The 57,009-nt window shown below is 51.1% G+C and carries 58 protein-coding genes and 1 pseudogene (2 of these 59 running past the window's edge); 34 read left to right on the top strand and 25 right to left on the bottom strand.

Annotated features, from left to right (window positions below):
* The 4 genes from phoQ to znuC form a co-directional block, all read right to left on the bottom strand.
* Positions 1–699: the 5' portion of a two-component system sensor histidine kinase PhoQ gene (phoQ, locus tag HV345_RS14120; protein WP_046274777.1), read on the bottom strand. 765 nt of this gene lie to the left of the window's left edge; the window shows 699 of its 1,464 coding nt (coding positions 1–699); it begins with the start codon at positions 697–699; its stop codon lies beyond the left edge, outside the window.
* Complete coding sequence (gene phoP / locus HV345_RS14115) at positions 699–1,370, bottom strand: two-component system response regulator PhoP (protein ID WP_046274776.1); 672 nt, start codon at positions 1,368–1,370, stop codon at positions 699–701. The genes phoQ and phoP overlap by 1 nt, the downstream gene beginning before the upstream one ends.
* Before the next feature lie 153 nt (positions 1,371–1,523).
* Positions 1,524–2,309, bottom strand: a complete 786-nt coding sequence (znuB, locus tag HV345_RS14110) for a zinc ABC transporter permease subunit ZnuB (RefSeq protein ID WP_016152760.1) — start codon at positions 2,307–2,309, stop codon at positions 1,524–1,526.
* On the bottom strand, positions 2,306–3,061 hold the full coding sequence (gene znuC, locus HV345_RS14105; protein WP_016152761.1) for a zinc ABC transporter ATP-binding protein ZnuC: 756 nt from the start codon (positions 3,059–3,061) through the stop codon (positions 2,306–2,308). The genes znuB and znuC overlap by 4 nt, the downstream gene beginning before the upstream one ends.
* A 78-nt stretch (positions 3,062–3,139) precedes the next feature.
* Between znuC and znuA the strand changes: the two genes are divergently transcribed.
* The 3 genes from znuA to lpxM all read left to right on the top strand — a co-directional run bounded on the left by znuA (position 3,140) and on the right by lpxM (position 6,510).
* Complete coding sequence (znuA, locus tag HV345_RS14100) at positions 3,140–4,084, top strand: zinc ABC transporter substrate-binding protein ZnuA (RefSeq protein WP_181635710.1); 945 nt, start codon at positions 3,140–3,142, stop codon at positions 4,082–4,084.
* A 15-nt stretch (positions 4,085–4,099) separates the two neighbouring features.
* Positions 4,100–5,419: a murein DD-endopeptidase MepM gene (gene mepM / locus HV345_RS14095; RefSeq protein WP_016152763.1), complete on the top strand. Its 1,320-nt coding sequence runs from the start codon at positions 4,100–4,102 to the stop codon at positions 5,417–5,419.
* A 119-nt stretch (positions 5,420–5,538) separates the two neighbouring features.
* Complete coding sequence (gene lpxM, locus HV345_RS14090; protein ID WP_016152764.1) at positions 5,539–6,510, top strand: lauroyl-Kdo(2)-lipid IV(A) myristoyltransferase; 972 nt, start codon at positions 5,539–5,541, stop codon at positions 6,508–6,510.
* 45 nt (positions 6,511–6,555) lie between these two features.
* Here lpxM and pyk read toward each other — a convergent pair whose 3' ends face one another.
* Positions 6,556–7,998 carry a pyruvate kinase gene (gene pyk, locus HV345_RS14085; protein WP_181635709.1) on the bottom strand — a complete coding sequence of 481 codons (1,443 nt, stop codon included), beginning with the start codon at positions 7,996–7,998 and terminating at the stop codon, positions 6,556–6,558.
* A 118-nt stretch (positions 7,999–8,116) separates the two neighbouring features.
* The gene (locus HV345_RS14080) at positions 8,117–8,986 is read right to left on the bottom strand and encodes a MurR/RpiR family transcriptional regulator (RefSeq protein ID WP_019076523.1); all 870 of its coding nucleotides are present in this window, start codon (positions 8,984–8,986) and stop codon (positions 8,117–8,119) included.
* Positions 8,987–9,354: 368 nt separating this feature from the next.
* Here HV345_RS14080 and zwf point away from each other — a divergent pair, with 368 nt between their 5' ends.
* The 3 genes from zwf to kdgA all read left to right on the top strand — a co-directional run bounded on the left by zwf (position 9,355) and on the right by kdgA (position 13,550).
* On the top strand, positions 9,355–10,830 hold the full coding sequence (gene zwf, locus HV345_RS14075; RefSeq protein ID WP_181635708.1) for a glucose-6-phosphate dehydrogenase: 1,476 nt from the start codon (positions 9,355–9,357) through the stop codon (positions 10,828–10,830).
* 232 nt (positions 10,831–11,062) lie between these two features.
* The gene (gene edd / locus HV345_RS14070; protein ID WP_181635707.1) at positions 11,063–12,874 is read left to right on the top strand and encodes a phosphogluconate dehydratase; all 1,812 of its coding nucleotides are present in this window, start codon (positions 11,063–11,065) and stop codon (positions 12,872–12,874) included.
* Positions 12,875–12,908: 34 nt separating this feature from the next.
* Positions 12,909–13,550, top strand: a complete 642-nt coding sequence (gene kdgA, locus HV345_RS14065) for a bifunctional 4-hydroxy-2-oxoglutarate aldolase/2-dehydro-3-deoxy-phosphogluconate aldolase (protein ID WP_016152768.1) — start codon at positions 12,909–12,911, stop codon at positions 13,548–13,550.
* A 66-nt stretch (positions 13,551–13,616) separates the two neighbouring features.
* Here the strand turns inward: kdgA and purT are convergent, their stop codons facing one another.
* Positions 13,617–14,795, bottom strand: coding sequence for a formate-dependent phosphoribosylglycinamide formyltransferase (gene purT, locus HV345_RS14060; RefSeq protein ID WP_181635706.1), 1,179 nt, complete (start codon positions 14,793–14,795; stop codon positions 13,617–13,619).
* A gap of 132 nt (positions 14,796–14,927) precedes the next feature.
* On the opposite strand from purT, the gene yebG reads away from it, so the two are divergent.
* The 4 genes from yebG to ptrB all read left to right on the top strand — a co-directional run bounded on the left by yebG (position 14,928) and on the right by ptrB (position 18,616).
* Positions 14,928–15,218: a DNA damage-inducible protein YebG gene (gene yebG / locus HV345_RS14055; protein ID WP_003833810.1), complete on the top strand. Its 291-nt coding sequence runs from the start codon at positions 14,928–14,930 to the stop codon at positions 15,216–15,218.
* A 121-nt stretch (positions 15,219–15,339) separates the two neighbouring features.
* The gene (gene yebF / locus HV345_RS14050) at positions 15,340–15,693 is read left to right on the top strand and encodes a protein YebF (RefSeq protein WP_094761903.1); all 354 of its coding nucleotides are present in this window, start codon (positions 15,340–15,342) and stop codon (positions 15,691–15,693) included.
* Between the two features lie 101 nt (positions 15,694–15,794).
* Positions 15,795–16,454 carry a tellurite resistance TerB family protein gene (locus tag HV345_RS14045; RefSeq protein WP_104652107.1) on the top strand — a complete coding sequence of 220 codons (660 nt, stop codon included), beginning with the start codon at positions 15,795–15,797 and terminating at the stop codon, positions 16,452–16,454.
* 86 nt (positions 16,455–16,540) lie between these two features.
* Positions 16,541–18,616, top strand: coding sequence for an oligopeptidase B (gene ptrB, locus HV345_RS14040; RefSeq protein ID WP_181635705.1), 2,076 nt, complete (start codon positions 16,541–16,543; stop codon positions 18,614–18,616).
* Here the strand turns inward: ptrB and exoX are convergent.
* From exoX to HV345_RS14025, 3 genes are all read right to left on the bottom strand, one after another.
* The gene (exoX, locus tag HV345_RS14035) at positions 18,598–19,260 is read right to left on the bottom strand and encodes an exodeoxyribonuclease X (RefSeq protein WP_181635704.1); all 663 of its coding nucleotides are present in this window, start codon (positions 19,258–19,260) and stop codon (positions 18,598–18,600) included. The genes ptrB and exoX overlap by 19 nt on opposite strands.
* Positions 19,261–19,283: 23 nt before the next feature.
* Complete coding sequence (locus tag HV345_RS14030; protein WP_016156222.1) at positions 19,284–19,940, bottom strand: carbon-nitrogen hydrolase family protein; 657 nt, start codon at positions 19,938–19,940, stop codon at positions 19,284–19,286.
* A 106-nt stretch (positions 19,941–20,046) separates the two neighbouring features.
* Positions 20,047–20,277, bottom strand: coding sequence for a DNA polymerase III subunit theta (locus HV345_RS14025; RefSeq protein WP_003034925.1), 231 nt, complete (start codon positions 20,275–20,277; stop codon positions 20,047–20,049).
* A 143-nt stretch (positions 20,278–20,420) separates the two neighbouring features.
* Between HV345_RS14025 and yobA the strand changes: the two genes are divergently transcribed.
* The 5 genes from yobA to pphA all read left to right on the top strand — a co-directional run bounded on the left by yobA (position 20,421) and on the right by pphA (position 24,611).
* Entirely contained in the window at positions 20,421–20,795 is a 375-nt protein-coding gene (yobA, locus tag HV345_RS14020) for a CopC domain-containing protein YobA (RefSeq protein ID WP_049271207.1), read from the top strand.
* A 3-nt stretch (positions 20,796–20,798) separates the two neighbouring features.
* On the top strand, positions 20,799–21,671 hold the full coding sequence (copD, locus tag HV345_RS14015; protein ID WP_049271209.1) for a copper homeostasis membrane protein CopD: 873 nt from the start codon (positions 20,799–20,801) through the stop codon (positions 21,669–21,671).
* A gap of 20 nt (positions 21,672–21,691) precedes the next feature.
* Positions 21,692–22,030, top strand: coding sequence for a YebY family protein (locus HV345_RS14010; protein WP_003833793.1), 339 nt, complete (start codon positions 21,692–21,694; stop codon positions 22,028–22,030).
* Between the two features lie 581 nt (positions 22,031–22,611).
* The gene (locus tag HV345_RS14005) at positions 22,612–23,892 is read left to right on the top strand and encodes a hypothetical protein (RefSeq protein ID WP_181598325.1); all 1,281 of its coding nucleotides are present in this window, start codon (positions 22,612–22,614) and stop codon (positions 23,890–23,892) included.
* 77 nt (positions 23,893–23,969) lie between these two features.
* Entirely contained in the window at positions 23,970–24,611 is a 642-nt protein-coding gene (pphA, locus tag HV345_RS14000; RefSeq protein WP_047358581.1) for a protein-serine/threonine phosphatase, read from the top strand.
* Here the strand turns inward: pphA and HV345_RS13995 are convergent, their stop codons facing one another.
* The 5 genes from HV345_RS13995 to yebS form a co-directional block, all read right to left on the bottom strand.
* On the bottom strand, positions 24,612–24,803 hold the full coding sequence (locus HV345_RS13995) for a YebW family protein (RefSeq protein WP_016152779.1): 192 nt from the start codon (positions 24,801–24,803) through the stop codon (positions 24,612–24,614).
* A gap of 102 nt (positions 24,804–24,905) precedes the next feature.
* Positions 24,906–25,142, bottom strand: coding sequence for a YebV family protein (locus HV345_RS13990; RefSeq protein ID WP_029139506.1), 237 nt, complete (start codon positions 25,140–25,142; stop codon positions 24,906–24,908).
* Positions 25,143–25,242: 100 nt separating this feature from the next.
* Positions 25,243–26,631: a 16S rRNA (cytosine(1407)-C(5))-methyltransferase RsmF gene (rsmF, locus tag HV345_RS13985; RefSeq protein WP_053389829.1), complete on the bottom strand. Its 1,389-nt coding sequence runs from the start codon at positions 26,629–26,631 to the stop codon at positions 25,243–25,245.
* 116 nt (positions 26,632–26,747) lie between these two features.
* Entirely contained in the window at positions 26,748–29,381 is a 2,634-nt protein-coding gene (locus tag HV345_RS13980; RefSeq protein WP_019076590.1) for a PqiB family protein, read from the bottom strand.
* On the bottom strand, positions 29,350–30,633 hold the full coding sequence (gene yebS, locus HV345_RS13975) for a membrane integrity lipid transport subunit YebS (RefSeq protein ID WP_016152782.1): 1,284 nt from the start codon (positions 30,631–30,633) through the stop codon (positions 29,350–29,352). The genes HV345_RS13980 and yebS overlap by 32 nt, the downstream gene beginning before the upstream one ends.
* A gap of 128 nt (positions 30,634–30,761) precedes the next feature.
* Between yebS and HV345_RS13970 the strand changes: the two genes are divergently transcribed.
* The 4 genes from HV345_RS13970 to htpX all read left to right on the top strand — a co-directional run bounded on the left by HV345_RS13970 (position 30,762) and on the right by htpX (position 35,184).
* Complete coding sequence (locus HV345_RS13970) at positions 30,762–31,259, top strand: GAF domain-containing protein (protein WP_016152783.1); 498 nt, start codon at positions 30,762–30,764, stop codon at positions 31,257–31,259.
* Positions 31,260–31,355: 96 nt separating this feature from the next.
* Complete coding sequence (gene proQ / locus HV345_RS13965) at positions 31,356–32,042, top strand: RNA chaperone ProQ (RefSeq protein WP_003833781.1); 687 nt, start codon at positions 31,356–31,358, stop codon at positions 32,040–32,042.
* A gap of 19 nt (positions 32,043–32,061) precedes the next feature.
* Positions 32,062–34,110, top strand: a complete 2,049-nt coding sequence (prc, locus tag HV345_RS13960) for a carboxy terminal-processing peptidase (protein ID WP_181635703.1) — start codon at positions 32,062–32,064, stop codon at positions 34,108–34,110.
* A 192-nt stretch (positions 34,111–34,302) separates the two neighbouring features.
* Positions 34,303–35,184 carry a protease HtpX gene (gene htpX, locus HV345_RS13955; RefSeq protein ID WP_181635702.1) on the top strand — a complete coding sequence of 294 codons (882 nt, stop codon included), beginning with the start codon at positions 34,303–34,305 and terminating at the stop codon, positions 35,182–35,184.
* 284 nt (positions 35,185–35,468) lie between these two features.
* Here the strand turns inward: htpX and HV345_RS13950 are convergent, their stop codons facing one another.
* A complete protein-coding gene (locus HV345_RS13950; RefSeq protein ID WP_181635701.1) occupies positions 35,469–37,556 on the bottom strand; it encodes a TonB-dependent receptor in 2,088 nt (695 codons plus the stop codon).
* Positions 37,557–37,988: 432 nt separating this feature from the next.
* Between HV345_RS13950 and HV345_RS13945 the strand changes: the two genes are divergently transcribed.
* The 10 genes from HV345_RS13945 to HV345_RS13900 all read left to right on the top strand — a co-directional run bounded on the left by HV345_RS13945 (position 37,989) and on the right by HV345_RS13900 (position 45,813).
* Entirely contained in the window at positions 37,989–39,575 is a 1,587-nt protein-coding gene (locus HV345_RS13945) for an ABC transporter substrate-binding protein (RefSeq protein ID WP_016152787.1), read from the top strand.
* Complete coding sequence (locus tag HV345_RS13940; RefSeq protein ID WP_016156289.1) at positions 39,575–40,549, top strand: ABC transporter permease; 975 nt, start codon at positions 39,575–39,577, stop codon at positions 40,547–40,549. Before HV345_RS13945 ends, HV345_RS13940 begins: the two co-directional genes overlap by 1 nt.
* Positions 40,539–41,351, top strand: coding sequence for an ABC transporter permease (locus HV345_RS13935; RefSeq protein WP_019076597.1), 813 nt, complete (start codon positions 40,539–40,541; stop codon positions 41,349–41,351). The genes HV345_RS13940 and HV345_RS13935 overlap by 11 nt, the downstream gene beginning before the upstream one ends.
* Complete coding sequence (locus HV345_RS13930; protein ID WP_131352107.1) at positions 41,345–42,139, top strand: ATP-binding cassette domain-containing protein; 795 nt, start codon at positions 41,345–41,347, stop codon at positions 42,137–42,139. The genes HV345_RS13935 and HV345_RS13930 overlap by 7 nt, the downstream gene beginning before the upstream one ends.
* Positions 42,123–42,713, top strand: coding sequence for an ATP-binding cassette domain-containing protein (locus HV345_RS13925; RefSeq protein ID WP_181635700.1), 591 nt, complete (start codon positions 42,123–42,125; stop codon positions 42,711–42,713). Before HV345_RS13930 ends, HV345_RS13925 begins: the two co-directional genes overlap by 17 nt.
* Before the next feature lie 124 nt (positions 42,714–42,837).
* Entirely contained in the window at positions 42,838–43,449 is a 612-nt protein-coding gene (gene zinT, locus HV345_RS13920) for a metal-binding protein ZinT (protein WP_230851707.1), read from the top strand.
* 140 nt (positions 43,450–43,589) lie between these two features.
* Entirely contained in the window at positions 43,590–44,228 is a 639-nt protein-coding gene (gene leuE, locus HV345_RS13915; RefSeq protein ID WP_016152793.1) for a leucine efflux protein LeuE, read from the top strand.
* A gap of 173 nt (positions 44,229–44,401) precedes the next feature.
* Complete coding sequence (gene yeaR, locus HV345_RS13910) at positions 44,402–44,764, top strand: DUF1971 domain-containing protein YeaR (RefSeq protein ID WP_005120376.1); 363 nt, start codon at positions 44,402–44,404, stop codon at positions 44,762–44,764.
* Between the two features lie 3 nt (positions 44,765–44,767).
* Entirely contained in the window at positions 44,768–44,950 is a 183-nt protein-coding gene (locus HV345_RS13905; protein WP_003832433.1) for a DUF1869 domain-containing protein, read from the top strand.
* A 215-nt stretch (positions 44,951–45,165) separates the two neighbouring features.
* Positions 45,166–45,813: a hypothetical protein gene (locus HV345_RS13900; protein WP_016156293.1), complete on the top strand. Its 648-nt coding sequence runs from the start codon at positions 45,166–45,168 to the stop codon at positions 45,811–45,813.
* 49 nt (positions 45,814–45,862) lie between these two features.
* Here HV345_RS13900 and fdhF read toward each other — a convergent pair whose 3' ends face one another.
* Positions 45,863–48,010 (bottom strand): formate dehydrogenase subunit alpha, encoded by a 2,148-nt coding sequence (fdhF, locus tag HV345_RS13895; RefSeq protein WP_181635699.1) that lies wholly within the window; start codon positions 48,008–48,010, stop codon positions 45,863–45,865.
* 359 nt (positions 48,011–48,369) lie between these two features.
* Here fdhF and HV345_RS13890 point away from each other — a divergent pair, with 359 nt between their 5' ends.
* Entirely contained in the window at positions 48,370–48,618 is a 249-nt protein-coding gene (locus HV345_RS13890) for a GlsB/YeaQ/YmgE family stress response membrane protein (RefSeq protein WP_016152796.1), read from the top strand.
* A 49-nt stretch (positions 48,619–48,667) separates the two neighbouring features.
* Here HV345_RS13890 and yoaJ read toward each other — a convergent pair whose 3' ends face one another.
* Genes yoaJ through HV345_RS13875 form a run of 3 tightly spaced genes read right to left on the bottom strand, consistent with a single transcriptional unit; the run spans position 48,668 to position 49,916 of the window.
* Positions 48,668–48,742 (bottom strand): protein YoaJ, encoded by a 75-nt coding sequence (gene yoaJ / locus HV345_RS13885; protein WP_101700011.1) that lies wholly within the window; start codon positions 48,740–48,742, stop codon positions 48,668–48,670.
* 2 nt (positions 48,743–48,744) lie between these two features.
* On the bottom strand, positions 48,745–48,843 hold the full coding sequence (locus HV345_RS13880) for a YoaK family small membrane protein (RefSeq protein WP_032941789.1): 99 nt from the start codon (positions 48,841–48,843) through the stop codon (positions 48,745–48,747).
* Positions 48,844–48,890: 47 nt separating this feature from the next.
* Entirely contained in the window at positions 48,891–49,916 is a 1,026-nt protein-coding gene (locus HV345_RS13875; protein WP_181635698.1) for a sensor domain-containing diguanylate cyclase, read from the bottom strand.
* A 186-nt stretch (positions 49,917–50,102) separates the two neighbouring features.
* On the opposite strand from HV345_RS13875, the gene HV345_RS13870 reads away from it, so the two are divergent.
* Complete coding sequence (locus HV345_RS13870; RefSeq protein WP_016152798.1) at positions 50,103–50,351, top strand: DUF333 domain-containing protein; 249 nt, start codon at positions 50,103–50,105, stop codon at positions 50,349–50,351.
* Positions 50,352–50,358: 7 nt separating this feature from the next.
* On the opposite strand, the gene HV345_RS13865 is transcribed toward HV345_RS13870, so the two are convergent.
* Positions 50,359–50,706 (bottom strand): DUF488 domain-containing protein, encoded by a 348-nt coding sequence (locus tag HV345_RS13865; RefSeq protein ID WP_016152799.1) that lies wholly within the window; start codon positions 50,704–50,706, stop codon positions 50,359–50,361.
* Positions 50,707–50,904: 198 nt separating this feature from the next.
* On the opposite strand from HV345_RS13865, the gene HV345_RS13860 reads away from it, so the two are divergent.
* A complete protein-coding gene (locus HV345_RS13860; protein ID WP_016156299.1) occupies positions 50,905–51,612 on the top strand; it encodes a CTP synthase in 708 nt (235 codons plus the stop codon).
* 37 nt (positions 51,613–51,649) lie between these two features.
* Here HV345_RS13860 and HV345_RS13855 read toward each other — a convergent pair whose 3' ends face one another.
* Positions 51,650–52,837, bottom strand: a complete 1,188-nt coding sequence (locus tag HV345_RS13855; RefSeq protein WP_094761887.1) for a CynX/NimT family MFS transporter — start codon at positions 52,835–52,837, stop codon at positions 51,650–51,652.
* A 99-nt stretch (positions 52,838–52,936) separates the two neighbouring features.
* On the opposite strand from HV345_RS13855, the pseudogene HV345_RS13850 reads away from it, so the two are divergent.
* Positions 52,937–53,735, top strand: a pseudogene (locus HV345_RS13850) (helix-turn-helix transcriptional regulator).
* Here the strand turns inward: HV345_RS13850 and HV345_RS13845 are convergent.
* The 3 genes from HV345_RS13845 to dgcJ all read right to left on the bottom strand — a co-directional run bounded on the left by HV345_RS13845 (position 53,712) and on the right by dgcJ (position 56,334).
* On the bottom strand, positions 53,712–54,158 hold the full coding sequence (locus HV345_RS13845; RefSeq protein ID WP_016152803.1) for a DUF441 domain-containing protein: 447 nt from the start codon (positions 54,156–54,158) through the stop codon (positions 53,712–53,714). The pseudogene HV345_RS13850 and the gene HV345_RS13845 sit on opposite strands and share 24 nt — an antisense overlap.
* A gap of 137 nt (positions 54,159–54,295) precedes the next feature.
* Positions 54,296–54,799 (bottom strand): YbaK/prolyl-tRNA synthetase associated domain-containing protein, encoded by a 504-nt coding sequence (locus HV345_RS13840; protein ID WP_181635697.1) that lies wholly within the window; start codon positions 54,797–54,799, stop codon positions 54,296–54,298.
* A gap of 44 nt (positions 54,800–54,843) precedes the next feature.
* Positions 54,844–56,334 (bottom strand): diguanylate cyclase DgcJ, encoded by a 1,491-nt coding sequence (gene dgcJ / locus HV345_RS13835; protein WP_181635696.1) that lies wholly within the window; start codon positions 56,332–56,334, stop codon positions 54,844–54,846.
* Positions 56,335–56,499: 165 nt separating this feature from the next.
* On the opposite strand from dgcJ, the gene HV345_RS13830 reads away from it, so the two are divergent.
* On the top strand, positions 56,500–57,009 hold the 5' portion of the coding sequence (locus HV345_RS13830; RefSeq protein ID WP_137380475.1) for a class I SAM-dependent methyltransferase. The gene runs 261 nt beyond the window's last position; 510 of the gene's 771 nt are visible here — the first part of the coding sequence; its start codon is at positions 56,500–56,502; the stop codon falls past the right edge of the window.

The following is a 57,009-nucleotide window of genomic DNA, read 5'->3' as shown; positions in this document are numbered from 1 at the left end:
TTCCTCAAGCTCACGGACTTCACGCGCCAGCGATTCGATAGGCCGCAGACTCCACCAGGCGGCTACCCATAACAGCGGAATGACCAGCAATAGATTGGCGACCAGCACATAAATAAACCAACTCCAGACCATATACGAGCGCTTTAGCTCAATAGGAATGGTATCGACAACCACAATGGTCAACTGTGGCATTCTGGCAGTGGCGGGGTAGACGTTCACGGCGACCGAGTGGGTCATTTCGGCATCGTCGTCATCTTCCCTGACTTCTTTTAACTGCTGCTGAGCGGAGTGATCTTCGCCCAGTAAGGTGCTGGTGGCATCTACATTGGCTTCAATCTCATGAAAACCGTTCGCTTTTAGCCATTCCGGTTGGATACTGTGCGTCAGCCAGGGAACATTGCGCTGCGCCCACAACAACTCACCGTCTTCGTTATAGATCAGCGACATTGTTGGGCTTTGCATATCGAGATTCTCAGGCAGCTCGACGTTTATCTTGCCGTTCTCCCATTTTGCCAGGGTATAGAAAAGGTTACTTTCACCCCGCAGCAGGCGGAACGTTGTTTTATCAAAGCTGACGCTGTAGCCCACCAGGGCAACCATGCCGTAGGCCAGCGAAAGCACCAATACCACGCCTGCGGTTGCCAGTAAAAAGCGCAACCGCAGTGATAACGGGAAAAAATGACGCAATAATTTATTCATTAGCGCAGTTCAAAAAGATATCCCTGGCCACGCACGGTGGTGATGACATCATTCGGGTATTGCGCCTGTATTTTTTTACGCAGACGCCCCATCAGAACATCAATGGTGTGGCTTTCACGTAGCTCGGCATCCGGGTAAAGCTGTAACATGAGCGAATCTTTACTGACCACTTTGCCGTTATTACGGATAAGTGTTTCCATAATGGTGTATTCGAACGCCGTGAGCTTGATAACTTCATCATTGACGGATAACTCGCGCCGAGAGAGGTCCACCTGGAAAGGAGGAAGAGAGATAATCTGCGATGCCAGACCGCTGTTGCGACGCATCAGTGCCTGCATGCGCGCAGCCACCTCTTCGATATGAAACGGTTTTGTGACGTAATCGTCGGCTCCGGCGCTGAGTACTTCCACCTTGTCCTGCCAGCCTTCACGCGCGGTTAACACCAGAATCGGCAACGAAACCTCATTGCTACGCCAACGGCGGATCAATGACAAACCGTCTTCATCGGGGAGTCCTAAATCAACGATCGCGATATCCGGCAGATGTTCATTCAGATAATAGTCCGCTTCCTTCGCATCTTCTGCATCATCCACCTGATGCCCTAAATCCTGTAACTGAACCTTGAGGTGGTGGCGTAATAAAGCATTATCCTCGACAACCAGTACGCGCATCATCGTTTCTCCCTAAAATAACGGTATAAATAGTTTAACGCTGATTATGTGGCTGTGGGGATAAACATTTAATAAACCGCGGGAAGGGAAGCATTTCGCTCATGAAATAAAAAGCCGGATAAGGCGATAGCCTCCATCCGGCTAAAATACGCATTAGCTCGCCTGTTTTTTCATCATGCTGAAGATAAACAGCAGCGCAGCACACAGCACCACGGAAGGACCTGCCGGGGTGTCATAGAAGGCCGAGAAGGTCAGCCCGCCTGTAACCGCTATCATTCCCACACCAACGGCAACCCCTGCCATCTGTTCTGGCGTACGGGCAAAGCGACGGGCGGTTGCCGCAGGGATAATAAGCAGTGAGGTGATAATTAATGCCCCGACAAATTTCATCGCCACGCCAATAGTTAATGCTGTGACCAGCATCAGCAGTAGCTTAACGCGTTGCAGCTTCACGCCATCCACAAATGCCAGATCCGGACTGATGGTCATCGACAGCAGGTTGCGCCACTGCCAGAACAAAATCGCCAGAACGATAACCACCCCAATGGCGATGGAGATAAGATCTTCTGGCGTCACGGCGAGCAAATCACCAAACAGGTAGGCCATCAGATCCACACGGATGTTGGACATCAGGCTGACGACAACTAAGCCTAATGACAGTGCACTGTGGGCCATAATGCCCAGTAAGGTATCAATCGCGAGGTGAGGGCGTTTTTCCAGCCATACCAGACCGCCTGCCAGCAATAAGGTGACGACGATGACCGCATAGAAAGGGTTTACATCCAGCAGCAGGCCAAAGGCGACCCCCAGTAGCGAAGCGTGGGCCAGCGTATCACCGAAATAAGACATTCGACGCCAGACCACAAACGAGCCGAGCGGGCCAGCGGCACAGGCCAGCATGATCCCGGCTAACCAACCGGGTAATAACAATTCAATCATGAGTGACCATTTCCCCGGCGTAAGACGATACGACCCTGTAAATCGTGGCGGTGATTATGATTATGACGGTAAATTCCGAGTTGTTCGGCACCGCGTTGTCCGAACATTGAGATGAATTCCGGGTGCATGGAAACCACTTCCGGCGCACCAGAACAACAAATATGATGGTTCAGGCACAGTACCTCATCGGTTTTTGCCATCACCAGATGCAGGTCATGAGAAACCATCAGTACGGCGCAATCCAGTTCACGTCGCAACTGGTCGATAAGATCGTACAGTGCGACTTGCCCATTGACATCCACGCCCTGGGTTGGCTCATCAAGTACCAGTAGCTGAGGTTTATTCAATAAAGCACGGGCCAACAGGACGCGTTGTGTCTCCCCGCCAGAGAGTTTTTGCATCGGCGCATTCATCAGATGTCCGGCCTGAACACGCTTCAGTGCCGGAAGGATATCTTCTTTTTTGGTGCCGGGACGCAGGCGCATAAACCGACTTACCGTCAGCGGAAGCGTAGTATCGAGGTACAGTTTTTGCGGCACATAGCCAATCCGCAATCGACCATTACGCTTGATAACTCCCTCATCAGCCTCTACCAGCCCTAATACAACGCGCACCAGCGTAGATTTCCCGGCACCATTTGGGCCGAGAAGCGTCAATATTTTACCGGGTCGAAGTTCAAGCGATACGTCAGAGAGGACGCGGCGTTGACCATAAGAGACCGAGACATTTTCCAGTGAAACCAAAGTCGTCATATCAATTTTAGTCTTGCAGAAGTTATAGAATGTTATAATATCACAATTCTCACATTCATTACGATGATTGGTCGCATTATGTTACATAAAAATACGCTTCTTTTCGCAGCATTATCCGCTGCTCTTTGGGGTAGTGCAACACAGTCGGCAAATGCCGCTGTCGTGGCTTCTCTTAAGCCGCTGGGGTTTATCGCTTCAGCCATTGCTGACGGGGTTACTGACACCCAGGTTCTGTTGCCTGACGGGGCTTCCGAACACGATTACTCATTGCGTCCTTCAGACGTAAAACGCTTACAGGGCGCGGACTTAGTCGTTTGGATTGGACCTGAGATGGAAGCGTTTATGGAAAAATCAGTCAAGAATATTCCTAACGCAAAACAGGTAACGATTGCGCAGCTCAATGACGTGAAGCCGTTACTCATGAAAGGTGTTGACGACGATGATGACGATCATGGACATAATGATGCCGGCAGTGAAAAAAGTGACGAGCATCACCATCACGGCGATTACAACATGCATCTTTGGCTTTCCCCAGAGATAGCACGGGCCTCAGCGGTTGCAATCCATGAAAAATTAGTGGAACTTATGCCGCAAAGTCGAGCCAAACTTGACGCCAACCTGAAGGATTTTGAGGCACAATTAGCCGCAACCGATAAGCAGGTAGGTAACGAGCTCGCGCCGCTCAAGGGAAAAGGTTACTTCGTTTTTCATGACGCCTATGGCTACTACGAAAAACACTACGGACTAACACCGCTTGGTCACTTTACCGTGAACCCTGAGATTCAACCTGGTGCGCAGCGTTTACATGAAATAAGAACACAGTTGGTTGAGCAAAAAGCAACCTGCGTTTTTGCTGAGCCACAGTTCAGGCCAGCGGTCGTTGAAGCCGTCGCGAGAGGGACATCCGTTCGAATGGGAACGTTGGATCCGCTCGGAACGAATATCAAACTGGGTAAAACAAGCTATTCAGCGTTTTTGAACCAATTAGCCAACCAGTATGCGAGCTGCCTGAAAGGAGATTAATGAGGAAGTGATTACGTGCAACAGATAGCCCGCTCTGTCGCTCTGGCATTTAATAATCTGCCGCGGCCCCATCGCGTTATGCTGGGGTCGCTTACCGTACTGACATTGGCCGTCGCTGTCTGGCGGCCCTATGTTTACCATCCTGATTCTGCACCTATCGTCAAAACTATCGAGCTGGAAAAAAGCGAGATTCGTTCACTATTGCCTGAGGCCAGCGAACCTATCGATCAGGCCGCTCAGGAAGACGAAGCTATCCCACAGGACGAACTGGATGACAAAACGTCTGGTGAAGCCGGCGTGCATGAGTATGTCGTCTCCACGGGCGATACGCTGAGCAGTATTCTGAATCAGTACGGCATCGATATGGGTGACATCAGCCAACTCGCGGCTTCCGACAAACAACTGCGTAATCTGAAAATTGGTCAGCAACTTTCCTGGACGTTAGGCGCGGAAGGTGACTTGCAGCGCCTGACCTGGGAAGTCTCCCGTCGTGAAACCCGTACTTACGATCGCACCGCGACGGGTTTCAAAATGAGCAGCGAAATGCAGCAGGGCGATTGGGTTAACAGCCGAATCAAAGGCACCGTGGGCGGAAGTTTCGTCGCCAGTGCCAAAGATGCCGGACTGACCAGCTCTGAAATCAGCGCAGTGATTAAGGCCATGCAGTGGCAGATGGATTTCCGCAAACTGAAAAAAGGCGATGAGTTCTCGGTACTGATGTCTCGCGAAATGCTGGACGGTAAGCGTGAGCAAAGCCAACTGTTGGGCGTACGCTTGCGTTCTGAAGGTAAAGATTATTACGCAATCCGTGCTGAAGACGGTAAGTTCTATGACCGCAACGGTACCGGACTGGCGAAAGGCTTTATGCGTTTCCCGACGGCTAAGCAGTTCCGCATCTCTTCCAACTTTAACCCGCGTCGTCTGAACCCGGTGACCGGACGCGTTGCGCCGCACAAAGGTGTCGACTTTGCGATGCCGCAGGGGACGCCGGTGCTGTCGGTGGGTGATGGCGAAGTGGTTGTAGCGAAGCGCAGCGGCGCAGCCGGATACTATGTTGCGGTTCGTCATGGTCGCACCTATACCACACGTTATATGCACCTGCGTAAGTTGTTGGTCAAACCAGGACAAAAAGTGAAACGTGGCGATCGTATCGCGCTGTCTGGCAATACCGGGCGTTCAACGGGTCCGCATCTGCACTACGAAGTCTGGATCAACCAGCAGGCAGTGAATCCTCTGACGGCGAAACTGCCGCGCACAGAAGGTCTGACCGGGTCGGATCGCACCGATTACCTGGCACAGGTGAAAGAGGTTGTTCCTCAGTTGCGTTTCGATTAATTAACACGCTGACAGAGCCGGTACGCTATGCGTGCCGGCTTTTTTATTTTGTACGGCGCATCGCGCGCCGCTACACTATCAGCAGATCTACTTTTCGCCGCACCAGACACTGGAAGAGCATGGAAACGAAAAAAAAGAATATTGAATATATCCCAGAGTTTCACAAATCATTTCGCCATCCGCGCTACTGGGGTGCATGGCTGGGTGTGGCGGCGATAGCAGGTATTTCGTTAACGCCGGCATCATTTCGCGATCCAATTCTGGCAAAGCTCGGAAGAATGGCCGGGCGGCTGGGAAAAAGCTCGCGTCGCAGAGCACTGATCAATTTATCCCTCTGCTTTCCTGAGCGCAGCGAAGCTGAGCGTGAAGCTATTGTCGATGAGATGTTTGCGACTGCGCCTCAGGCGATGGTTATGATGTCGGAACTCGCCATACGCGGTCCGGAAAAAATTCAGCATCGGGTTGACTGGCAGGGGCTGGAAATCATCGAAGAGATGCGTCGCAACGATGAAAAAGTGATTTTTCTGGTTCCTCATGGTTGGGGCGTAGATATCCCAGCGATGCTGATGGCTTCCCAGGGACAGAAAATGGCTGCGATGTTCCACAATCAGGGAAACCCGGTATTCGATTTTGTCTGGAACACTGTACGTCGTCGTTTCGGTGGTCGTTTGCATGCGCGTAATGATGGCATCAAACCGTTTATTCAGTCTGTACGTCAGGGATATTGGGGATACTACCTGCCGGATCAGGACCATGGCCCTGAGCACAGCGAGTTTGTGGATTTTTTTGCTACCTATAAAGCCACGTTACCGGCGATTGGCCGCCTGATGAAGGTGTGTCACGCCCGTGTGGTGCCGCTGTTCCCGGTATACAATGGGAAAACGCATCGCTTAACGATTCAGGTTCGTCCTCCGATGGATGACATCCTGACGGCGGATGACCACACCATTGCCAGACGAATGAACGAAGAAGTGGAAATCTTTGTGACGCCGCATCTCGAGCAATACACCTGGATTCTAAAACTGCTTAAGACGCGCAAACCCGGTGAAATTGAGCCTTATAAGCGTAAAGATCTTTATCCGAAGAAATAAAAAAAAGCCTCTCAATCGAGAGGCTTTTTTACATCAAACGGGGCGTTACTCGACGGTCAGAATACGCGTGGTATTCGTTGAGCCAATGGTGCTCATGACATCGCCTTGCGTCACAATGACCAGATCGCCGGAAACCAGATAGCCTTTATCGCGCAGCAGGTTCACTGCTTCACTGGCGGCAACGACGCCGTCTGTTTCGCTGTCAAAGTGAACCGGGGTGACGCCGCGATACAAGGAAGTAAGATTCAGCGTACGTTCATGACGAGACATGGCGAAAATCGGCAGACCAGAACTGATACGTGAAGTCATCAGCGCAGTACGACCGGATTCCGTCATTGTGATGATAGCGGTGACCCCTTTCAGGTGGTTAGCGGCATACATCGCTGACATGGCAATCGCTTCTTCAACGTTATCAAATTGCACGTCAAGGCGGTGTTTAGAGACGTTGATGCTCGGGATCTTCTCAGCACCCAAACAGACGCGTGCCATAGCCGCGACGGTTTCAGCCGGGTACTGACCTGCTGCAGTTTCTGCAGAGAGCATAACGGCATCGGTACCGTCGAGGACGGCGTTAGCCACGTCCATCACTTCCGCACGGGTCGGCATTGGGTTGGTGATCATCGACTCCATCATCTGCGTGGCGGTAATGACCGCACGGTTCAGCTGACGTGCGCGGCGAATCAACGCTTTCTGAATACCTACCAGCTCAGGATCGCCAATTTCAACGCCCAGGTCGCCACGCGCCACCATCACCACGTCGGAGGCAAGGATGATGTCATCCATCGCATTCTGGTCGCAGACGGCTTCTGCACGTTCTACCTTAGCGACAATTTTCGCATCGCAGCCAGCGTCGCGCGTCAGACGGCGGGCATAGTTCAGATCTTCGCCGCAGCGCGGGAAGGAGACGGCCAGATAGTCAACGCTGATTTGCGCGGCGGTGACGATGTCGGCTTTGTCTTTTTCGGTCAGGGCTTCAGCAGAGAGACCGCCGCCCAGTTTGTTAATGCCCTTATTGTTGGACAGCGGGCCACCGACGGTAACTTCGGTGAAGACTTTCATGCCCTGAACTTCCAGCACTTTAAGCTGTACGCGGCCGTCGTCGAGCAGCAGGATATCGCCTGGGACGACGTCAGCAGGCAGTCCTTTATAATCAATACCGACTTTTTCTTTGTCGCCTTCGCCTTTGCCGAGGTTGGCGTCTAACAGGAACTTGTCGCCAACGTTAAGAAATACTTTACCTTCTTTAAAGGTTGATACGCGGATTTTAGGTCCCTGCAGGTCACCCAAAATAGCTACATGACGTCCCAGTTTTGCGGCAATTTCACGGACTTTATCCGCCCGCAGTTTGTGATCTTCTGGAGAGCCGTGAGAAAAGTTCATACGTACGACGTTCGCACCCGCGGCGATAATCTTTTCAAGGTTATTATCGCGGTCAGTTGCCGGGCCTAACGTGGTAACGATTTTGGTTCTGCGAAGCCTTCTGGACATGTAATACTCCGTTGACTGAAACAACTTGGTGTTGCGTGAACATTAATCCGGTCGTTCTCAAATATTAACGGTAAATGAACGACCCGGATGATAAAAGGGTAGAACATTGTTATTGCTTTTAGCGGTCATCACTCTTGATGAGTAATTCTTTATCAAAACGCGATTCCTTGAGCGCTTCCTTGACACGCTTCAAGTTATCTCTAAATTTTGCCCCACGGCGCAAAGTAAATCCTGTAGCCAGCACATCTATCACGGTCAGTTGAGCAAGTCGAGAGACCATGGGCATATAAATGTCAGTATCTTCCGGTACATCGAGAGTAATTGCCAGCGTTGCTTCACGCGCCAGTGGCGTGCCGGGAGAGGTGAGGGCGATAACCATGGCGTCATTTTCCCGCGCCAACTGCGCCAGTTCCACCAGACTTTTGGTTCTTCCGGTATGAGAAATAAGCACAATGACGTCATCGTCGCTACAATTCATGCAACTCATGCGTTGCAGAACAATATCGTCGGAATAGATTACCGGTACGTTAAACCGGAAAAATTTATTCATTGCGTCATGCGCCACTGCGGCAGAAGAACCGAGGCCAAAGAAGGCAATTTTTTTCGCCTGAGTTAATAAATCTACTGCCCGGTTTACCGCTGCGTTATCCAGAGACTGGCGGACGTGGTCGAGGCTTGCCATCGCTGACTCGAAGATTTTCCCCGTGTAAGATTCTACGCTGTCATCCTCATCCACATTGCGATTAACATATGGGGTGCCATTTGCCAGACTTTGCGCCAGATGCAGTTTAAAATCAGGGAAGCCGCGGGTATCCATGCTGCGACAGAAACGGTTCACCGTCGGTTCGCTGACATTGGCTTCCACAGCAAGTGTGGCGATGCTTGAATGGATTGCCCGCTCGGGAGAGGCAAGAATAATGTCGGCGACTTTACGCTCTGACTTGCTCAACTGTTCCAGTTTTAACTGGATTTTTTCCAGCATATTCATGATGTAGGTAGACTCATGGGTCATGGGCAAAAACGATTTCAATGATACGGAGAAATCGGGGCATAATTTCGTGTATAGATATTACCCCTGCTAATGCAGCAACGGGGCAAAATGGACAGAATAGTTGTTGTTTTTTTTCATTACATGATCGGAGTCGGGTTTTCTTACGTCTTCAGGGGTACGAAAAAAGACGACTTTTTTGTCCAATTTGCGACGGCAAACGCCCATAAAGCGACTGTTCGCGGTAACAGCACGGCTGGATAAGCGTTTACGGTTTCCGGATTCACGTAAAAGCAGTACAGTGCACTGTAATAAAATTACAACCAGTGTCTGGCAAAAGCACCAGGCACTTAATTGAGGAGAATGACATGGCGGTAACGCAAACAGCCCAGGCATGTGATCTGGTCATTTTCGGCGCGAAGGGCGACCTGGCGCGGCGGAAATTGCTGCCTTCCCTGTATCAACTGGAAAAGGCCGGCCAGATTAACCCGGAAACCCGTATCATTGGGGTAGGGCGTGCCGATTGGGACAAAGCAGCCTATACCAAGGTTGTGCGTGAAGCGCTCGAAACCTTCATGAAAGAAAAAATCGACGAAGGTTTGTGGGAGACTCTCAGCGGTCGTCTGGAGTTTTGTAATCTGGACGTCAATGACACCGCCGCGTTTAGCCGTCTGGGCGAAATGCTGGATCAAAAATCACGTACCAACATTAACTATTTCGCGATGCCGCCGAGCACCTTTGGCGCGATCTGCAAAGGCCTGGGTGAAGCAAAGCTGAATGCTAAACCAGCCCGTGTTGTGATGGAAAAACCGCTGGGTACGTCGCTGGCAACATCCCGTGAAATCAACGATCAGGTCGGCGAGTATTTCGAAGAGTGTCAGGTTTATCGTATCGACCACTATCTTGGCAAAGAGACAGTCCTGAATCTGCTGGCACTGCGTTTTGCCAACTCCCTGTTTGTGAACAACTGGGATAACCGCACTATCGATCACGTAGAAATTACCGTGGCGGAAGAAGTGGGTATTGAAGGCCGCTGGGGCTATTTTGACCAGGCAGGTCAAATGCGCGACATGATTCAGAACCACCTGCTGCAGATCCTGTGCATGATTGCGATGTCTCCGCCGTCCGATCTGAGTGCCGACAGCATTCGTGATGAAAAAGTGAAGGTACTGAAATCGCTGCGTCGTATCGATCGTTCGAACGTACGTGAAAAAACGGTTCGCGGTCAGTACACCGCGGGTTTTGCCCAGGGCAAAAAAGTGCCGGGGTATCTGGAAGAAGAAGGCGCAAACAAGAGCAGCAACACGGAAACGTTTGTGGCGATCCGTGTGGATATCGATAACTGGCGCTGGGCGGGAGTTCCGTTCTACCTGCGTACCGGTAAACGTTTACCGACGAAGTGCTCTGAAGTGGTGGTTTACTTCAAAACGCCTGAGCTGAATCTGTTCAGAGAATCCTGGCAGGATCTGCCACAGAACAAGTTGACCATCCGTTTGCAGCCTGATGAAGGTGTCGATATCCAGGTACTGAACAAAGTGCCGGGTCTGGATCACAAGCATAATCTGCAAATTACCAAGCTTGATCTGAGCTATTCCGAAACCTTCAACCAGACGCACCTTGCCGACGCCTATGAGCGCCTGCTGCTCGAAACAATGCGCGGAATTCAGGCGCTGTTCGTGCGTCGTGATGAAGTTGAAGAAGCATGGAAGTGGGTCGACTCAATTACCGAAGCCTGGGCGATGGACAACGACGCGCCGAAGCCGTATCAGGCAGGGACCTGGGGCCCGGTTGCTTCTGTGGCGATGATTACCCGAGATGGTCGTTCCTGGAACGAATTCGAGTAAAATATCATCTAGCCCATAGATGTTATTTTACCGGTAACATGATCTAACACAGATTGTAGAATAATTTTTGCACTTTTAAGCTCCGCGTGGATTCACCCGCGGGGCTTTTTTTATTACACTGCCTGAAACGATTTTGCCCCTGAGCTACGGCCAACAAGCGATTCAGCTATTTTTACCCAACTGAAACACATTGTTGATCCAACGCTCTGACAGATAAATTTTAGGAGCCTCTATGAATCCGAATTTGTTACGCGTAACACAACGTATCGTCGAACGTTCTCGTGACACACGTTCCGCCTACCTCGCCCGTATTGAACAAGCGAAATCAACTACCGTTCATCGCTCGCAACTGGCATGCGGTAACCTGGCGCATGGTTTTGCTGCGTGTCAGCCGGACGATAAGGCCTCGCTGAAAAGCATGCTGCGTAACAATATCGCGATCATTACCTCCTATAACGACATGCTTTCCGCGCATCAGCCGTATGAACACTATCCGGCCATCATTCGTAAAGCACTGCATGAAGCCAATGCAGTAGGCCAGGTTGCTGGCGGTGTACCTGCAATGTGCGACGGTGTGACCCAGGGACAAGATGGGATGGAGCTTTCGCTGCTCAGTCGTGAAGTGATTGCGATGTCTGCTGCAGTGGGCCTTTCCCACAACATGTTCGACGGCGCGTTGTTCCTCGGCGTGTGCGACAAAATTGTCCCGGGCCTGGTAATGGCTGCGCTGTCATTTGGTCATCTGCCGTCAATCTTTATTCCTTCCGGTCCGATGGCGAGCGGTCTGGCGAACAAAGAAAAAGTGCGTATCCGTCAGCTGTATGCTGAAGGTAAAGTCGATCGCATGGCGCTTCTTGAATCCGAGGCGGCGTCTTATCACGCTCCGGGTACCTGTACGTTCTACGGCACAGCGAACACTAACCAGATGGTAGTGGAGTTTATGGGTATGCAACTGCCTGGCTCCTCATTTGTACATCCTGATGCGCCGCTGCGTGAAGCGCTGACCGCGGCTGCAGCCCGTCAGGTAACACGCCTGACCGGCAACGGCAATGAATGGATGCCGATCGGTAAAATGATCGATGAAAAAGTGGTAGTGAACGGTATTGTGGCGCTGCTGGCGACCGGGGGCTCTACCAACCATACGATGCACCTGGTGGCTATGGCGCGTGCGGCCGGGATTCTGATTAACTGGGATGATTTCTCCGATCTGTCCGATATCGTGCCGCTGATGGCGCGTCTGTACCCGAATGGTCCGGCAGATATTAACCACTTCCAGGCGGCGGGTGGCGTACCGGTGTTAATGCGTGAACTGCTTAATGCGGGTCTGCTACATGAAGATGTAAACACCGTTGCCGGATTCGGTTTATCCCGCTACACCATGGAACCGTGGCTTAACGAGGGTGAACTGGACTGGCGCGAAGGGGCGGCGAAGTCTCTGGACAGCAACGTGATCGCCACCTTTGACCAACCATTCTCCCACCACGGCGGCACCAAAGTGCTGAGCGGTAACCTCGGGCGTGCGGTGATGAAAACGTCGGCGGTACCGGTAGAAAACCAGATTATTGAAGCGCCGGCAGTTGTCTTTGAAAGTCAGCATGATGTCTTACCCGCGTTCGATGCCGGTCTGCTTGACCGGGATTGCGTGGTGGTTGTGCGCCATCAGGGACCAAAAGCGAACGGAATGCCAGAATTACATAAACTCATGCCGCCACTTGGTGTATTATTGGACCGTTGTTTCAAAATTGCGTTAGTTACCGATGGACGACTTTCAGGTGCTTCAGGTAAAGTGCCTTCAGCAATCCATGTAACCCCGGAAGCCTATGATGGCGGGCTGCTGGCAAAAGTACGCGATGGCGACATCATTCGTGTGAATGGACAGACAGGTGAATTGACGCTGCTGGTGGATGAAGAGGAACTTGCCTCCCGTCAGCCACACATTCCTGATCTCAGCGCATCGCGCGTGGGTACGGGACGTGAAATGTTCAACGCGTTGCGTGAAAAGCTGTCCGGTGCGGAGCAGGGCGCAACCTGTATCACTTTTTAAGACTTATTTTGTAATCAGGCGAGAGAAAACTCTGATGAAAAACTGGAAGACAAGTGCAGAAGCAATCCTGACCACTGGCCCGGTTGTACCGGTTATCGTGGTTAATAAACTGGAACACGCGGTGCCAATGGCAAAAGCGCTGGTTGCAGGGGGCGTGCGCGTTCTGGAAGTGACCTTACGTACCGCATGTGCGATGGATGCCATTCGCGCGATCGCAAAAGAAGTTCCCGACGCTATCGTGGGTGCGGGTACCGTACTGAATCCACAACAACTGGCTGAAGTCACTGAAGCGGGTGCGCAGTTTGCTATCAGCCCGGGCCTGACCGAGCCGCTGTTGAAAGCTGCAACTGAAGGCACTATTCCGCTGATCCCAGGCATCAGCACCGTTTCTGAACTGATGCTGGGTATGGACTACGGTTTGAAAGAGTTCAAATTCTTCCCGGCGGAAGCCAACGGCGGTACTAAAGCGCTGCAGGCAATTGCGGGTCCGTTCTCTCAGGTCCGTTTCTGCCCAACCGGCGGTATCTCTCCGGCGAACTACCGTGATTACCTGGCACTGAAAAGCGTGCTGTGCATCGGTGGTTCCTGGCTGGTTCCGGCAGATGCCCTGGAAGCTGGTGATTACGCACGCATTACCAAGCTGGCTCGTGAAGCAGTAGAAGGCGCGAAGCTGTAATTGCGTAAAATGCCCGGTAATCATTACCGGGCCTGCGAGTCTGAAACGGGCCATCTGGCCCGTTTTTTATCCTGCGACTTTCACCTGTGCCGCCGCGTCTTTCGCGCGTGTCACCGCGTCTTCAATACTCTGCGCTGTGGCCAGCACAACGCCCATACGACGGCTCCCGTCGATGTCCGGCTTGCCGAAGAATCTGACTTGCATACCTGTGCCCACAGCGGCCTGTACGTTATCAAACGTGACATTCTGGCTGGTAAGCTGCGGCAGAATAACGGCGGAAGCAGAAGGCCCATACTGACGGATTGCGCCAACCGGCAGACCGAGAAATGCGCGTACATGCAGGGCAAACTCAGACAGATCCTGCGAAATCAAGGTCACCATACCCGTGTCGTGAGGGCGAGGGGAAACTTCGCTGAAAATGACCTCATCACCGCAGACAAATAGCTCTACCCCAAACAGACCGTGGCCGCCCAGCGCCAGCACCACCTTACGGGCAATCTCCTGCGCTCGAGCCAGCGCCAGGTCACTCATCTGCTGCGGCTGCCAGGATTCGCGATAATCGCCATCTTCCTGACGATGTCCTACCGGTGCGCAGAAATGTACGCCATCAACGGCGCTGACGGTAAGCAGGGTGATTTCAAAATCAAAATTCACTACGCCTTCGACGATAACGCGTCCGGCACCTGCTCGGCCGCCTTGTTGAGCATAATTCCAGGCTTCAGTGAGTCGATCGGCGGAACGAATAAAGCTCTGTCCCTTACCGGAGGAACTCATTACCGGCTTCACGATGCAGGGATAGCCGATTTCGGCGACGGCCTCGCGAAAGCGGTCTTCGCTGTCAGCAAAGCGGTAAGAAGAGGTCGGTAGAGATAATTCTTCGGCGGCGAGACGACGGATTCCTTCGCGGTTCATGGTCAACTGCGTCGCCCGGGCGCACGGCACGATGTTTTGACCGTCCTGTTCCAGTTTTACCAGCATATCCGTGGCAATCGCCTCTATTTCCGGCACGATATAATGTGGTTTTTCACGCTCGACGAGCTGGCGTAAAGCATCGCCATCCAGCATGTTGATTACGTATGAGCGATGGGCAACGTGCATGGCTGGCGCGTCGGGGTAACGATCCACGGCAATGACTTCCACACCCAGGCGTTGGCATTCAATCGCCACCTCTTTACCCAGTTCACCTGAACCTAATAACATCACTCGCGTTGCTGCGGGACGCAGCGCTGTGCCTAATAACGTCATAAATTAATCCCCTGTTATATCTGGGCGCAGTATATACGAAAACGTTTGCGTCTGTCTTTATTACCAGGTTGATTTCAAGGCGCAAAAAGAATATACTGTACATAAATACAGGTAATTTAAGAGGCTGCAAAAATGGCGGTTGAAGTTAAATACGTAGTCATTCGGGAAGGTGAGGAAAAAATGTCGTTTACCAGCAAAAAGGAAGCCGATGCGTATGACAAAATGCTTGATACAGCAGATTTGCTCGACACATGGCTGGAGCAATCGCCGGTAGCGCTGGAAGACGAGCAGCGCGAAGCGCTTTCCCTGTGGCTGGCTGAGCAGAAAGATGTGCTGAGCGCCATTCTGAAAAACGGCAAGCTGCCCTCTCCGCAGGCGGTCGAAAACGATGCGCACGCTGAGGATGATACTCAGGCTGCCTGAAACGACTTGCGCTCCTGACGTTTTGTACCATGCTTTTCCCTGAATCATTGTGCAATCCCTGACGTCTTTTCACGTTGCAACAGGCAACCTGAAGGACGAAGGGGAGATTAAGGAGAAAAGAATGTATAAAAAAAGAGCGTTGTTGAGCCTGCTGTTGTTGTCTGCCAGCGTATCTGTATTTGCGGCAAATATGGAAAGCAAGAATGTTCAGTTCCCCAAGTGCGAAGGACTGAATGCTGACGGTATCGCGGCGAGCGTGAAACGTGATTATCAGCAAAATCGCATCGCGCGCTGGGCTGACGATCAAAAACGCGTCGGGCAAGCCGATCCTGTCGCCTGGGTCAACACGCCCGATATTACGGGCAAAGATGGGAAATGGTCAGTTCCCCTCACGGTTCGCGGTAAAAGCGCGGATATTCACTACCAGGTAAAAGTCGACTGCAAAGCCGGAACGGCGGAGTATCAGTCGCAGTAACGAAGGTAGAAGGTATTTGCACTTCTTTTGATGACCTGAACACTTCCTGACATCCCCTCGGGTACGCTTTGATGATTATTCGTCTGTACTTGAGGGGCAACATGGCTAACTGGCTGAATCAACTTCAATCTCTTCTTGGGCAAAAAGGATCTTCCGCGTCATCTTCTGGTGAGCAAGGGCTGAGTAAACTTCTGGTTCCCGGCGCGTTAGGCGGTCTGGCAGGATTACTGGTTGCCAACAAATCTTCACGGAAATTACTGAGTAAATACGGCACCAGCGCGCTTCTGGTGGGCGGCGGTGCGGTTGCCGGTACCGTATTATGGAACAAATACAAGGATAAGGTTCGCGCGGCGCATCAGGGTGAACCGCAGTTCGGTGCACAAAGCTCACCGCTGGATGAGCGAACCGAACGACTGATCCTGGCGCTGGTTTTTGCGGCGAAAAGCGATGGTCATATTGATGCCAAAGAACGTACCGCCATTGAGCAGCAGCTCCGTGAAGCAGGCGTGGAAGAGCAGGGCCGCATTCTGATCGAACGTGCGATTGAACAACCGTTAGATCCTCAGCGCCTGGCACAAGGGATCCGCAACGAAGAAGAGGCGCTGGAAATTTACTTCCTGAGCTGTGCGGCGATTGATATCGACCACTTTATGGAGCGTAGCTATCTGAACGCGCTGGGCGATGCGTTGAAGATCCCGCAGGATGTTCGTGAAGGCATTGAACAGGATCTCAAGGAACAAAAACAGGCTTTACCGGGTTAATTACTTACCGTTAAGGTGCATGTTTCGCTTGCATCATTGCTGTCTTTTGCCACCCTTATAGGATGTTTAAGCAAAAGAACAATGACATGCTACCAAAAGCTTCTCGTATCCCCCACGCCATGACGAATCATGGCGATACCCGTGTTGATAATTATTACTGGCTGCGAGATGACACCCGCTCGCAGCCAGAAGTGCTGGATTATCTGCAACAAGAAAATGCGTATGGCCGCCAGATTATGGCCTCGCAGCAGGCATTGCAGGATCGCGTCCTGAAAGAGATTATCGACCGTATCCCGCCTCAGGATGCTTCCGCCCCCTATGTGAAGAATGGTTATCGCTACCGGCATATTTATGAACCGGGATGCGAATATGCCATTTATCAGCGTCAGTCTGCCTTCAGTGAAGAGTGGGATGAATGGGACACCTTGCTGGATGGTAACCAGCGCGCGGCCCACAGTGAGTTTTATACGCTGGGGGGACTGGCGATATCTCCGGATAACACCATCATGGCGTTGGCCGAAGATTATCTCTCTCGTCGGCAATATGGCGTGCGTTTTCGCAATCTGCAAAGCGGTAACTGGTATCCGGAAGTGCTGGAAAACGTTGAAGCGGATCTGGTCTGGGCGAATGACTCGCAAACATTCTATTATGTGCGCAAACACGCAACGACGCTGCTCCCGTATCAAGTGTGGCGGCATACCGTCGGCTCGCCGTCATCAATGGATGAGCTGGTGTATGAAGAAGCCGATGACATGTTTTATGTCAGTCTGCATAAAACCACCTCGTTACATTATGTGGTTATTCATATCGCCAGCGCGACCACCAGTGAGGTTTTGCTGCTTGACGCAGAACTGGCGGATGCCGAGCCGTTAGTCTTTTTAGCGCGACGCAAAGATCACGAGTACAGTCTCGATCACTATCAGCATACGTTTTATCTGCGTTCCAACCGGCAGGGTAAAAATTTCGGTCTGTACCGTACCCGTGTGCGTGATGAACAAGCCTGGGAGACGCTGATCCCGCCGCGCGACAGCGTCATGTTGGAGGGCTTTACGCTGTTCACAGACTGGCTGGTGGTGGAAGAGCGTCAGCGGGGCTTAACCAGCCTGCGACAGATTAATCGTAAAACGCGCGAAGTGGTCGGTATCGCTTTTGATGATCCGGCGTATGTGACATGGCTTGCCTATAATCCAGAACCTGAGACATCGCGCCTGCGTTATGGCTATTCCTCCATGACCACACCGGACACGCTGTTTGAACTGGATATGGACACCGGAGAGCGTCGCGTACTCAAACAGACGGAGGTCCCAGGATTTGATGCGGCGAACTACCGTAGCGAACACGTCTGGATCACCGCGCGTGATGGCACCGAGGTTCCGGTTTCGCTGGTTTACCATCAAAAGTATTTCCTGAAAGGGAAAAACCCGTTACTGGTCTACGGCTATGGCTCGTATGGCGCCAGCATGGACGCCGATTTCAGCAGCAGCCGCTTGAGCTTACTGGATCGCGGCTTTGTTTATGCCATTGCTCATGTGCGTGGCGGCGGCGAGTTAGGACAGCAGTGGTACGAAGACGGTAAGTTTCTGCTCAAGAAAAATACCTTCAATGACTACCTGGACGTCTGCGACGCGCTGCTAAAAATGGGTTATGGCGCGCCTTCGCTGTGTTATGGCATGGGGGGGAGCGCCGGAGGAATGTTAATGGGTGTTGCCATTAATGAGCGCCCGGAACTCTTCCATGGCGTCATTGCGCAGGTGCCTTTTGTCGATGTGGTGACCACGATGCTGGATGAGTCCATTCCCCTGACGACCGGTGAGTTTGAAGAGTGGGGGAATCCGCAGGACGAAGAGTATTACACCTACATGAAAAGCTACAGCCCGTATGACAATGTTACAGCGCAGGCTTATCCTCATCTGCTGGTTACGACGGGATTACACGACTCCCAGGTGCAATACTGGGAACCGGCAAAATGGGTGGCAAAACTGCGTGAGCTGAAAACGGACGATCGTCTGCTGTTACTCTGCACGGATATGGATTCCGGGCATGGCGGAAAATCCGGGCGTTTTAAATCATACGAAGGCGTGGCCCTGGAATACGCGTTTTTGATCGGACTGGCGCAGGGGACTCTGCCTGGGCATGCGTCTGCTCAGGCGTTATCCAGATAGTGCTTCAGCGTTAAGCGCAGCTCCGGGCTCATACTGTCGAGGTTATTAAATAACCAGCGCAGATAGCCCGGATCGCGTTCAGCCACTTCTGATACAGGTTTTCCGCGATACTTACCAAAAGTGAAAGTAGTGAGTAACGCAGGACGGCCGGTAATATCGACCATCTGTTCTGCTGACCAGCCTGACGTCTGTATGATGTCGATCAGCAGTGCCGCGGTGATGTAGCAGTCGTACAGGGCACGGTGATGATGCAGGCCAGCTGGCGTCTGCACGCTCAGCTTGCGCGATTTATACAGCGCCATGTTGCTGTATTTGATTCCTGGCCACAAACGACGGGAGAGTTTCATGGTGCAAATCCACTCCCCGGGCATGTCGGGTAATACGCGGCGATCAAAACTTGCATTGTGCGCCACGTACCATTCGCTGCCGTAATATTGTGGGATGACATCTTCAATCCACGGTTTATCGGCCACCATCGCTTCCGTAATGCGATGAATTGCCATCGCCTGAGGGGTGATGGGGCGGTCAGGACGCACCAGGTGGCTCATGGGGTTGACTATTTTTCCGTCAACCACATCGACAGAAGCAATCTCAACAATGCCTCCCTGCAGACCACAGGTTTCCGTATCTATTATGCGCAACATGCCATGCTCCTGACCCAAAACGATTAGCGTAAAGGAATGATATCACCTTGCCAACCCCGTGGCGTGCGTTGACCGGTTAAGAGTAAGGAACCGCTGTCTGCGCGAACAATCAATCGACCTTGCTCATCCCATAACGCGCTGCTGCCACGCGCATTGGCCATTAATACCGCAATGGCAAATTTATGCGAGAAACTCTGTAGACGAGATGTGGAGGAGAGCAATTCGGGCTCACTGACAGACTGACTGCTGGTGAATAACGAATACGCCGGGTCGATATCGATACCTTCCGGCTGGCTATCCACAACGCTGATGGCATTTTGCTGTCTGGCGATACAGGCCCCGTGGCTCTGGTGAAACGTTAAGGGGGAGGTCATCCAGGGAGAGAAAAGCGCGATACCTTTTACGAACCGATTGTTATGTTCTACCGATAGCCCCGCAATAATCGTCATGCGATAAGTCACGGCTGCATGCGCGAGAGGTTCTAACAACGCTTCATCGGGTGGGGCAGGGAGCGCGTCATTCTCATCAACACAACCCAACAGGGAAAGGGAGGGGAAAACCAGCAATTCACATTGGCATTGAGCGGCTGCCTGAATGAATTGCAGGTGATGCGCGACATGTTCGGTAACTGAGGTTTGAAGAGGTTCGTACTGTGCTGCTGCGATTTTCCAGTGTGACATAATGATTTCCTTTTCATAGTGTCTACAACCATCTTTAAAGTATAGATTAAGAATATACTTATACTGTAGCAGGCATCATGTAAGGAATCGTAACGTAATATAAGTTTTATTTAACTTTAGGTTCGTAGGGTAAACGTGAAAGGGAAACGGATGCCAGACGATGCGCGATCAGTCTTTCCCGAAACCAGTCGCGTAAATGTTCGGGCTGTTCACGCTCAACGACTTCGGCAACAACCGGCATGTTGTATCGCTCCTTAAATGCGACACCCGCCGCGGCCAGGTCAACATTGACCTTATCCATTTCAGCTTGCTCAAGTTTGGCCAGATTGATGTTCATGGGCTTCTCCTTTTCTCTGTCTTTCGGCGCGCAAAGTTACTAAGAGTGTGCATTAATGGCAAGACCGAAATGATGATTCTCGACTCGATCATTGTAGAAGGTTATTCTCTATAGATTAGACATAACAAAAAGGAATAGTTGAAATGGCTTCATCTGCATCTAAGCTTCGCAACGCTCTCATCGTACTCGCCAGCGTTCTGGCAACTCCCGCCGCCCTGGCTCATGCTCACCTGACAAAACAAAGCCCGGCGGCTAATGCCGATGTTGCGGTATCTCCTCAGGCGTTGACGCTGAATTTCTCTGAAGGTGTCGAGCCGGGATTCAGCGGCGCAACGCTGACAGGCCCAAACAAAGAACAGATCAAAACGGGCAAGGCATCACGCAGTGAACAGGACAAAACACAACTGATTATTCCACTTGCTCAAACGCTTAAGGCCGGAAAATATACTGTCGACTGGCACGTCGTCTCCGTGGATGGTCATAAGACAAAGGGGCAATATACCTTTAGCGTGAAATAACCGATGCTGGAATTTACCTGGGTTGCACTACGGTTTATCCATTTTACCACGTTGATGCTGGTGTTTGGCTGTGCGCTCTACGGCGCATGGCTGGCTCCCGTTTCGGTTCGTCGTTTAATGATGCGTCGTTTTTTGCGTCTACAACGACATGCCGCAGCGTGGAGCTTTATCAGCGCTACGCTGATGCTGGCGATCCAGGGTGGTTTAATGGGCTCAGGCTGGCGGGATGTTATTTCTAGTGACATATGGGGCGCCGTGTTGCAAACGCAGTTTGGCGGCGTGTGGTTATGGCAGATTATCCTCGCACTGGTCACGCTGGTGGTGGTAATTATAGTACCGCGCAGCATGCCGCGACGGCTGTTAATGCTGACGATTGCGCAGTTTATTTTGCTGGCTGGCGTCGGACACGCGACGCTGCATAGCGGTATCGCAGGGGCAATCCAGCAGGTTAACCACGCCTTGCATTTGGTATGCGCTGCCGCCTGGTTCGGTGGTTTGCTGCCCGTACTTTACTGTATGCAAATGGCGCAAGGCCGCTGGCGGGAACAGGCCATCAATACTATGATGCGTTTCTCCCGCTACGGGCATCTTTTCGTTATCGGAGTTTTACTTACCGGTATCATGAATGCGCTGTTTATTGTTGGTTTTTCTGTTCCCTGGCACATGGCTTACGGGCAACTGCTTTTGTTAAAAGGTGCTCTGGTGATGCTAATGGTGGCGATTGCGCTGGTGAATCGGTATGTTCTGGTACCACGCATGCGGCAGGATAACCGCAGTATGACACTCTATTTTGTTTGGATGACTAAGCTGGAATGGGGAATTGGGGCCGTTGTGCTGGCGATTGTCAGCCTGTTTGCAACCCTCGAACCTTTCTGATTGATGGATTGGCAAAACGCATGAAAAAAATCATTATCTCGTTATTACTACTGGCAAGTTCAGGGGCCGCGCTGGCTGCGCCACAGGTCATCACCGTCAGCCGTTTTGAGGTTGGCAAAGATAAGTGGGCGTTTAATCGGGAAGAGGTGATGCTGACCTGCCGTCCGGGTAACGCGCTGTATGTCATCAATCCCAGTACGCTGGTGCAATACCCATTGAATGATGTTGCCAGACAGCAGGTAGAGAGTGGGAAAACTACGGCGAAGCCGATCGAGATTATCCAGATTGACGACCCGGCGAAACCGGGTGAAAAAATGAGCCTCGCACCGTTTGTGGAGCGTGCAGAAAAGCTCTGCTAATTGTCAGATGTAGCGTTCTGATTTCCAATAAAAAACCGCAAGGCTCTCTCAGGAGAACTTGCGGTTTTTACGTTTGGATGTGTGACAATCGTCCTTTTTTTCAGGCCACTTTAGTCGCGGACTGGAAAACCTGGCGCTGTCATCTATTCTTAAATGGCAGGGTAACTTAGCCTGCATTAATGCCAACTTTTAGCGCACGGCTCTCTCCCAAGAGCCATTTCCCTGGACCGAATACAGGAATCGTATTCGGTCTCTTTTTATGTGGATTTTATTTCAATCACTTAGGACATCATGTCCGAAAGTTTCCGAAATTTGTCCGCATATCACAATTCGGGATTTCTTCCTTATACCACACTGCTTTTAACATTTACACTTCATTTGCGCAGAAAAAGATCAGATCGTGATGCCCATTTTTTCCTGTTCTCCAGGCGTATGGTCTGCTTATGCGCCAGCATTTCAGTTGTCACTAGTGCCGAGAGGTTTAGACTCACTTGTATCAATAGCGGTATAATTATCCATCAATTGATGCCGTTCTGGCCCCTGATACATGGACTCAGTTTCTCAATAACGAGATATAAGAAATGGAAAAGTTAAAAGAAAGACTCGTGATGGAGATTGGTAATGCTGAAGATCTCTCTGCAGCATTAAAACTATACACCAGTTTCTATCTATTAATCCCAGAGTATAAATTTGTCTTTTCATCGCCTAAAGGGCCATATCCGGGGTTTCAAACTAACAAGAAATTCAAGCATGGGGCGTCTATACGCTCTTTATTCAATGATGAAAATGTTTTCGTTATGGATCCTCAAACCATAGAGGAAATGTTCAGTGATAAAGGGCACTCCATATTTAAAATAGATTACTCAATATCTCTTGATAGCCAGGCATTAAGTTATCTCAGACCATATATCAATGGTAAAGTTTCTGGTCTGGATGATGACATCGAAGAAATATTTAAATTTATTTCTCATCAGAATACGCAGGTAGACTCTGTGTTATATGAGCTGGAGAACCTTAAAAATCTGGATGAGAAAGAGAATCACCATAAAATATTCGATAAGTTGATGGGTTACGAATTTATAAAAGATGTTGATCTCGTTAATTCAGGAACCAGCGGAGTATTGACCTCAAAAATATCGCAAGGTGAGCTTTTTCTTAATACCGACAGACATTTTAGCTCACTGCTCACCAAAAACAAAGACTCTGAGTTCAGGCGTGCCTTAAGAGACAGGCACGATAGTATTTACGCTTATGTTCTTATGATGAGTATCATCCAAATCAAATCGCCTGCCAGATCGCTCAAAAATAAATTGATCGAACTATTAAGTTTTGCTCACACCAAAGTATGCTTTTTGGCAACAAGAGAGTTAATTCTAGCGAGTGAGTTTTTTATACGAGGGACAGAATTTAGGTTTTTTAACAAAATACATAAAAAGTCGAAAAACATGTGGTCGGCATTACATGGTATGGCCTGGGATCTGACTCATTGTCGATATTTAGAGCAAGCACTTACCTTCAATACAGGAAATGATGAGCGATATTTTTTCCCTGGAATATTGACTTGTGACAAAGGTTTTATTGAGGCGATGGAGCTCACGCCGCTTAAGGCCGTTGCATTTGATACCAAAGGTGGGCCGCCGTTGCTGTTTTATCATGAACATGATGTGATAAAAATTACCGGGGATATCCCTGCGGTTAATGATTTCTATCAGGAATTGTGTTGTAAACAGAAAAGAGAAGAAAGAGCTCGTGCGCGTAATGCACCCACTTATGACCTGCAATCTATAGTAGCTGAACTGGAAGCAGAACTGGAAGCTGTTGCGTTAGTACCTCGTCGACGCGCGGATAGCGTAGGACCGTGATGTATGATTCGGTCGCTCTGTTTTTTACTGCTATGGTTTAATTTAGAACAGGGCAATATTTGTGTACAGGAGGTCAAATGGGACTACCTGACAATGCTTATCAAAGAGTGGAAGCGACGCGCTGGCGACATGTTTGGGTGGTCGGGGATATCCACGGTTGCTTCTCATTATTGATGGCGAAATTGCGCCTGTGTCATTTTGATCCGTGGCAGGACCTGCTGGTTTCAGTGGGGGATGTTATCGACCGCGGACCTGACAGTTTGCGTTGCCTGAAACTACTGCGTAAACGCTGGATTATCGCGGTCAGAGGGAATCATGAACAGATGGGGCTGGACGCGCTGGCAACCGGGGAGCAATTCCTGTGGTTTATGAATGGCGGTTCGTGGTTTGCGCAGGCGGAGCAGCCAGCGGCGACAACCGCTCTTGAAACGTGTCGGCAATTACCCTGGATTCTGGAGCTGCGTTGCCAGAACGGCATACACGTTATTGCTCACGCAGATTACCCTGATGATAATTATCAGTGGCAAAAAGAGGTCGATTTACAGCGGGTACTGTGGGATCGCACAAGGCTGATGAATAAAGGCAACGGCATTCGCGGCGCGGATCACTTTTGGTTTGGCCATACGCCTCTGCGTCAGCGACTGGACCACGAGAATCTGCACTATATTGATACCGGTGCGGTGTTTGGTGGCGAGTTGACGCTGGTGCAACTGCAATAATCAAAAATCGCTGTATTCCTGGGCCGGACGCCAGAAGCTGTCTATGTAGTCATCCGCGGGTAAACATCCGCCGTTACGAATACGCTGATCGTCCATCGATATCAGGCACTGCTGCTCAGTTTTGTAGACATCAACAACGATATCTTCACAACCGCCACCCAGGTAGCACACAAAAAGAACCAGCGTGAACATTCCATCCTCAAATGGTAAAGCCATACCTGTAGTGTAGAAGATGTTGATAGATGAGGGAAATTAACCAAGAAATAACCCGTCTGGCGACGGGTTCTTTTTGAATCAGGCAAGGCGCATGATCCAGGCATCTGACTTACGATCGTAGTGCTCGCGAAATAGAACTGAATGTTCTCCGTTAAGAAGGGCCGGGACGCTGGTGTCGGCATCCCAGGCATCAAGTTGCATGCATAAATCCGGATCGGATTTACATGGAATGGTTAACGTTCGGTCCCCTGGCGATTCGCCATGTAACTCGGCGTCGTCGATTTCAAAAGCGCCAATGCGCACACTGGTTTTCATCATCGTGCTCTCCGTTTATTTGCTGGTTGTGGTACGACCAGTTAGGCCGTCCATTTTTCAGCGTAGTCAACGTTAGCAAAAGCGCCAGTAAAAACGTGCGTTATCCTGTAAAGAGTTTGCCATCCCGGACAAGATCGCGCGGGTAGCTATTCTTTAATCGCGATCCAATACGTTTCGCCAGGCCAATCGGCTGATGCTGGAACGTAACCAGCACATCGTCGGTGGTCGGTGCGGTCTGCGGGTAGACATCCCGTCCGCGGTACCACTCTTCGGCTTCGGCAAGGGTCAGTTCAAACGCATGGCTGTGATTTGTGCTGGCGAGAGCAATGACGGCTTCATGCTGCCAGCGGTACCCTTTATTGTGCGTTTCAGCGAGTTTGATGCCGAGTCGGGAAAAGCGGACTTTGCCGATCAGGGGTTCAATCTCGGTTGGGAATAGCCAAATCTCTTTATCACGCTGCCACAGGCGCAGAGTGTCTTCCCACTGCAATCCACAGGCGTTAGCGGCCTGAGTGACAAGCGCGGATTCACGTCCTTTAAGCGGGCTGAACGGGAAGTTACCGACTTTGTATTTTGGCGTCGGTAGTGCAGGGATCGCGGTGGTTTTGCGCAGACGCGCGACGAAAAAACCTTCACAATCGTAGATCTGCGGGAACACATGCAGGAATCCTTCCGGGGTCAGGGCGCGTTCAGCCTGCGGGAATAAATCGCCCAGTGGTAAAAACTCGACGGCGTCCGGGTAGGTCTCAATCAACCACTGCATAATGTCTTCATTTTCGTCACGGTTCAGCGTGCAGGTCGAGTAAACCAACGTGCCGCCGGGACGCAAGGCATGAAAGGCGCTGTCGAGAAGTTCGCGCTGGGTTGCGGCAATTTCCAGATTACTTTCTGGCGACCAGTTTTTTAGCGCATCGGGATCTTTACGCACCACGCCTTCACCGGAACACGGCGCGTCCAGCAAAATGGCATCGAAGGCTTCTGGCAACGCTGCGCCAAATACCCGCCCGTCAAAATGGGTTAGCGCGACATTGGCTATCCCGCATCGGCTGATATTGGCATGCAGGACTTTGACGCGACTGGCGGAAAACTCATTTGCCAGAATCGCGCCCTGATTTTTCATTTTTGCGGCAATTTGCGTGGTTTTGGAGCCGGGGGCTGCCGCGACATCCATCACGCGATCTGGAGTGTTACCATCGGCAAACAGCGCGGCGACCGGCAGCATTGAGCTGGCTTCCTGAATATAAAACAGGCCGCTTAAATGTTCCGCGGTACTGCCGAGCGGTACTGACTTTTCATCATCGCGTTCGATCCAGAAACCTTCAGCGCACCAGGGTATCGGAGTGAGCGACCAGTTGTAAGGTGCTGTCAGAGTGAGGAAGTCGGCAACGGAGATTTTCAGCGTATTGACGCGGATGCTGCGACGAAGCGGACGCTGGCAGGCAGCGAGAAAATCATCAAATGAGAGCGTGGAAGGCATTGCTTCACGCATTTGGTTTAGAAAGGCGTCGGGAAAATAAGCCACTTGGTACCACCGGCAAAAAAACAGGTGCGCAGTGTAGCATAAGTGCTCCGGCGCGAGTATGTACGCCGGAGCAAGGGGAGAGATTAACGTGGCAGGGCGGTTCCCCATTCACGCCACTCTTTTGGTTCGCTTTCGAGCAGCAGGAAGTGTTTACCTGCCTGCGCTTTCGGGGCCAGCGGCGTACCCGGTGGCGTAGCGAAGGCGATTCCGCCGCGAATGAACTGATTGAAAGTACCGGTCTTCACGACGCCGCCGGTCAAACCAAAGTCGAGATTGTATCCGGATGCCAGCCAGAACACGGAGTTGTTCCGCACCAGATGCTGATAACGCTGGCTAATGCGCATCGCCACCATCACGCGGTCAGAAAGCGAGCCCAGCGTCAGCCCGGTGACGGTCCCCACTTCAATGCCTCTGAACAGGACTGGCGTACCGATATTCAGCGAACCTGCTTCCGGCGCTTCTACCACAATACTCAGACCATCGAGGTAACGAGAGTCGGTAATGGTGGCTTCCTGCAGTTCAAAATCACGGCGCGGGTTACCGCGTCCTGGTTCAACGTTAATATACGGCTGTAAGATCGTATCCAGATGCTCGACGCCTGCCGCTGAGATTTGCGGAGTGATCACGGAGAAGCGGGTACCGCTACGGGCAAAAGTCTGCACGTATTCCGGATACAAAACTGCTTTTGCCTGAACTTCGTTACGGGCGGTGATTAGCTCAAGCGTCTGGATCTGGCCGATATCGATCCCCAGGTAGCGAATTGGCATGCCGGCCGCGAGTTTACCGGCATCGAACGCGTGCAGGGTTATCTGGCCGCCCACCGCACGCGCGGCAGTTTCGGAAGCATACAGAATACGCTTGTCGCCTTTGCGTTGGCTGGCGCTGGCGCCGCTTAGGTTATCGAAGCTAATCGCCCCTTTGAGCGCTCGCGACAGGGGAGATGCCTGTACGGTCAATCCGCTACCGTTAAGCTGAACCTTTGCCCCGCCTTCGGCCCAGAATACGCTGTTGCTGGTCAGCAGGTTGCGATATTCCGGTTTGATATGCAGATCGATATCAAACGCATCGGCGCGTGGGCGAACGCTAATCACTTCACCGACCTCGAATTTGCGGTATAACACCACCGAACCGGCCTGCACATCAGGCAGCGTTTCGGCGCTTAGGCTGAGCGTGGTAGTTGGCAGATCGCTCAGGCTGTTTTCAATCGCTTTTTCCAGGTTGGCATACAGCGGGTAGCTTTTTTTCATTTCACCCTTGGTACCGGGCAAAATACGAATGCCGCCGCTGAGCCATTCGCTGGCGCTGGCGCCAAGGAATTCCACGCCATCAAGCCCGACCTTGACGTCAACGCGGCTGTTGACCACAAACTTACTGTCACCTTGCACCAGGGCGCGATGCTGTGGTTCGATGGCAACGGTGAATGAGACACCTTTGCCAGAGAGCGTGCGATCAATCACCTGACCGACCTGTACGCCGTGAAGAATCAGTGGCTGACCGGCATCAATACCGTAACTCTCCGGCGCGGTCAGCGTAAGCGTCATGACGCCCGGATCGTGTAACAACGACTTCTCAGCAGGAATAACCGCAAACTGGTTACGCGGCTCGCCCTCGCCAGGTACCAGCTCGAAAGTTTTGCCCGTCAGTAGCGAACTGATATTGGCATCGTTTAACGATAATTTAGGGCTGTGTAATTCAATCCGCGTATTGTCGCGCAGCAGCGTTACGACGCTGGGATCGACCGTCATTTCGCCGGTCACTTTACCGCCCGGATTTAAATCCAGTTTGGTCAGTTGCCCGACTTCTAATCCTTGATACATCAGCGACGTTGAGCCGGCCTTGAGTCCATCGCCGCTGGGTAAATCAAGCTTGACGATCACTCCCCGCTGGCTGTGCGCGAGATCCTGATACAAACCAAACGTGTCATCGGCCACCGCGGGTTTAGAGTCTTCGGGCGAATCAAAAGCAATGGCGCCATTGACCAGCGCCGCCAGACTCTCCAGCTTGATTTTCGCTCCGCTGAGGCTGACATCCGCATTCACACCGGACACGTTCCAGAAACGGCTGCCTTTTTTCACCAGGTTGGTAAAGCGACGTTCGATCAGCACGTCGATGGTTACGCCCTGATGATTTGGGTTGATGGTGTAGTCATACACCCGGCCCACCGGAATCTTGCGGAAATAAACCAGTGAACCGCTATTGAGCGACCCGAGGTCAGGGGCGCGCAGGTGCAGCATCAAATCGCCATTATCCAGACGATATTTTGGCTGCGTATCGAGGGCGACGAAATGATCTTCCGGCTCGCCGGTTCCGGGCATCATGCCGATATAGTTGCCGCCAACTAACGCATCCAGACCAGAAACCCCCGCCAGCGACGCTTTCGGCGTGACTAACCAGAACTGGGTATCTTTGCGCAGAGCATCTTTCATGGTCGATTTGATGCTGACGCGCACTTCAATTTTGCGTAGATCTTCGCTGAGGTTGATATCCTGCACGGTGCCCACTTCAACGCCCTGATAGCGAACGGGAGTACGGCCCGGTACAATGCCGTCAGCAGACATAAAGTCAATGGTTACGGTATTGCCGCGATCTTCATAGCTTCCCCAGATAAGCCATCCTGCAATCATCAGCGCGATGAAAGGCAGCAGCCAGAACGGAGAGATACGGCGTTTAGTTTTAATCTGCGCTTCAGTCTGCGAAGCGGGCGTTTCCTGACTCATGTGCATCCCAAAGTAAGCGGCTGTCCAGCCATTCCACAGCAAGAATAGTCAATATTACCGCTGCGCCGAAATAAAACGCAGCTGGCCCCATAGTAAAAGCAAGTATCTGATCGCGATTAATCAGCGACATGGTTAAAGCGATAACAAAGAGATCCAGCATTGACCAGCGACCAATCCAGGTCACCATACGCAGCAGTTTGATGCGGGTACGCAATCCTTGCTCACATCTAAAATGGATGCTGATGAGCAACGTAAACATCACAATCACTTTGGTGAATGGCACCAGAATACTGGCGATAAAAACAATCGCCGCCACGCCGACGTTGCTGTTCGCCAGGGACATTATGCCTGACAGGATCGTGTCTTCCTGGCGGCCGCCATTGACATAAATTACCGAGATGGGCAGCAGATTAGCAGGCAAAAGCAGGACGATCGAGGCCAGCAGAGCAGCCCAACACTTTTGGATACTTTGATTCCTGCGCCAGCGTAACGGGATATGACAGCGAGGGCAGCGACCTCGGGCGTCCGGATAACCTGTAAAGTGGCAGCCGAGGCAGACGCGAAGTTTTTCATCGGGCCGACGGGCTGGTCTTTGCGGGTAGAAACGGTCCCAAAGCTGCTCAACGTTAAGGTGCGACAGCGTCAAAACACTGAGGATCACCAGCGCAATAAAAGCAAACAGACCTACACCGGGTTGCAAAAAAGCATAGTCCTGAACTTTGATTGATGCGACGCCAATGCCCACCAGGTAGATATCAAGCATCACCCACTCTTTGAGCCTTTCCAGCATCAGCAGCACTGGGCGCAGGTTCATCCCAAGAATATTGCCAAACCACAGATAAGCGATTGAGGTCACGAGAATGATGGGCGCACCGGCAACGCAAAAGAGTACGAAGGATGCGGTGAGTGGGTCGCCTTGTCGGGTCATTTGCCAGATGCCTTGCAGCACATTGGCGTCAATGCGCACACCTAATAAATAGATGTGCAGGAGCGGTTCTCCCCAGGCAAAGGGCATCAGCAGCAGCATGGTGAAAGCCATAGCCGCCAGTCGTGTTAATGACCAGTCGCGTCCGTCACGAATTTTTGCCTGACAGCGTGGGCAAAATGCACTTTGATGCGAACGCATTTTAGGCAAGCTAAAGATCAGGTCACATTCAGGGCAACGATGGTAATGCGCACGAGGGAGGGCATCACCAATGGACCTGATGGCTATTTTTTTAGTCGGCGTGATGCGTGGTGTCGTTAAGGCCATGTATCGCGAATCAAATTGTTGAAGTAATGTTATCTTAACTCATGACGGGAATGATCTTGAGCATTAACGCATTTAATGTTTATTTTAGTAGGCTGCAGCTTTAAGTAAGACAACTAAGTGATTACATAATGAACAAAACAGAGCTATACACGGATCTGAACCGTGACTTTCAGGCATTAATGGCAGGTGAAACCAGTTTTCTGGCAACGCTGGCAAATACCAGCGCGTTGTTGTACGAACGTCTTGCAGAAGTGAACTGGGCCGGTTTTTATCTGCTCGAAAACGATACGCTGGTGTTGGGGCCTTTCCAGGGAAAAATCGCCTGCGTGCGGATCCCGGTAGGACGCGGGGTGTGTGGGACCGCAGTAGCGCAGAACCAGGTTCAGCGCATTGAGGACGTTCATGCTTTTGACGGACACATCGCATGTGATGCCGCCAGCAACGCTGAAATCGTCCTGCCAATCACCGTCGAAAATCAGATAATCGGCGTGCTGGATATCGATAGCACGGCGTTTGGCCGCTTTACTGACGAGGATGAACAGGGGCTGCGAACGCTGGTGGCACAGCTTGAAACCGTGCTTGCAACGACGGATTACAAAAAATTCTTTGCGCGCGTCGCAGGATAATCAACGGATAACGTAGCAATTACTGATGACGTCATTATAATGTCGCCTGTTCATGCCTGCGCTTGTTGGCTACGTCCGTTGTAATCAGGAAATTTCATGGAAAATCAACCTAAGTTGAATAGCAGTAAAGAAGTCATCGCGTTTCTGGCCGAACGCTTCCCGCAGTGTTTTAGTGCGGAAGGCGAAGCGCGCCCACTGAAAATTGGCATTTTTCAGGATCTGGTAGAGCGTGTTGAGGGCGAAATGAACCTCAGCAAGACGCAGCTCCGCTCTGCCTTACGTCTCTATACTTCAAGCTGGCGCTATCTGTATGGCGTTAAATTGGGCGCAACGCGTGTTGATCTCGACGGCAACCCTTGTGGTGAGCTGGATGAGCAGCACGTTGAACATGCTCGCAAACAGCTGGAAGAAGCTAAAGCCCGCGTTCAGGCGCAACGTGCAGAGCAACAGGCGAAAAAACGCGAAGCAGCCGCTGCTGCCGGTGAAAAAGAAGACGCACCGCGTCGCGAGCGTAAGCCGCGTCCTGCACCGCGTCGTAAAGAAGGCGCTGAGCGTAAACCTCGCGCTGAGAAACCAGCAGCAAAAGCACCGCGTGCTCCTCGTGAAGAACAGCATACCCCGGTATCTGATATTTCAGTACTGACGGTAGGGCAGTCTCTGAAGGTGAAAGCAGGTAATAATGCGATGGATGCCACCGTATTAGAAATCACCAAAGATGGCGTCCGTGTACAGCTGAATTCGGGTATGTCTTTGATTGTACGCGCAGAACACCTGGTGTTCTGAAACGGAGGCCAGGCCTGGCATGAACACTTTTTTTAGGCTTACTGCGTTAGCTGGTCTGCTTGCATTAGCAGGCCAGGCACTTGCTGTGGAAGATATCACGCGTGCCGATCAAATCCCCGTTTTAAAGGAAGAAACCCAGCATGCGACGGTAAGTGAACGTGTGACATCGCGTTTTACGCGTTCGCACTATCGCCAGTTCGATCTGGATCAGGCGTTTTCGGCAAAAATTTTTGAGCGCTATTTGAATCTGCTCGACTACAGCCACAACGTGCTGTTGGCGAGCGATATCGAACAGTATGCAAAAAAGAAAACGGTCCTTGGCGATGAACTGCGTACCGGCAAGCTGGATGTCTTTTACGATCTCTATAATCTGGCGCAAAAACGCCGATTTGAACGTTATCAGTACGCTTTAAGCGTACTGGCACGTCCAATGGATTTCACCGGTACCGACACCTTTAACCTCGACCGGAGCAAAGCGCCATGGCCGAAGAGCGAAGCAGAGCTTAACGCGCTGTGGGACGGCAAGGTTAAATTTGACGAACTCAGCCTGAAGCTGACCGGCAAAACCGATGCGGAAATTCGTGAAACGCTGACGCGTCGCTACAAGTTTGCGATTCGTCGTCTGGCGCAGACCAACAGCGAAGATGTGTTCTCTCTGGCGATGACGGCTTTCGCCCGTGAGATCGATCCGCATACTAATTATCTCTCTCCACGCAATACCGAACAGTTCAATACTGAAATGAGCCTGTCTCTGGAAGGTATTGGCGCGGTTTTGCAAATGGATGATGACTACACCGTCATTAACTCCATGGTGGCGGGCGGCCCGGCAGCCAAGAGCAAAGCAATAAGCGTTGGCGACCGTATTGTCGGCGTGGGTCAGACCGGTAAGGGAATGGTCGACGTGATTGGCTGGCGTCTGGATGACGTTGTTGCGCTGATCAAAGGACCCAAAGGCAGCAAAGTTCGCCTTGAAATCCTGCCTGCCGGTAAAGGTACTAAGACGCGTACCGTCACGTTAACGCGTGAACGTATTCGTCTCGAAGACCGCGCCGTGAAAATGTCCGTGAAAACCGTTGGCAAAGAAAAAGTCGGCGTACTGGATATCCCTGGCTTCTATGTTGGCCTGACGGATGATGTCAAAGTTCAGTTGCAGAAGCTGGAAAAACAGAACGTCAGCAGCATCATTATCGATCTGCGCACTAACGGTGGCGGCGCGCTGACCGAAGCCGTTTCGCTCTCCGGTCTGTTCATTCCTTCCGGCCCGGTGGTTCAGGTTCGTGACAATAACGGTAAAGTGCGTGAAGACAGCGATACCGACGGCGTTGTGTACTACAAAGGCCCGCTGGTAGTGTTAGTCGATCGCTTCAGTGCTTCGGCATCAGAGATTTTTGCTGCGGCAATGCAGGATTATGGTCGTGCGCTGATCGTTGGTGAACCGACTTTCGGGAAAGGCACTGTACAGCAGTATCGCTCTCTGAACCGTATTTATGATCAGATGCTGCGTCCGGAATGGCCGGCGCTGGGTTCTGTTCAGTATACGATCCAGAAATTCTACCGTGTAAACGGTGGCAGTACGCAGCGTAAGGGCGTTACGCCGGACATCATCATGCCGACAGGTAATGAAGAAACGGAAACCGGTGAGAAGTTTGAAGATAACGCGCTGCCGTGGGATAGCATTGATGCTGCGACCTACACCAAATCAGAGAATCTGACGCCGTTCGGACCTGAATTGTTAAAAGAGCACAATGCACGTATTGCCAACGATCCTGAGTTCCAGTACATCATGAAGGATATTGCGCGTTTCAATGCGATGAAGGATAAACGCAACATCGCTTCTCTCAATTACGCTCAGCGTGAGAAAGAGAATAACGAAGATGACGCAATGCGTCTGGCGCGTATCAACGATCGGTTTAAGCGAGAAGGTAAGCCGCCGCTGAAAAAACTGGACGATTTACCGAAGGATTACCAGGAACCAGATCCCTACCTGGATGAAACGGTAAAAATAGCGCTTGACCTGGCGCATCTTGAAAAAGAAAAGCCAGCGGAACAGCCCGCAACCAGTAAATAACCTCCAACAGGCACAAGAAATTGTGCCTGTTTTTTTAACAAACGCATGAAGACGTCAGTGTGATACGATAAAATGTAAAGTTGTGTCTTTCTGGTGACTTAGCACCTATGGATGCTTGAAAATAGCCATAAGACCCATACGATATGGGTAATCGCATAGTGCGTTTTGTTAAATTGAGGTTAAAAGAAAATTATGATGCGAATCGCGCTCTTCCTGCTGACGAACCTGGCTGTGATGGTCGTTTTCGGGCTGGTATTGAGCCTGACAGGGATTCAGTCAAGCAGCGTTCAAGGCTTGTTGATCATGGCACTGCTGTTTGGTTTTGGTGGTTCCTTCATTTCGCTGCTGATGTCCAAATGGATGGCGTTAAAATCCGTTGGTGGGGAAGTGATCGAACAGCCTCGCAATGAAAGAGAACGCTGGCTGATGAATACGGTAGCGAATCAGGCTCGCCAGGCTGGGATCGCTATGCCGCAGGTTGCAATCTACCATGCGCCAGATATTAACGCGTTTGCCACCGGTGCGCGCCGGGATGCTTCGCTGGTGGCTGTGAGTACAGGCCTGTTGCAAAACATGAGCCCGGACGAAGCCGAAGCCGTTATCGCGCATGAAATCAGCCACATTGCCAATGGCGATATGGTTACCATGACGCTCATTCAGGGTGTGGTGAACACCTTCGTTATCTTTATCTCACGTATTCTGGCGCAAATTGCCGCTGGCTTTATGGGCGGAAACCGCGATGAGGGTGAGGGCAGTAACGGCAACCCATTGATCTACTTCGCAGTGGCGACGGTGCTGGAACTGGTGTTTGGTATTCTGGCGAGCATTATTACCATGTGGTTCTCACGTCATCGTGAATTCCATGCGGATGCCGGTTCAGCAAAACTGGTGGGGCGTGAGAAAATGATCGCCGCGCTGCAGCGTCTGAAAACCAGCTATGAGCCGCAGGAAGCGACCAGCATGATGGCGTTCTGCATCAACGGTAAATCCAAGTCGTTGAGTGAGCTGTTTATGACTCACCCGCCGTTGGATAAACGTATTGAAGCGCTGCGCAGCGGAGAGTATTTGAGGTAAGTTAATGACTGTCACGGGGCACTCGTTGCTCCGTGACTCATAAAACATAATGGCTATTTAAAGCTATCGATTAAAGCCTCGCCCAGACTATTCTGTCCCAGTTCAGCTTTACCTCTCATTCCGTCATTTTTCTCTGCCGGGAACGAAAATATTCCTTGTCGCTTTATCTCTGGTAAAAACATTAGAGCCCCGCTGGCTGCCAAAAAAAACAGTGCCAGGCATTTGATGAAACCCAGTGGTAGACGGGCTATCATTGACAGCCCGTCTGGTAGGAAAAAACTAAATCAGAACTGGTAGTTTAATGATACCCAATAGTTACGGCCCGGGTTTACGTATCCGGTAGTGGATTGTGCAGTCTGGTAGTAATCTCCTGCGTAGGTGCTATTACGGCCCACCTGGTAAAGCTTAACCTCGCTAAAGTCTTTATCCAGCACGTTATTGACCGCCGTATTCAGCGTCAGATCTTTGGTCAGCTTATAAGACATCCCCATGTCGAGAACGGTCCAGGCTTTTAAATCAGCGCCTTTATCGTCATAGACGGCCTTTTGTACTGCGCTGAGGTTGTTGTAATTTTCGGTAAAGCGTGGGGCTTTACCGCGATAACGTGCGCTCAGCCAGGCATTCATATCTTCCGTTGCCTGCCAGTTCAGGCGAGCGTTAGCCATATGTTTTGGCGTGTAGCTTAACGGTGCGCCTTTATTGTCACCATCTTTTTGCTTGCTCTGGGTGTAGGTGTAGTTGAGGGATAAAGTCAGCACATCCGACCACAGAGGGAAGGTGCTGGCAAATTCAACGCCATCGGTCCTTGCCTTGCCGCTGTTGGTATAGCTGTTGGTATTATCATCGATAGAATACGAGACAATTTTATTTTTGTATTCTGTATAGAAGCCGGTAATGTTGGCGTTCAGTCCGGTGTCGTTCTCGTAATACAGCCCGGTTTCGTAGCTGATACTTTCCTCAGGTTTTAGGTCCGGATTACCGACCGTATTCACGGTTCCTTGCGCGGTTACGCCGCTGATCCCGTTATGTAACTGGCTCAGTGATGGCGCTTTATAACCTGTCGTCACGCCGCCTTTGAGCGTCCATTCGTCGGATACGTCCCAAACTATATACGCGCGTGGGCTGAGATGACCGCCAAAGACATCGTTATGCTCGTAGCGTGTCCCTGCGGTTAAGGCCAACGAGTCGAGAATATGCCATTCATCTTCTACATAGGCTGCCCACGTTTTTTGATGGAACGTTTCGCCGGTATTGGCCAGCACCACACCGTCTTTCATCCGCGCATCCCAATATTCCCCGCCGAGGGTTAAGAGGTGCGAATCACCTAATGGCGTCAGCAGTACTGAGTCCAGAATGACGTTGGAGTTCTTCAGTTCACGTGCGCCACCGGCCCGGCCTGCGTTCTCTGGCGTGAGTGCGGAGGAGACCAGTTGTCGTCCTTTGTTCTCAGTTTCATTCCAGCCGAGGGAGGATTTCCATGTGCCGAACGTTAAGGCGGTATCGTGGCCGAGGGTGACTTTGTTACGCTCATAGCGCAGCGTTTTATCGTAACCCCCCGTCAGGTTACCCAACTGACCGTCATCGTTATCATAGCGCTGTCTGGCGGAGTCGAGATCTAACCATAGCGTATTGCTTTCATTCGTCTTCCAGTCGAGTCGCGTGCCGATATTATAGTTTTCTGACTCGGTAGGATAAGGTACGCGTGTGGAGGAGGTATCGCTCAGGGAGGTAACGCTGGAACCCTGACGTTGGGTGGTGCTACCCCGAACCTGCATATCCAGGACGCCAGCGATTAACGGGCCGCTAGACCAGAAGTTGGCGACCGTGCTGTTACCCCATTTATTACTCTCTTGCAGGTTAACGCCGGTATTGATGGAGGTGCTCCATTTATCGGTGCTTTTTTTGGTGATGATATTCACCACGCCACCGATTGCGTCGGAGCCATAAAGCGTCGACATCGGGCCGCGGATCACCTCAATATGATCGATTGCCGCCAGTGGAGGCATAAAGCTGGTATTCATAGCTGAGAAGCCGTTTGGCGTCACATCGCTGCTGCCGTTTTGACGAATACCGTCAATCAGGATCAGAGTATAACTGGCGGGCATGCCACGAATGCTGATCTCCAGGCCACCGGTTTTACCGGTGCTGCTTTCAACATCCACCCCTTCAACAGAACGCAGGGCTTCACCTAAATCATTATATTTATTGGTTTGTAACTCTTGCTGTGAAATAACGGAGACGCTGGCGGCAGCGTTGGTGATTTTCTTTTCGTAACCAGAAGCGGTTACCACCATAACATCTTCAGCGAAGGCCAGGGGGCTGGAAAATCCTAGACAGGACAGAACAACAGAAGCAACAGGTTTTAAGCGCATAGTCAAACTTCCTTTGTTAAAAATTCAAAGGAAGTAAGATAATTGATGGGAATGATAATAAAAATAATTATCATTATATGTTTACATAACTTATCACTTCTGCTGTTTTTCTTGAATAAATATACATAAATTGTCATTAGTTTTAGCTAAGTAAATAGCGGAAATGACCAATAATTAGTATTTGTAATCATTAGGTTGTAATTAATTTGCCATTAATTGAATGGCTAACATTTAATCTATTTTCTGTGATTCGGAGGGTACTCAATTAGGAGTATCAGAAAAAAGTATGATAATTTCAGAAAATCGTCATACTTTTCTGCGCCGCATCATTTTTTTCGTCATTTCAGTCCGCCATAATCCCTTCCCCAGGAGACCGTTTAACGGCATTGAATCGTTGAGCGGCATAAAAATAACGCAAATCTGGATAACATAATGATTAAAGGCAAGCTGGCACTGCTTACGTGCGCATTGACTCTCGCATTAACCTCACCACTTCTCGCCGCGCAAAATGTGAGCGAGGGGCAGACGTTGAAGCTGGCAATTGGACCTGAGCCAACGGAAGGATTTGACCCGATGCTGGGCTGGAGTCATGGCAGCTATTTGCTTTTGCATGCACCATTATTAAAACAAAACGCAGATATGAGCTGGGGTAACCTGCTGACGGAAAAAGTTGAAACCAGCGCTGACGGCAAAACCTGGACGTTGACGTTAAAACCCGACCTTAAATTCTCCGATGGTTCCCCGCTAACCGCTGAAGATGTGGTGTTCACCTATAATAAAGCCGCAAAGAGCGGCGGCAAAATCGACATGGGTAACTTTACTCATGCCAGCCTAAAAGATAACCGCACGGTAGAAATTACGCTGCGCAGCCCGCAGAGCACCTTTGTGAACGTGCTGGGCTCTTTGGGTATTGTTCCGGAAAAACGGTATGACGAAAAAACATTCGCCAAAAATCCGATTGGCGCGGGCCCTTATCGGTTGGTGAGTTTTCAGCCGGGGCAACAGCTGATCGTGGAGGCGAACCCCTGGTATGCCGGTAAGAAAAATGATTTCAGTAAGCTGGTGTTTGTCTTCCTTGATGAAGATAACGCTTATGCCGCAGCGCGCAGTGGTCAACTGGGACTCGTGCGTATCGCGCCTTCGATGGCGGTTGCGCCTCAACAGCAGAATTTGAAGCTTTGGGTACGCGACAGCGTGGAAAATCGTGGCATTGTGTTCCCGATGGTTCCAGCGGGTAAAAAAGACGCCAATGGTTATCCGATCGGTAACGATATTACGGCTGATATCGCCATCAGACGCGCCATCAACTACGCCATCGATCGTAAACAACTTGCCGATCAGGTCATGGAAGGTCATGCGATTCCGGCGTATAGCGCGGTTCAGGGCCTGCCATGGCAGGGACAGTCAGTTGCGTTCAAAGATGGCGACAGCGAAAAAGCACGGATGATTCTGGAAGAAGCCGGCTGGAAGGTGGGGAAAGATGGCGTACGTGTGAAAGACGGTAAAGAGGCTCGCCTGACTCTGTGGTACGCCAGCGGTGACAGTACGCGCCGGGATTTAGCCGAGGCCGTACGTGCGATGCTGGAGCCCGTGGGTATTCAGGTCTCGCTGCAATCCGGAAGCTGGGAAACCGTTGAGCGGCATATGCATGCGAATCCGACGCTGTTTGGCTGGGGAAGCCTGGATCCGATGGAGCTTTTCCATCACTACAGCAATCAGGCCGCGGGCGTGGAATACTACAATCCAGGCTATTACAGCAATCCCGTCGTTGAACAACATCTTAAACAGGCCATTGATGCTCCGGACTGGCAAAAAGCGTTGCCTTTCTGGCAACAGGTGGAGTGGGATGGCAAGCAAGGGGCTGGGGTGCAGGGCGATGCTGCCTGGGCATGGCTGCTGAACATTCAGCACACTTATCTGGCAAATCCGTGTATTGACTTAGGCAAAGGCGCGCCGGAGATCCACGGTAGCTGGTCCCTGCTCAATAATCTGGATGAATGGACCTGGACCTGCCGTTGATGAAGTCTGTTGTAGGCCATTTTCTACGGCTGATAGTGTTATTAGTGCTGGTTGCGGCTGGCACTTTTATGCTGCTCAGCTTTTCTCCTGTCGATCCGATTCGCGCCTATATCGGCAACGATCTCCTGCACGTGCCGCCGGAACAATATGCGCGTATCGCTGCTCGCTGGGGATTAGACCAGCCGTTATGGGAGCGTTTTGGTCACTGGTTTATACGTGTATTGCAGGGCGATCTCGGCTACTCAATGTTGTTTAATGCACCGGTTGCCAGCGTAATCAAGGAGCGCTTTGCGACTTCGTTTGCCTTGCTTGGCGGCGCGTGGCTGCTCTCCGGCATACTGGGAACGGCAATGGGGTTTGTCGCGGGTCGTTATCTGAATCGCTGGCCGGATAAAGCAATCTGTCGACTCAGCTATCTGCTTTCGTCGTTGCCGACCTTCTGGATTGGCATGCTGCTGCTGGCGTTATTTGCCGTGCGCTGGCCGGTATTTCCGGTCTGCTGCGCGTGGGAGCCGGGCAACAGTGGTGATATGGCCACGCTGGCTGAGCGTCTGCGCCATTTAGTGCTGCCCGTTTGCGCGCTAAGTTTATTGGGACTTGGCCAAATTACACTTCATACGCGGGAAAGTATCGCCAGCGTGATGAAAAGCGATTTTGTCCGTTTTGCGCGTTCTCAGGGAGATAAAGGCTGGTCGCTGTTGCGTCATCAGGTTCTGCGCCACGCTATCACGCCCGCGCTGTGCCTGCAGTTCGCCTCGCTGGGAGAACTGCTGGGCGGCGCACTGCTAGCGGAAAAAGTTTTTGCTTATCCGGGACTGGGACAGGCCACTATTGATGCCGGATTACGCGGCGATCTGCCGTTACTGATGGGAATTGTGTTGTTCAGTACCGTGTTAGTGTTCATTGGCAACTCGCTGTCTACCTGGCTTGTCCATGTGTTGAACCGTGCTCTGGAGCGACCTGATGCTCTATAATCCGACGCCGACGCTGATTCGTCTTCTGCTCTCTTTTAGCTGCCTGCTAGGCATTGCGGTGTATGGCGCAGCGACGCTGGATAACCCATTGAGCGTTAATCTGCTTGCCCGTCATTTACCGCCTGATGCGCTGTATTGGTTTGGCACCGATAACCTCGGTCGCGATCTGTGGATTCGTTGCTTTCAGGGCGCGTTAACCAGTCTGCAAATTGGTATTGGCGCGGCGTTGTGCAGCGGCTTCATCGCATTAATGATGGCGGCGGTTTCACGTATACATCCGCGTCTGGATGTACTAATGCGTCTGATTACCGATGCCATGCTGTCAATGCCGCATTTGCTGTTGCTCATATTGATCTGTTTCACGCTGGGCGGCGGAAAAAATGGGGTGATTATGGCGGTTGCGTTGACCCACTGGCCGCGGCTGGCGCTAATCCTGCGTGCCGAAGCGCAGCGCGTGGCCCACAGTGACTATCTGACGTTAACCTGGCGTCTGGGACACGGACATTTTTACTGCTGGCGGCATCACTATCTCCCGGCATTGTTACCCCAGTGGTTAACGGGAACCTTGCTGATGTTTCCCCACGCGGTGTTGCACAGCGCGGCGTTGAGCTTCCTCGGTTTTGGGCTGGCGCCGCATGAACCATCGCTGGGCCTGTTGCTGGCTGATGCGCTGAGGTTTATCAGTCATGGCGACTGGTGGTTAGTGCTGTTTCCCGGGCTGATGCTATTCAGTCTGGTTATGTTATTCGATCAGCTCGCAAGGGCAGTGCATCGTTTATGGTTACGAGGTGACGCATGTTGAGTTTAAGACAGGTCTCGCTGGACGTGGCGCGTTATCGCTGGTATGGCGCGAGAAACTGGTCTTCGCTGTTGCAGGATATCTCTTTCGACGTAGCGCCAGGTCAGATGGTGGCGTTAGTTGGGGGAAGTGGGGAAGGTAAAAGCCTGTTGCTGCAATGTCTGCTTGATCTCTTACCGGACAATTTGCGTTTCAACGGCTCCATCACCCTGGAGGGGAAAACGCTGGAAAGTGATGATATTCGCAAATGTCGTGGTAATACTTTCAGCTATGTCCCGCAAGGTGTTCAGGCGCTTAACCCGCTGCTCTCGATTGAAAAGCATCTGCGCAGGGCAAGTCAGCTCTCCGGCCAGGCCTGGAATGCCGGAAAAATTGAACGATTGCTCCAGCGTAGCCAACTAGAAAGTCGCGTATTAGATGCCTTCCCACGCCAGCTTTCGGGGGGGATGGCGAAACGTGTTCTGGCCTGTCACGCGTCGCTGAGCCAGGCTCGCTATATTCTGGCTGATGAAATTACCGCCTGGCTTGATGCACCGCTGGCTAATCAACTGCTTGAACAGCTACGTGAGCAATGTGAGCAAGGGGCTGGCGTTTTATGGGTAACGCACGACCTCACGCTGGCCGCTCGCCACGCGGACCGCATTGTCGCGCTGCACCAGGGAAGGGTGTCGGATAACGTCAGCCGGGAACAGCTGTTACGCGGAGAGATCAGCGAGCATCTGCAACGCCAATGGCGGGCCCTGCCTGAAAGAAATCAACTTTTTGGAGAGCGCGATGCTGTGCTGTCGTGAAGTGACGATTTGTCAGGGAGGAAAGGTGCTATGGCAAAATCTGACCTTCTCTCTGCGCCCCGGAGAACGCATTGGGGTTTGCGCACCCAGCGGAACCGGCAAAACAACGTTGGGGCGCGTACTGGCGGGCTGGCAAAAACCGACCTCGGGTGACATTCTGGTTGATGGCCAACCGCTGCCAATGCACCAGTATTGCCCGGTGCAACTGGTGCCACAGCATCCGGAATTAACCTTTAACCCCCGGCGCAGCACCGGCGATGCGGTTTATGATGCCTGGCGACCTGATGCTGAACTGCTTACCCGTCTTCACATCAACCCTGAGTGGTTAACCCGCCGTCCCGGACAGCTTTCTGGCGGTGAACTGGCGCGAATTGCTTTACTTCGCGCGCTGGATCCGCGGACATGTTTTCTTATTGCCGATGAAATTACCGCCCAGCTCGATCCTTCCATTCAAAAAGATATCTGGGTATTGCTGCTTGAAGAGTGCCAGCGTCGGCCATTAGGTATGCTCATTATCAGCCATCAGCAGGCTCTGCTTGATCAGATCTGCTCCAGAAAACTCATTGAAGCGTGAGGCAATAACGTGCAGTAATGTCTATTGATTAAATTGTTACGTTATATTATAACAATTCACTCGCAAACGATTTGAGGGTGAAATTTTGGCTATTCGTTTTAACAAACTGACAATCGCTCTGGGGATGCTTTTAGTCAGTGGGCAGGTTTTGGCGCATGGTCATCATTCCCATGGTGCGCCGATGAGTGAAGTAGAACAAAAGGCGTCGGAAGGGGTATTTGATGATAACCAGGTGCAGAACCGGGCGCTGTCCGACTGGGATGGCATGTGGCAATCTGTCTATCCGTATCTGGTTAGTGGCGAACTTGATCCGGTTTTCAAAAAGAAAGCGGAGAAAGATAAAAGCAAAACGGCAGAACAAATTAAAGCTTATTACCGTACAGGCTATGCAACCAATGTAGACACCATCGGCATCGAAGATGGCGTGATGGAATTTCACACCGGTAATCAGGTCGCATCGTGCAAATACGATTATGCCGGGTATAAAATCTTGCACTATAAATCAGGCAAGAAAGGTGTACGGTATCTGTTTGAGTGTAAAGCCGCTGACAGCAAAGCGCCTAAATACGTGCAATTCAGCGATCATATTATCGCGCCGCGTAAATCGAGCCACTTCCATATCTTTATGGGAAATACCTCGCAGGCCGCCTTGCTTGAGGAGATGGAAAACTGGCCTACCTACTACCCTTATCAGCTGAAGGGCGAAGAAGTAGTGGATGAGATGCTGCACCATTAATCTGGGCTAACCTTATCTGTACACACCCGCCACCAGTGGCGGGTTTTTTTAATTAATAACCTGCTCTTTCCATCACCTGTCGCATTCGTTAGCATATTGTATCGCAGCAAGTGCATGTGTTTTTTAAGGAAGAGGTTAACGTGTTCGCAGAGTATGGAGTTCTGAATTACTGGACGTATCTGGTGGGGGCTATTTTTATCGTGCTGGTACCGGGGCCAAATACGATATTTGTGCTGAAAAACAGCGTCGGTAGGGGAGTAAAGGGGGGTTATCTCGCCGCCAGCGGTGTGTTTATTGGTGATGCCGTGTTGATGTTTTTGGCCTATGCCGGTGTTGCTGCATTGATTAAAACAACGCCCGTTTTGTTCAATATCGTTCGTTATCTTGGCGCTTTCTATTTACTGTATCTTGGCGCGAAGATCCTGTATGCAACACTGAAATCGAAAGCAAGCGACGCCGCGCCTGAGGAAGTCCCGTTTGGCGCTATTTTTAAGCGCGCATTAATCCTGAGCCTGACCAATCCCAAAGCTATTCTGTTTTATGTGTCGTTCTTCGTGCAGTTTATTGATGTCAATGCGCCGCACTCAGGGCTGTCATTCTTTATTCTGGCTATTACGCTTGAGATAGTGAGCTTTTTCTATTTGAGCTTCCTTATTTTCTCCGGCGCGTTTGTGACGCAATATATCCGTACGAAGAAGAAACTGGCCAAAGTGGGTAATTCCCTTATCGGCCTGATTTTCGTTGGTTTTGCCGCCCGTCTGGCCACGCTTCAATCGTGATGCCATCGGCCCGCTGATTGCGGCGGGCCTTTAATATTGCGCTCTGCTTTTCATTTATAATCGTAGGGTTGTAACCAATAAATGGTATTTTAAATATATATTTTGAGGCGTACCCTGTGTACAGCAGCGGTTCAATATGACTCGCTGGTTGTCGACTGGAAAAGGGAAGAAAAATGCTTCAAATTCCACAGAATCATATCCATACACGCTCTACGCCATTCTGGAACAAAGAAACGGCGCCTGCCGGAATTTTCGAACGCCACCTTGATAAAGGGACCCGTGCCGGGGTTTATCCTCGACTTTCGGTTATGCAGGGGGCGGTCAAATATCTCGGATACGCAGACGAACACAGTCCGGAGCCAGTAGAGGTGATGATTATTGAAGCCGGTCAGTTTGGCGTTTTTCCACCGGAAAAATGGCATAACATCGAAGTGATGACCGACGACACTTACTTTAATATCGATTTTTTCGTTGCCCCGGAAGTTCTGATGGAGAGTGCAAATCAACGAAAAGTCGTGCGCACCGGCAAGGAGTAAATCATGGGTAAAGCAACCTATACCGTAACCGTGACCAATAACAGCAACGGTGTTTCTGTTGATTATGAAACAGAGGCGCCAATGACATTACTGGTGCCGGATGTGGCAGCTGAAGTGGTCAAAGATCTGGTCAATACCGTGCGTTCGTACGATACCGAAAATGAGCACGAAGTCTGCGGGTGGTAGGCATTAGTCACTGCTACTGATTGAATATATTAGTTTTTAATCTAAAAACCGCACTGCGCTTTGACGGCGCTGTGCGTTTTTTTTATGGGCGGAACAGGGAAATATTCAGAAAGGATTCCTTAAGAATACCTTAAGAGATTCGCATTGATTGCTAATAGTTGATCATTCACAGGGGTTATGATCGCGAACCAGATATAAAACAGAACATCGCGCTTATGAAACTCAATACCCGACTTACATTACCCACAATCATTCTCGGATTAGCCATCGTGGCGATCCCGTTCGCCGCGAACTGGCATCTCCCGCTACTCAACGGTACTGTCGTCAGCTGGATTGAAAATGGCCAGGCGCTATGGCTGCTGTTTGGTGCCATATTTACACTCAGCTACATCAGGCCCTTATCACGTCCCGAAGGCGAGAAGCAATTTTGGCTTTGGGCGGCAGCGTGGTGGCTGGTATTACTGGGCCGAAGCACAAGTTGGGGCCGCGATTATTTTCCTGAGCATCCTAAACTCCTGTTCCGGGCTATCTCAGTGGTATTGATTGCCATGATTATTCTGCCAGTGCTGATTTCGAAGCGCTTACGCCAGGATATTGCCCGTCGCTTTCGCAATGAACCGCTACCTCTGTGGCTGTTAGCGATCACCACCTGTGCATTTTTGATCTCCGATACGGTAGAGCATCATCGTCTGCTGGCTCCCATCTTTCTGCACAATGCTCAGTATGGCGATCTGATTGAAGAACTGTACGAACTACCGTTTATGGCGGGATTGTTTCTGATGAATCTCGGCTTTATGCGGCGGGATAAGCAGGAGGAAGCTGCATCCATCCGCTTCAGTGAACCACAGCTGGCGAAGTCATGAGATAAGGCCTGAGTCTGGAAAGCCAGACTCAGGCGATGATGGCGGTGACTTACGCAATAGCCTCACACAGACGTGACTTCATATCGCTATACGTTTGTGCGGCATATTTTTCTGCCCAACCCTGATCGGTAATGTGCTCAATATTTACGGCGCAATATTTGGTTTCCGGCGTTTTCGAAATAGGATCGAGATTGTCCTGGGTTAACTCGTTACACGCGCCAATCCACCATTGATAGGTCATATAGACCGTTCCGGCATTGATGCGCTCGGAGACATCCGCACGGCTGATGACCTTACCGCGGCGCGAGCTGACCCATACCAGATCGCGATGACGAATACCCAATTTTTCAGCATCATGGGTATTGATTTGCACATACCCAGGCTCGTCTGCCAGTGCTTGCAACGCTGCGCAGTTGCCGGTCATCGAACGGCAGGAGTAGTGCCCAACCTCACGCACGGTACACAGCACCAGCGGATATTGTTCATCAGGAACTTCTGCAGGCGCTCGCCACGGTGCGGCAAACAGTTTGCCTTTGCCATTGGCGGTATCAAACTGGCTGTGCGCGTAAAGGTAGGGCGTACCAGGACTATCGAGATCGGGACATGGCCACTGAACATGACCCATCTCACCCATTTTCTCATAGGTCACGCCGTAGAACAGTGGACACAGCTCGCGCATCTCATCCCAGATTTGCTGGTTATTTTGATACTGCATTGGATAGCCCATTTCGCTGGCCAGCAGGCTGATAATCTCCCAGTCACGCTTTACATCACCAGTGGGTTCAATCGCTTTCTCAAAACGCTGGAAACCGCGATCGGCGCAGGTAAAGACGCCACCGTGTTCGCCCCATGAGGTGGCTGGCAAGAGGACATCGGCCATTTCCGCCGTCTTGGTCATGAAGATATCCTGCACGACGATAAAATCGAGCGCGTTAAATCCTTCGCGGACCAGACCCAAATCGGCCTCGGTTTGCAGCGGATCTTCTCCCATGATGTAGTAGGCTTTGATTTTGCCTTCGATAGCCAGATGCGGAACTTCGGTGATGCGGGTTCCAACCTTGTCATCCATCTGATTAACGTCAATACCCCATGCGGCGGCAAATTTCTCCCTGACGGCGAAATCGGTTACGTCCTGATACCCTGGAAACTGGTTAGGCAGCACCCCCATATCGCACGCGCCCTGCACGTTATTTTGCCCGCGCACCGGGCCAACACCGACGTTAGGGCGTCCCAGATTTCCGGTCAGCAAGGCCAGGCTCGACAAACCACGAACCACGTCAACGGCCTGACCAAACTGGGTGACGCCCATCCCCCACATCACGGTGGCCGATGGCGCCGCAGCAAATGTACGCATCGCCTGACGAACCTGCTGTGCGGGAACACCGGTTAAATGTTCAACGTCTTCAGGCGCATACTCCTTAACGGTTTCCCAGTATGTTTCCAGTCCTTCCGCATGCTTTTGTACATACTCGCGATCGTAGAGTTGCTCCTCGATGAGAACATGGCCAAACGCGTTGACCAGCGCCATATTGCAACCGTTTTTCAACTGCAAATGTTGGTCAGCGATACGGGCAGTTTCAATACGGCGTGGGTCGCAGACAATGATTTTTGCGCCGTTCTGGCGAGCTTTAATTACCCGGCGGGCCACAATTGGGTGTGAATCGGCACAGTTATAACCAAAGATCAGCAGGCATTTTGAGTTTTCAATGTCGCTGATGGAATTGCTCATGGCGCCATTGCCTAACGTCTCCTGTAACCCGGCCACGGAAGGGCCGTGACAGACGCGGGCACAGCAATCGACATTGTTGGTATGGAGCACGCCACGTGCGAATTTTTGCATCACGTAGTTGGTCTCATTCCCAGTTCCACGGGAAGATCCGGTGGTCATGATGGCACGAGGGCCATAGGTATTTTTGATTTCAGTTAAGCGTTTTGCGGTGTAACGAATGGCTTCATCCCAGCTAACGGGAGTGAGTTTTCCACCTTTTTCATAACGGATCATCGGGCGGGTCAGACGGGGAGTCAGAAGGCGAGTGTCGTTAAGAAAGTCCCAACCATAATAGCCTTTCAGGCATAACTGATTTTGGTTCGTTACACCCTCTGCGGCCTCAGCGCGGATGATTTTGTTATTCTCAACAACAAGCTTGAGCTTGCACCCGGCCCCACAGTATGGGCATACACTGGTGATTTTTTTCATCAATAACAGACCTGTTAAATGCTGAAATAGCGCGAATTGTAGACGCAGTCACGCGATACGCATCGCGGACTACGATGTGTCGTAGTGACGGGCTGTTTAAGCATAAAGTGTGCCAGAAGTGAAAACCCAGCAATAGCAGGGGCTGACGGCCAAAGCGTTAAGCAGAATGACTGACGATTCGACATTAATGACGAGGCGCGACAAAATTAGTCTGCCGGTCAGCGGTGTAACCTTATGAAACATCGGAAAAAGATGAAAAACAGAAGTGATAGCGATCACAAATTTTAATTTTTCAGCGCTATGCTATGCTTTTATACGACGAGTGAATCGTTAATTTAAAAACATAAGTGAGGGAAATTATGGGCATTATTTCATGGGTGGTTTTCGGTCTTATTGCTGGGATTTTGGCAAAATGGATTATGCCGGGTAAAGATGGCGGCGGATTCTTTATGACCATTATCTTAGGGGTTGTCGGTGCGGTAGTGGGTGGCTGGATCAGCACCTTCTTTGGTTTTGGTAAAGTCGATGGTTTCAACTTCGGTAGTTTCGCCGTGGCGGTGATCGGTGCGATTGTGGTGTTGTTTATCTACAGAAAAATCAAAAGCTAAGTAAACATACAGACAATAGAGGCCACTAATATGTGGCCTTTTTCTTAGGTCACCACCAGCCGAATTCTGTTCCCAGAACGACGATGATAGCCACGCCAATCATAATAAGCGTTGTTTTTTTCATCGTTATGCTCCCGGCGCAGCGTAGCCGCCAATAAAAAACCAGGATAAGAAAACGACAGCGGAAATGAAAATGATTACGGGGAAAATAATACCGAGTCGCATACGATTATCTGCCAGAGTTATTTAAAGACGGGTTAGCATAGCAGGGCTTAATGTACGACAAAAGTGGTTTTATCCTGACGCTTTTTATCCTTGTACATTGCGCTGTCTGCGAGGTGAAGCGCGCAGTTTACATCAGTCTCCAACGGATTAATTTCCACCACGCCCAGACTGGCGCTAGGATAAAATAGATGAATGTCACCCAGGTGGTAGTCACCGCAAATTTGCTGTTGTAGCTGAATTTTCACCTGCTGCAGGCGGTCCCGCGGATCCCTGTCATCTTCCGGTGACAGGCTCACGACTAAAAATTCGTCACCACCCAGTCGCCCAAGGATATCATTGTCACCGCATTCGCGAAGCAGACGCTGACCAATCTGGATCAGAAACTGGTCGCCAACCTCGTGGCCAAAGCGGTCATTGATCAATTTGAAATCATCCAAATCAATATAGGCAAAAATAATCTTCTGCCTGAGATGTCGGGCAAGGGAAAAAAGAGTCTCAACATTTTCAAAAATGGCGCGCCGATTCGGTAATCCGGTCAGGGCATCGGTGTAGGAGTGAGCAATCAGCGCGGCATTCGCTTCGCGTAACTGAGCAACCAGCGACTCTTTTTGAATTGACTGGGCGATCAGGCCCGCAAACAAATGTAACACCTGTTCGCCACGTTGGCTTAATGCGTGCTGGTGGCGACTGGTGGCGCAGAGCGTACCGTAAAACGTTCCGTCGGGAAGATGAACCGGCGTGCTCAGGAAAGTGGTTATCTCCAGCGCGCGGGCGGCGGTACACTCCGGCCAGCGAGCGGGGACGTTGTCGCTGTACAGACAGTTTTCGTCTATGGCGCGTTTGCATAGCGTCTCATCCCAGGGTACGGACAGCCCTTCAGGGATCTGCATCTGCTTGCTATTGCGCGCATACAAAATATGCTGCAGGCGGGCATCTAAATCGACCTTAGTTAAATAGGTGGATTCCATCTCAGTCACCACTTCCAGCATCTCCAGAAGTTGCCGAACCAGGCTCTCAACTGACTGCTCCGTGGCTAAGGATTGTGAGACTCTGGCAAGGATCATGTCCGACATGAGGTGTAAATGCTCCTGAGTAATGACTGGGCTAACGTGGCCCGCATGATAGAACATCAAGATGAAAGATGAAACACGCCATCCCGCTCAAAATTTAAACATTAAATTGAAAGCTGGCAGTAAAACATGGAGATAGATGGAAAGTCGGGGTAACCTGCCGGGATAAGGTTTTTAACAGGAGTCGATATGAAACTGGCGTCTATAATTTTGCCCGGCTTGTTGGTGCTAGCGGGATGTACCACTCAGCCCGAAGCCCCCAAACCGCCGAAGATTGGTCTGGCGAATCCGGCATCGGTATATTGCGAACAAAAGGGCGGCTCGCTGATTGCGGTGCAGACCCCGCAAGGCGTAAGGTCGGACTGCAAATTACCGGGCGGGGAAGTGATTGATGAATGGGCGCTCTGGCGCAGAGATCATCCGACAACGGGCAAATGAAATCCGGTTAGCATTGACGTATCCATTCAGCCAGTACCAGCGCGTGGTTTTGCTGGGTGTTTTTCGCCGCATACAGTAGCGTTAAGGTTTGCTGTCGGGCAATCTCTGCGAGACGCTTTCCTTCCTGCTGCTGTAGGGCGAGTTCAGCGCGATATTGCTCGGAAAAGTGTGTGAAATCAATCAATTCTGCGTGGAACGCCTTGCGTAAATCAGATGACGGCGTAAGCGCTTTATTCCATTCGTTAAAAATAAGGTCGGTCTTTTTTACCCCGCGAGGCCACAACCTGTCGACCAGTACGCGATAACCATCATTTTTTTCTGCTGGGTCATATACGCGTTTACATTGAATTTTCATCTTTTCATCCGCTCCATTAATCCACTGCTTTGATATATTTCGACACCTTTATTACGGTTAAATAAGATCGTAAAACGTGACAATTGTAACATTCTGCCCGTCCTGACTCCCAATTTAAGGGATTGTGATACCAACAAAAAATCGGTAGGCTGAGGCTCCTTATATTGTCCCTCATTGTCTGGACATAAGGAAAGCTTAATGGAAATTTCCCCGTTTAAAGATACGCTTCGCATTGCGCTGGTGGGTGATTACAGCCCTGATATTGTGGCGCATCAGGCCATTCCTCTTGCTATCGATGATGCCGCTGCCGTCCTGGAATTAGTGGCTGATTATGACTGGCTAACCACCTCTGATATTAGCAGCAGTGAAGATCTGATTGGCTATGATGCTATTTGGGTCGTTCCTGGCAGTCCATATCGGCACCTGGAAGGCGCACTGATCGCGATACGCTACGCGCGTGAAAACAGCATCCCATTCCTCGGGACCTGTGGCGGTTTTCAACATGCGATTCTGGAGTATGCCCGCAACGTGCTGGGCTGGAGTGATGCTGCCCATGCGGAAACGGATACCACGGGGCGGATGGTCATCGCACCGTTGACCTGCTCGCTGGTAGAAAAAACGGATGATATTGAACTGAGGGCCAATACGCTGATTGCCAAAGCCTACGGACGGGGTGTTATCTCCGAGGGGTATCACTGCAACTATGGCGTATCGGAAGATTTTGCCGCCGAGCTTGAGAGCGGTGATCTTCGTGTGACTGGCTGGGATGAGGCGGGTGATATCCGTGCCATTGAGCTGGTGACGCATCCTTTTTTTGTCGGCACACTCTTTCAGCATGAACGTGGAGCGCTGGCGGGAAAACCCGTGCCGTTAGTTCAGGCAATGCTGCGCGCTGCGCGAGGATAAAAAAACGGGCAGGTTGTACCCAAACCTGCCCGCTGCATTATGCGCTTGCGATCTCCCGATTACGCCCTGCGCACAGACCAAACACTGCCATCAGTATCGCTAACACGGCGACCCCAGCTAATGGAATCAGCCAGCTACCATTGAGGTCGTGAATCTTACCCATCAGCGGTGGCCCACAGGCGGCCAGTAAATACCCGACGGATTGTGCCATGCCGGACAGGGCCGCGGCCTGATGCGCTGAGCTTGCGCGCAGGCCAATAAAGGTCAAACCAAGGATCATCGTGGCGCCTGAGCCAAAGCCAAACAGTATGGTCCACAGCAAAGCCTGCCCGGGCATTACCGCGAATCCCGCTGCGCCGATGGCGCACATTAACGAAACCAGTGCGGCGATGGCGCGCTGATCCTTAAATCTGTTCAGGACGAGAGGGATCAATAACCCCGGCGCGGCGGTTGCCAGTTGCAGTAAACCATGCAACGAACCGGCCTGCGCTTCGCTGTAGCCGTGGCTGATTAAAATGGCGGGTAGCCAGCCAATGATCACGTAGTAGATAAGTGAATTGATCCCGAGAAACAGCGTCACCTGCCAGGCAAGGCTCGAACGCCAGATCGCGCGGGAATGCAAAGCGCGCGAGTTGCTCAAACTGGCATTGGCTGTCTGGCGACATTGGGGTAACCAGATAATCAGCGCCAGCAGCGGAAAGACCATCAGTACCATCAGCGCACCGCGCCAGCCAAACCCGTTCAGCGCCAGCGGAACCACAATAGCTGAACCCAGTGCCGCCGCTGCGCCCATAGTCAGCGAGTATGCGCCAGTGAGTTTTGCCACATGCTGAGCAAAATCACGCTTAATCAGCCCAGGTAACAGCACATTTCCCAGCGCGATTCCGCAACCAATGATAGCGGTGCCGCTAAACAGGAAACCTGGCGTGGGCAGAGAACGTATCGCAATACCAGCGCAAATCAGTAGCATTGCGGCAAACAGGCTGCGTTCGATACCCCAACGGCGTGCAACGGCGGCGGCCAGAGGCGATACCAGTGCGAAGGCCAGCAGCGGCAGGGTGGTCAGAAGTCCCGTCTGGGCGGTACTCAGGCCGTAGTCGGTGCGAATTGCATCCAGCAGCGGGGCGGCTCCGGTAAAGGTGACGCGCAGCGTGGTGGCAATCATCAGGATCCCCGCGATCAGCCAGGCTGCGTTTTTGCCGCGGGAGGAAGGCATATTTGTCATTTTTTTCTCATATCGTCAGGCGAGGCGATACTTTAGCGTTTTTACTCAATGGATGAATCAAGCTAAAATGACAGTTTATCGCTAAAAACGGACATTTTTATGTTAGGACTGAGACTGGATGGGTATGAGCCCGACCTTTACCACGATGCGGCGGTGGCGTTTTGTATTCAGGCCCGGGAAGATGAACTCTTCAGTCCGCTGCATCAGCACCGTAAGGGGCAGTTGATTCTGGCCTTGCATGGCGCGATCACCTGTGAGGTTGAAAATGCTATGTGGATGGTGCCTCCACAATATGCGGTATGGATCCCCGGTGAAATTCCACACAGCAATCACGTTACCGTTGGGGCGCAACTGTGCTTTTTGTTTATTGAGCCGCAGGCAGTAGTGATGCCTGAACGCTGCTGCACCCTGAAAATCGCCCCATTATGTCGGGAGCTCATTCTGGCGCTGGCGTCCAAAACGGATGATCAACGGCTGGAGCCGTCTACCCAGCGGCTGACACAAGTGCTATTTGATGAACTCCCGCAGCAGCCGCAGGAGCAAATGCAGTTGCCGGTTTCCGATCACCCGAAAATCCGCAGAATGGTCGCGACGATGGCGCGGGAGCCCGCGCAGTGGCAGACGCTGGGACAGTGGGCCAGCGTATTTGCGATGAGTGAGCGGAACCTCGCCCGTCTGGTCGTTAAAGAAACGGGGTTGAGTTTTCGCCGCTGGCGTCACCAGCTTCAATTGATTCTGGCGTTGCAGGCGCTGATAGATGGTCATAACGTGCAACAGGTTGCGCAAATGCTCGGTTACGATTCGACCACGGCATTTATCACCATGTTCAAAAAAGGCCTGGGACAGACGCCAGGCCGTTATCTGGCTGGACTGGCTACTGCTTCCCAACAATCAATGACACCAGACCTGCCGCAATGAGCGGTCCCACCGGCACACCGCGAAATAGCGCCACGCCCAGTACCGTACCCACCAGTAAACCGGCCACAAGCTGAGGCTGGCTGCCCATGAGCGTGACACCGCGCCCGCCAAGCCAGGAGACGAATACCCCGATGGCAATAGCGACCAGTGATTTCCAGTTCACAAAGGAGTGGATGAGCGTGGAGGGGGGGAGCGTTCCGCTGGCGATCGGCGCCATGACGCCAATGGTTAGAATTATAATCCCGACGGTCAGGCCCTGTTTTTCTATCCATGGAAAGAAAGTATTCAGAGGGGTAACACGAACAATGATCAGCACCAGAATTGAAACAGCGACAGTGGTGTTGTGGCTGACAAAGCCCAGAGCTGCCAGTCCGAGCAGGATCAGCAGAGTGACATCAAACATCGTAGTTTCCTTGCCAAAAGAAAAAATAAGCCTGCTTACTGTACGCGTAAACGCGTGACGGAACAGGCTTTTTTTAATGATTATGATTTTTTTTGGGCTAATGCACGATGCTACGTTTTTACACCTGACTCGGACGGCTATGGTACGCGGCGGAACGGGAGTAATTCCGGTTGCGCGATACGCAGGTAATCTGCGGTATCCATGATCACGGATTTTTCCAGCACTCCGGCATTGAACGCAATTACATTAAAACGCTCAAACAATAGCGGATCGGCGACCAGCTTAAGTTTTGGATGGAAGCTAAACGGTGGGATAGCGCCAAATACGCAACCTGTTAGTGCATCGACTTCCGCCGGGCTGGCAAGTGATGCTCTTAACCCGCCGATATGACTGGCTAACAGGCTCAGGTCGGCCTGCTGATCGGCAGAAAGAATCGCCAGGACATGCTGATTAACGCCGTTGCCTTTGACCTTACAAACCAGCGCTTTTGCTCCCTGGCCCAGTGCGGTACCGCGAATTTCAGAAACCGCTTCACATTTGCCGACCGCTTCATGGCTTACCACGCGATACGTCGCGCCTTGTTCTGACAACAGCGAAATTAAACGCTGATGCGTTGCGTTACCTTTGTTCACTTCCGTCATGACTTACTCCTGGTACAACAATGAAAATCCTGTCAGAAAAATGATTACGCATCCGCGCGTTTTTTCTGTTTGTTCAGGTAGAGCTGTGCATCGGATGCTTTGTAGGCATCATCAATGGTGTCGTTTGGCTGCATATTATAAATCCCTGCGGAGAAGCTGATTGCTCTATCTTGCGCAATAATTTGTAAGTTATAGCGAATCCTCTCCAGCAGACGAGGCGTTAATTCAGCGGGGTAATCGATGAGGATAATGCAAAACTCATCCCCACCGAGGCGGATGGCATAGTCGTTTTTGCGAATCGAGGTTTGAATGGCTCTAGCCAGAATGGTGATAATTCGATCGCCTTCCTTATGCCCCAGCGTATCATTAATGACTTTTAGTTTATCGCAATCAATGGCGATAAAGGTCACAAGGGTGCCCGCGTTTACCAACTGCTGTAAACGCTGTTCGAGCGTCGGCGTTAAAATTTTGCGGTTGTAGAGCCCGGTCATCGCGTCACTGATATTTTCACGCGTGACGTTGTGATACAGCCGAAAATGCGTTCTGACCATATTCAGCAACAGTATTGTCGCCAGCAGATAGAAGGCGAATACTTTCCAGGAGGAGACAATAAAGTACATAAAATCAAGCGATAAGGTGATGCGTATACCGCCGGGCATGTCCTCCTGGTAGTGAACATAGCTAAACAGGTTGTTCTCACTTTGGTGAACGAGTATCTCTTTACCTGAGTTGATGTCCGAAAGCGTCACGTTAAGATAGCGCCAGACGAGAGGGCGGTCGCTGGTATAGAAAATATTCTTTAAATTCTCTTTGTTAATATCCACCATCACCACGCCTTTTAACTTACCGGCATAGTAGACCGGTGTTAAAAAGCTCATCACTTTTTTCTCGGTCAGGTTATCTTCATAAATACGGGAGATTACCGTGCGGCCAGTGAAAATACCGTCAATATCATTCTGGTTGATACCCAGGTTTCCTTTTTGCAAAAACGACCAGTTGTGTATCGCAAATTTCCGCGAATCGACCAGATCAAAGAAATAGACGTAGTTATTTTTGAGATCGACGTAATATCGAAATTTATACTCCTGCATACCTAAACCATGACCGTAATCTTTCTGCTCACGATTAACGTTTACCGCCCGGTCAAAAGAGGGCAGTAGAAATATGTCTTCAAGTTTCTCGCTACATTTTGTAGTGGGGGTTTGCAACTTACCGTGTAATGGTAGGTAGTTATGCTGGGTGAGGTTGAGCCCATGAGTGCCGTTAACGCTGTCGAAAGCGTTGCAAAGTGCTTTTTGTTGCTCGATAGAAGCGGGTACCTGGGGGGATGAGAATGTGCGCATCAGATGGGCTGCAATACTTTGATTAGTATACTTATCATAGAGAAACGATGAGTCGGCTTTCTCATTGATATAGCGCATGTACGCATTCATTGCTTTATCGCTGGCAATGAGCTCATAAACCAAAAAAGAAAATGTCAAAACAACTACGCTGACGGAGATAAAGAGCCTGAGCGCTTTATGATGCAATTGCATAATGATGTACAGCCCTGTAAGTCTGATACTTCAGTCTATCACACGGCATTCATCCGCTCTAACGCTACTGGGAAGGGCATTTTGTAATAAAAATCATTCGCGTGCTTCACCTTTAACTCTTATTGTTGTATTTATAATGCAACTTATAAGAAAGGAGACAAGCAGATGAGCGCGACTGATAAAGCGGGCCATACGTTCTTAGCCAGCCTGGGCAAAACCCGTCTGCGTCCGGGGGGCGTTGAAGCAACAGAGTGGTTGTTCAGCCAGTCACAGCTGACGCCCGACAGCCAGGTGCTGGAAGTGGCGTGTAACATGGCCACGACGGCGATAGAGTTAGTTCAACGTTTTGGTTGTACGGTATACGCCATTGATATGGATAAAACCGCACTGGCAAACGCCAGAAATAACGTGGCGGCAAATGGTCTGGAAAATCACATTCACGTTATGGCAGCTAACGCTAACACCCTTCCATTTGCGGATAACAGTTTCGACGTTGTGATCAACGAAGCCATGCTGACAATGTATGCCGATAAAGCGAAGGCGAAGTTAATTGCCGAGTATTATCGCGTATTGAAGCCCGGCGGGCGTCTGTTAACTCACGACATTATGTTCACCGCACAAAAACTGGTCGCGGGCGAGCAGGGCCAGCTTGTAGAGGTAGTGAAATCAAACGTT

It is taken from the genome of Citrobacter sp. RHBSTW-00986, assembly GCF_013783065.1.
GTDB lineage: Bacteria > Pseudomonadota > Gammaproteobacteria > Enterobacterales > Enterobacteriaceae > Citrobacter > Citrobacter braakii.
The sequence above is the reverse complement of the archived record's forward strand: the minus strand, read 5'-3'. Positions and strand labels throughout refer to the sequence as shown.

Bases quoted from the DNA above. Each gene is read 5' to 3' on its own strand.
- HV345_RS13950 (WP_181635701.1), bottom strand. From the start codon at position 37,556: ATGCGCTTAAAACCTGTTGCTTCTGTTGTTCTGTCCTGTCTAGGATTT.
- HV345_RS13875 (WP_181635698.1), bottom strand. From the start codon at position 49,916: ATGTCGGACATGATCCTTGCCAGAGTCTCACAATCCTTAGCCACGGAG.
- HV345_RS14025 (WP_003034925.1), bottom strand. From the start codon at position 20,277: ATGAACATCAATCTGGCCAAACTTGAGCAAGCTGAAATGGATAAGGTC.
- HV345_RS13845 (WP_016152803.1), bottom strand. From the start codon at position 54,158: ATGTTTGATGTCACTCTGCTGATCCTGCTCGGACTGGCAGCTCTGGGC.
- edd (WP_181635707.1), top strand. From the start codon at position 11,063: ATGAATCCGAATTTGTTACGCGTAACACAACGTATCGTCGAACGTTCT.
- HV345_RS14030 (WP_016156222.1), bottom strand. From the start codon at position 19,940: ATGTCACACTGGAAAATCGCAGCAGCACAGTACGAACCTCTTCAAACC.
- HV345_RS13925 (WP_181635700.1), top strand. From the start codon at position 42,123: ATGCTGTGCTGTCGTGAAGTGACGATTTGTCAGGGAGGAAAGGTGCTA.
- yebF (WP_094761903.1), top strand. From the start codon at position 15,340: ATGTATAAAAAAAGAGCGTTGTTGAGCCTGCTGTTGTTGTCTGCCAGC.
- HV345_RS13940 (WP_016156289.1), top strand. From the start codon at position 39,575: ATGAAGTCTGTTGTAGGCCATTTTCTACGGCTGATAGTGTTATTAGTG.
- zwf (WP_181635708.1), top strand. From the start codon at position 9,355: ATGGCGGTAACGCAAACAGCCCAGGCATGTGATCTGGTCATTTTCGGC.
- proQ (WP_003833781.1), top strand. From the start codon at position 31,356: ATGGAAAATCAACCTAAGTTGAATAGCAGTAAAGAAGTCATCGCGTTT.
- znuA (WP_181635710.1), top strand. From the start codon at position 3,140: ATGTTACATAAAAATACGCTTCTTTTCGCAGCATTATCCGCTGCTCTT.
- HV345_RS13935 (WP_019076597.1), top strand. From the start codon at position 40,539: ATGCTCTATAATCCGACGCCGACGCTGATTCGTCTTCTGCTCTCTTTT.
- HV345_RS13880 (WP_032941789.1), bottom strand. From the start codon at position 48,843: ATGCGACTCGGTATTATTTTCCCCGTAATCATTTTCATTTCCGCTGTC.
- HV345_RS13995 (WP_016152779.1), bottom strand. From the start codon at position 24,803: ATGTTCACGCTGGTTCTTTTTGTGTGCTACCTGGGTGGCGGTTGTGAA.
- pphA (WP_047358581.1), top strand. From the start codon at position 23,970: ATGGGACTACCTGACAATGCTTATCAAAGAGTGGAAGCGACGCGCTGG.
- purT (WP_181635706.1), bottom strand. From the start codon at position 14,795: ATGACGTTATTAGGCACAGCGCTGCGTCCCGCAGCAACGCGAGTGATG.
- ptrB (WP_181635705.1), top strand. From the start codon at position 16,541: ATGCTACCAAAAGCTTCTCGTATCCCCCACGCCATGACGAATCATGGC.
- yebS (WP_016152782.1), bottom strand. From the start codon at position 30,633: ATGGCCTTAACGACACCACGCATCACGCCGACTAAAAAAATAGCCATC.
- HV345_RS13860 (WP_016156299.1), top strand. From the start codon at position 50,905: ATGGAAATTTCCCCGTTTAAAGATACGCTTCGCATTGCGCTGGTGGGT.
- HV345_RS14010 (WP_003833793.1), top strand. From the start codon at position 21,692: ATGAAAAAAATCATTATCTCGTTATTACTACTGGCAAGTTCAGGGGCC.
- HV345_RS13840 (WP_181635697.1), bottom strand. From the start codon at position 54,799: ATGACGGAAGTGAACAAAGGTAACGCAACGCATCAGCGTTTAATTTCG.
- copD (WP_049271209.1), top strand. From the start codon at position 20,799: ATGCTGGAATTTACCTGGGTTGCACTACGGTTTATCCATTTTACCACG.
- HV345_RS13970 (WP_016152783.1), top strand. From the start codon at position 30,762: ATGAACAAAACAGAGCTATACACGGATCTGAACCGTGACTTTCAGGCA.
- phoP (WP_046274776.1), bottom strand. From the start codon at position 1,370: ATGCGCGTACTGGTTGTCGAGGATAATGCTTTATTACGCCACCACCTC.
- exoX (WP_181635704.1), bottom strand. From the start codon at position 19,260: ATGTTGCGCATAATAGATACGGAAACCTGTGGTCTGCAGGGAGGCATT.
- HV345_RS14045 (WP_104652107.1), top strand. From the start codon at position 15,795: ATGGCTAACTGGCTGAATCAACTTCAATCTCTTCTTGGGCAAAAAGGA.
- HV345_RS13865 (WP_016152799.1), bottom strand. From the start codon at position 50,706: ATGAAAATTCAATGTAAACGCGTATATGACCCAGCAGAAAAAAATGAT.
- HV345_RS13855 (WP_094761887.1), bottom strand. From the start codon at position 52,837: ATGACAAATATGCCTTCCTCCCGCGGCAAAAACGCAGCCTGGCTGATC.
- HV345_RS13945 (WP_016152787.1), top strand. From the start codon at position 37,989: ATGATTAAAGGCAAGCTGGCACTGCTTACGTGCGCATTGACTCTCGCA.
- lpxM (WP_016152764.1), top strand. From the start codon at position 5,539: ATGGAAACGAAAAAAAAGAATATTGAATATATCCCAGAGTTTCACAAA.
- HV345_RS13930 (WP_131352107.1), top strand. From the start codon at position 41,345: ATGTTGAGTTTAAGACAGGTCTCGCTGGACGTGGCGCGTTATCGCTGG.
- HV345_RS13905 (WP_003832433.1), top strand. From the start codon at position 44,768: ATGGGTAAAGCAACCTATACCGTAACCGTGACCAATAACAGCAACGGT.
- HV345_RS13890 (WP_016152796.1), top strand. From the start codon at position 48,370: ATGGGCATTATTTCATGGGTGGTTTTCGGTCTTATTGCTGGGATTTTG.
- znuB (WP_016152760.1), bottom strand. From the start codon at position 2,309: ATGATTGAATTGTTATTACCCGGTTGGTTAGCCGGGATCATGCTGGCC.
- HV345_RS13980 (WP_019076590.1), bottom strand. From the start codon at position 29,381: ATGAGTCAGGAAACGCCCGCTTCGCAGACTGAAGCGCAGATTAAAACT.
- HV345_RS14080 (WP_019076523.1), bottom strand. From the start codon at position 8,986: ATGAATATGCTGGAAAAAATCCAGTTAAAACTGGAACAGTTGAGCAAG.
- pyk (WP_181635709.1), bottom strand. From the start codon at position 7,998: ATGTCCAGAAGGCTTCGCAGAACCAAAATCGTTACCACGTTAGGCCCG.
- dgcJ (WP_181635696.1), bottom strand. From the start codon at position 56,334: ATGCAATTGCATCATAAAGCGCTCAGGCTCTTTATCTCCGTCAGCGTA.
- htpX (WP_181635702.1), top strand. From the start codon at position 34,303: ATGATGCGAATCGCGCTCTTCCTGCTGACGAACCTGGCTGTGATGGTC.
- yeaR (WP_005120376.1), top strand. From the start codon at position 44,402: ATGCTTCAAATTCCACAGAATCATATCCATACACGCTCTACGCCATTC.
- HV345_RS13870 (WP_016152798.1), top strand. From the start codon at position 50,103: ATGAAACTGGCGTCTATAATTTTGCCCGGCTTGTTGGTGCTAGCGGGA.
- yobA (WP_049271207.1), top strand. From the start codon at position 20,421: ATGGCTTCATCTGCATCTAAGCTTCGCAACGCTCTCATCGTACTCGCC.
- zinT (WP_230851707.1), top strand. From the start codon at position 42,838: ATGCTTTTAGTCAGTGGGCAGGTTTTGGCGCATGGTCATCATTCCCAT.
- znuC (WP_016152761.1), bottom strand. From the start codon at position 3,061: ATGACGACTTTGGTTTCACTGGAAAATGTCTCGGTCTCTTATGGTCAA.
- HV345_RS14005 (WP_181598325.1), top strand. From the start codon at position 22,612: ATGGAAAAGTTAAAAGAAAGACTCGTGATGGAGATTGGTAATGCTGAA.
- HV345_RS13990 (WP_029139506.1), bottom strand. From the start codon at position 25,142: ATGAAAACCAGTGTGCGCATTGGCGCTTTTGAAATCGACGACGCCGAG.
- kdgA (WP_016152768.1), top strand. From the start codon at position 12,909: ATGAAAAACTGGAAGACAAGTGCAGAAGCAATCCTGACCACTGGCCCG.
- HV345_RS13900 (WP_016156293.1), top strand. From the start codon at position 45,166: ATGAAACTCAATACCCGACTTACATTACCCACAATCATTCTCGGATTA.
- fdhF (WP_181635699.1), bottom strand. From the start codon at position 48,010: ATGAAAAAAATCACCAGTGTATGCCCATACTGTGGGGCCGGGTGCAAG.
- prc (WP_181635703.1), top strand. From the start codon at position 32,062: ATGAACACTTTTTTTAGGCTTACTGCGTTAGCTGGTCTGCTTGCATTA.
- rsmF (WP_053389829.1), bottom strand. From the start codon at position 26,631: ATGCGTGAAGCAATGCCTTCCACGCTCTCATTTGATGATTTTCTCGCT.
- yebG (WP_003833810.1), top strand. From the start codon at position 14,928: ATGGCGGTTGAAGTTAAATACGTAGTCATTCGGGAAGGTGAGGAAAAA.